The sequence below is a fragment of the Vibrio sp. V15_P4S5T153 genome, assembly GCF_963874485.1.
Classification (GTDB): Bacteria; Pseudomonadota; Gammaproteobacteria; order Enterobacterales; family Vibrionaceae; genus Vibrio; species Vibrio anguillarum.
This window is the reverse complement of the sequence record NZ_CAWNHR010000017.1, coordinates 367739-425409: the sequence shown is the minus strand read 5'-3', so window position 1 is coordinate 425409 and position 57671 is coordinate 367739. Positions and strand designations below refer to the sequence as shown.

Here is a 57671-nt window from a genome sequence, read left to right as displayed (position 1 = left end):
GTCATTTTCGTTCACTGAATGCTCTACAGACTGTTGAGAATCCATATGCCTAATGAGAGTGTTATATCCAACTTTTATCAGAGTTCTTATTGCTTCTGAACGCTCCATTCCCTTTGGGTGTTCAGCAATATAATCAGCTATTTCAGAGTCAAGTTTTTTATCTGTGTACAGATTTAAGGTATATCTAACTCTCATTATTTAGATACCTTATTTTTTTAATGCTGTTTCAATGAATTTAGCCATTCCGCGAGCATTAGCAAAACCAGGGTCTTTAACAATGTTTTGGTTACGGAACCAGCCTTGAAGCTCATGCTCTACAGCTACAGTTGTTCCACCTACAAAGTTTACGCTATCAAGATCCGCCGCAGAACCTAAACGTCTGCTAACTTCCGCATGAATCTTAGCCATTTCTTGCTTGATAGCTAATTCGATAAACTCAGATACATCATAGTCAGTTCCCCAAGCGCGGAACATTTTAGTTTTCATCACTTGGTTCATTTGAGCAGTAGTAGGAATAACATCGTACTCGTCTGAAATCTTCTCTTTAACAAGATTCTCAATGTTCAGCATACCAGCTTCAATAGTAGTAGATTTGTCGGTTTCAATATTGCAGTCTTCAATAACTGCGATATCTGTAGTACGACCACCAATATCTACGAAAGCAGTTGGTACTGATGACTTGTCTTTGTTCATTGTCAGATTGCCAGTTTCAGGGTCGCGCTCAAGAACGTAATCCATCCATGCAGCAATACCTTCAGAAATGACGTGATGCTCAACAATACGTGGAATGTTAAGGTTTGATAGAGACTTACCATTAGTGCCGTATAAAACCTCTTTTACATCATTAAGGAGCAGATTTTTACGCTTAGCCTTAATAAGAGGAAGGTTTTTATCCTTACCACGGTAATAACGTTTGTACGGTAGACCTGTAGCAATAGCAAGGCGGTTTGCGCCTGTAAAGCCAAGTGAAATTAAGGCGTGAGTAACCAGAACGCGGTTCATAGCGCTGATGGGGTAATCATCATTTGATGTAGCATCACTTTCTTTAATTTTACCAACAATGAATGCACCATCTTTGGTTTCATAAGGAAACACAGTTTTAGCACCACCATCAATGGAAATTTGCGTCATCTCACCTGCACGAGCTTGGGATGGAATTACGATCTTAACATCATCACTAACCCAGACTTTAGTTTCACGGAAACCATCGTCAACGCCTACGAAAGCTATCTTTTCTTTGTTATTTTCGCTCATTTTTACACCATGTTTTTCTATTATAATTAGTTTTTATTTATTAATTTATTTAGTTGTGGTGTATATTTTAAATTAATTGTTCAAATAGTCAAACAATTCAGAGCTTTTTAATGACAAATAAAAAGGTCGAGTTCATGGAACCCGACCTTCTTATGCTGCAACGACTTGAAGTCGTTTTTGTATGCTTTCTTTAACGCTTTTTATAGATGAAATAACAGACTCATTCGTGACATGCTTCTCAGCTCTATAGATACACCTCATGCACTCCCTTACTGAGCTGCTGTTGAAGTTATACTGCTTTGCAATTTTATAACTAATCTTTACAGCTAGATTTTGAAGTGATTGAATTTTTGGTTTTTTCTCTAATAAATCATCAATTTTTTTCAATGCATCATAAAGTTTATCATTCGCAATCAGCTCTGTTATCTCGTTTTGAGCATTTTCAACATAGTTTTTTAACTTAAGCCTTCTTGCATTTTTCTCTTCTAATTTTTTTCTAATTTGGGAGTATGTTTCATGAACCCCCATTTTCATCTTCATTCTTTCAACGAGGTTGTTAGCCATATCTTTATGGCATAGACCCAAGTAAAGAAACATTATGCATATCATCGAATCTGAATTGTTTTCAATAAACTCTTTGTGCTCAACATAAGTTCTATTGAGTAAGCTTAGCGCTTTTTGGTTTTCACCTGCCTCATGCAAATGGATCACTTTAAACAACGCCTGGTTAACATGGATAACCTTACTTTCTGGGAAGTTTTCATATCCACGATTCAAGTACTTAATGCTTTCCTTGATAGCATCAATCATTGGAACTTTAATTTTTGATTCCGCATAGTCGCGTTTCAAATTTGCCATTTCCACATAGATGTCAGGATATGACTGCAATCTTTTTTCCAGCAAAGAGATGATTTTCTCGTATGAATCAATTGCTTGTTCATACTTCATTTCCTTAGCGTCAATCTTAGAAATTGCGAGACATGCCTTAATGTAGTCTGGACAGCAGCCAGTAACTTCCTTGTAGCACTTATAGGCTTCATCTGTATTACCTAGATTGTCGTAAATATCGCCAAGCAACAGGGTGGCTTTAATACTAGAAGGATGTTTTCGCTTGCAGTTCAGTATTTCTTGAAGCGCTTCCTTGTATCGGCGCGTTGCGATAAGTGATTCAGCAAGATAGGTTCTTATCCATTCAGCCTCACTATTAACCAAAAGGAATCGACAAAAACTCTCTATATTTTTGTACATTTTCAGTTCTAGCATGGCTTGGATTTTTACTTTATATAGCCAGCCCCTGATTTGACCTGTATTAAAGTGCTTTTCAAGCTCATAAATAGATTCTAGTACTTCTTGATGATTACCTTCGCTTATAAGTTTTCGCAGTTTTAAAGTCATGATAATGTTTTGAGCATTAGCGAAAATTCTCTGACTTAAGACTTTTAATGTAAAAGGCTTAAGTATGATATCTTCTGCTTCAATTTGTATCATCTCGGCAATATTACGCTTAGTATGGTTGGAACTGATAAATACAGTACACACCTTAGTATTTGACTCACGGATATGCTTAAAGAGTTCAACGTAGTTATCTTTTAACTCTGAATCAAAGTCGATAATAACCAAGTTAAACTTTTGTTTTTTGAATATGCGAGCGGCTTTATCAGGACTTGAAGCTAGTGTGACGTTGTGGATACCCATTGTGTAGCAATTTTTTCGAATGATTGCCTGAGTAAACTCCGAACTGTCTAAAATCAATACTTTTAATTTATTAGCGTCTTCTGCTGAAAACTTATGCATTTGATAAATTTACTTTATTAGTTAATTGGGCTGTCGATTATAATAATCAACAACCCTAAGTCAATACCTTATTGATTAAGTGCTCAAGAAAGAGTCAGCCTCTCAATTTTCTCTTTAGTTTTAGTGTATTCCGAGAATAGAGGGTGTCTATCACCAACATGACCTATTGATTCTAAAATTGTAAATGCCTGATTCAATAATCTTCCTGAGCCAAGATTCACATGGATTTCAATCAGGATATTTACAAACAACAATGATGATTCTAGGTTGTTTGGTCTTAGCATATAAGCCTTGCGACCAGCTTCTTCAGCCTCACTCAAATTCCCACTCTCAAACAACTCTTTCGCTTTCTCATACGACTCATTAGCCTTTTTAATCGCATCTGAGTTAATTTTAACATTTGAAAGCTCTGTCATTTCAGCAACATTTTGAAGCTTCATTAAACAGTCTGAGTCCAAGTTTAGCTTACCCGCCAGCTCAAGAATGTATTCCATTAGGTATCTGTTTTGCAGTAAAACTGATCTTTCTTTATTTACGATAGAGCCGATGTGAAGCTTAAGCTTCTGAATATCTCCGCGTAGTGCTGTTTCTTTCAGCTTATACTCTAAAAACGCTGCTTTTAACCAAGTTTTCTGGTGCTTTCTGAAACCTCGACCAATAGCATTAGCCAATTTAGAAACAATTGTTGTACTTGCCGCTTCATTGGATACCCAGTATTTATTTCCATAATGAATCAATCGCTTATACGAATCCTCATCATCTTCTTTACAGTCAAGCCTTAGCTTCATAGAATCAAGTTCAACTTCAACTGAACTCTTAAATTCTCCACATTCAAAAAGGCTTTTTGCATGACTAGCGAAAACATCAAACTCCATCACCCCATTAGCAATGATTGTTGATGTAAGAGATTTAGCGCTTGAGAAATCCCCAATGGACATAAACGCCTGTGACATTACAAACAACGCAGCATTCGTCATAGAGCCACCTTCAATCTCATCAGCATAAAGCATCAATGCTTCTGAAGGTCGATTGTCAGCAATTAGCAATTTAGCCATAAGGATCTTAGCTGTAGGATCGTTACGATCCATCATAAGGTCACTAAGCAAAAACTTGCACTTGTCTTTCATCCCTTGAGACATCAAAGATTCAAAAGTGACTTGCAGAAACCACTTATCCAAACCGCTAATTTGTCTGTTTTGTTTGGTAGATAAACGTTTATGAAGCATCGATTGAAGAGACAGTGAATCTCCAGCGAGGAACATTCTTCTAGCGTCAGACGTTACAATGTAATTTTCTTTGGCAGCACGTAGAGCGAGAAGAGCATCGTTAATTTTGAATGGTCTGGGTATAACGATATCTGCCTGCTTATCTACTGGAATTGAGATCGATTCAACCAAATCATTAGTTACCACGACAGTAACCTGGCTAAACTTAATGTGATTAACCATCTTTAATGATTTTAAAGTCGAATACGATGACATACCCATGTCAATAATTACGGCATCAAATCTATCTCGCTGGAGGTGTGAAATTGCATCCGTTAGAGACAAACACACTTCATACTCATCAGAGGCAGGACTTTTAGCTAAAATTAACTTCCAGTCTTTCAGTGTTATAGATTTTGGGTGCGAAATGAGCAGGAATTTCATCTTCCCTCCTTTTAGAAGAGCCTAAATTATATTAGTGAGTAGTTGCATGTCAAGGTAAACACAATTAAACAGTTAAAATTTCCATATTTGGAAGCCGTGTCAAAAAACCATTATAAATCAGGTGTTTTTTTATTTTGCAATCAATTGAAATGTAGAGAGTTGCATATTATCGTGTTGCTTATGTTATACGCAAAAAATGAAAAAACTTGACCACTTGGTTAATAAAAAGTTTCGTATTATTACAAGTATTGAAAAATATTAAAAAATCGAATACTGTTCAAAAAAGTATCCAATATACAACCAATGTCGAAAAATCAAAAAACCCTACATCAATTGCAGGGTTTCTATTAACATTTTTTAATAACTAAAAGCGTCCTATAGAGCCAACTCAGGCTCTTTAGCCTTACTCTTAGAGTTACCAAAAGTGTTATTAAATGATTCTAGGTTAAGCTCATCTATGGACTCAAACTCACTAACGTCGAAAATTTCCATGTCATACACACGAAGATCACAACTGGTCACGTTATCCATAGGATACTTATCTTCATTACTTTGGATGAACCTTAAGTCTTCCAGTACCTGACTTAAGTTTAGAGACGTAGCCATAGAAGACGCTTCCAATGAGTCTAGCTGCTTTTCACCCTCAAATACTTGCAAAGTATCTTCTAACTCAATCATCCCAACAAGCTCTCTTTCTGAGTGCTCCTGGCTATCATACTCACCATCAACAATGATCTTGATGGTATCCTTATCCCACATCATTTGGCTTTTAATTGTCATAAGAGGTTCATTCGAGAGATTTACAACCTCCATCTCAAACTCATCTTCATTGATAACCATATTGAATGCGAAACCACGCTTTATCACTTTTTCCAACTTGCTTAAAGCCGCACTCAAGGATAGAAGTGATTGCTCTTTAGGAGTCGGTTTAATTGAAGTGACCTTTTCAAACATTTCTGCTTTAAACAGTAAAGAGTTTGGGTCTTGCCCATTTACTGTAGATTCCGTTTCAAATGGGATGCTTAGACCAAGCTTTTCATTTAGGTTGTGAATAGCCGCGTTTCTTGTATTTAGTTGTTTCATCGCAATTCTCGTTATTTTTTTATTTATTAATCAAATTATACCCTGCGAAATAAAAAAAGCCCATCTATGATGGGCTAAAAAACAAGATAACTATCGCGTCCGTTACTTAAATCACTGTCTAAAACTAACAATGAGAAGTTAACCTAGAAAAATAAAGTATGTGTAACTCTATGATTAAAATTTACTACAAATATTTTTTATTTAATATAAAAAACACCTGTAAGTGTGACGACGATCATGCAATTATTTTACTCTCTAGAATGGACGTATTGATAAAAGTCAGTATAATGAGCGCAAACGAAACTAGAATTGACTGAAAAATATACAAATTATTGTTGATTCAAGCGTTTTTAATAACTAATGCAATTTAACAGTAGGCTTCAAATGGTTCATACAGACTCAACATCATCGGCAGCTAAAAGCCCATGCGTGAAAAGGCTTCTTCATGCCTGCGCTTATGTTACCAACTTCAAAAACTCTAGTGGTGATTGTAAGCTTCGCGCTGAAAATCTTAAGAAAAAAATAAAAGCTGGTAGCTGCAATTCTGAAGAAGTAATAAATGACCTTGTAGTGATTATTGGACAGTTAACAAGTGTTAATGATTCAACCTCAGAAAATTCACCGCTTACAAAAGAAACCACTGTGTCCGACAAGGACGTTAAGGATGTAGAGAAGGCTGTAAATGAAGTGTTTGAAGGAAATCCAGATTCTCCTGTTCGACTAGGGCTTCTTAACAAGTTAAATGCAAATAGAAATTGCGCATTCTCTGTAATGCGTCAACTGGTTAACTTTGCCATCATAGAAGCTCGTAACCGCGCCGAACGAGAGCGTCAATTAATGACTAACATTGAAGGTGCTGTATCTAGTCTTATTACCAAATCAAAGAGTGCTAAAGAAGCAGAAAGCTCTCACATCGCTGATACAGTAAGCTTTATTCGCGATATGACTAACTCATCAGCCTCACTGAAAGACGAGATAGGTAGCGATAGCGCCCTGAACAATCCCAAGGTGATTGGACTAATTTCAAGCATTGAAAGCCAATTGAACGCCCAAGCGATCAGTCAAAAGACATACCAGGATAAAGCCGAATCTCTCTTAATCGCTCAGCAAGCCCAAGTTGACAACTTGCTTGCTGAAACAGAGAATTTGAAGAAACAGCTATTGGAAACAAAAAAACTTGCTGAAACTGACTCATTAACAAGACTAAAAAATCGCAGGTCTTTTGAAATCAAGAAGGCAGAGAATAAAAGCTTAAACAAGCCATTTTCTTTCGCGATTATTGATATCGATCACTTCAAGAAAATTAATGATAACTTTGGTCATGCGGCTGGGGATATGGTGATCAAGTCATTCTCCGATATTCTTCATTCAATTTCGTCATCGACAGTTCACCCATTCAGAATCGGGGGTGAAGAGTTTGGTGTAATTATTGACGGTGATTATAATGCGCATCACTTATCAATGATGCGGTATATTAGAGTCTCAGCAGCAAAAGATACATGTAACACTCCATATGGTGATATCTCATATACAGTATCAATCGGTCAATCTTCATCTAAAGAAGGCGATAAGTTTATTGAAATGGCTGACCGAAGATTATACAAATCCAAGGAGTCTGGAAGAAACATGATTACCTATATGAAAAAGGCGATTCAAAAATGACAAAATCAAAAATTTCCTTATCCGCCCTAAATGGTATGCAAAAGAAATACGAAACCTCTACCATAACAATGAGAACATGGCTCTCTGTATCGGTTATTTTCTTTGTGATAATGGTGCTTAAAGGCTCATACTTTTCACCCCAATCGCTACTACCCTCACCAGAGCTACTATTTGTTTTGAGTGGATTGGTAATCTCTGCATTCCTCTATGACAGAAACAAGAGAATTTTGAATCAGATTGAAGAACTCATTGAGGAAGATGAGCAAAAACTACTTAAAGATAAATTTATTAATCGCTTATCGGGGATGAAAACTAAAGGTGGCACCGTTAAGCTTATCTTTCAGAAATATGGAGTGCTTGGTTGCATTGACCAAAAAACCAACCTAACTCCGTTCCAAAGAGCTAGATTGGTTTTATGCACACAGCATCTAATCAGAGAAAACTACTTTTGACTATGAACACGCAAACGCGTGTTCTTTTTTTATTTAGCTAGCTCATTAGCTGGTGAGTCATTTTTTTCAATCTTCGCGACCAAGTAATCCCTTAGAACAATGCCCTTCTTCACTTCATAATCATTCATGTTTGATACAAGCTCTCTTGCCTGCTTTAAAGAATGTTCTGAAAGTACATCTGGCGAAGAGCAGCCCTTAGCCGTTGCGATCTGTTTAATTTCAAATTTCAGAGGGCTTCCAAGTCTCTCATTATCTGAAAGGTTGTCAGTTACGTAATTTGAGTCGAGCTGGAAAGTCCAGTCAACAAGAAACGATATAGGCTTCGATGTTGGCGTTGGTTTGTCCGTTAAACCTCTTAAAGATGTCGTATCACCCGTTCTTGTGAAACCTTCGTAATAAAGCATGTATGTTCTACGCTCTTTACTCACACCATCTTGTTCAATCTTAAACTTTGAGTTACTTTTGCCATTAGTTAGCGGCATTTCGTTACATGAGGTTATTTTGATCGTTGAAGTGTGTTCTGAGTTTTTAACCCTGTAGTTATCACTATGCAGGTCAACTCTCCCTGTACACATGCCCGAAATCTTTTCATAGAAATCAGGAGAAAGCTTTTCTTTCTCAGTGACAGTTCCATAAGTACCAATTAGCCCCTGAATATCGAATGCGCTAGTTACTGTTTTTGCAGTTGACGCTTCGAGCTTCATTTGGGAAACCTGTTCTCTTGCTTCTTTCTTGTTTTTCGCAAAAACAATAAGTGAATATTCTTCTTCAACGGACAGATCTAAAAGAGCAGCAGTCTTTTTGTTTTCCTCATCAAAAGCCACGTCATTTGCGACCAATTGATTATCAACGAGCTTAGAACTGCTGTAACTGAAAGGAATTCCAGATTGGCATTTTTTTATATTTGTAAAATTAACTACGAATGGCTTCATCTTTTTTATTCTTTAATTTATTTACTTAGCTTCTATCTTACCACTTTTTGCGCCACAGCAAAATAATTGGTGCTCGTTATTGACATAATTGGCAGTGCATGTAAAATAGCCGCAGTTTAAATGGATAATATTGATTTACATGAAAATTTATATGGGCAGACAGCCAATTCTCGATAGAGCGAGAAAGATTGTTGGCTATGAGTTGCTATTCCGTGACAGTGAAGAGAACAGGTTTCCTATGCATGTGCCTCAAGATGTGAGCACTGCGAAACTTCTGATCAATTCATTTCTAAATATGGACTTTGATGAGGTTGTGAACGGTAAAACAGCCCTTATAAATTTCCCTATCGAAATGCTTAGAAACAAAGTTTCTACACTATTACCGAATAAGCGTATTGTTATTGAAATCCTTGAGTCTGTTGAACCAAATGAAGAGACCAAGGATTTGCTTCGAGAACTACACCGAAAAGGTTATAGAATTGCTTTAGACGATTTTATCTACAGCCCTGAATGGGATGACATTTTACGTTTCGTTTCCATTATTAAGATTGATATCCAGGCTACTCCTTTGGATACGATCCCTCACGTTTTGGAAAAGTTAAAATCTCAAAAAGTAAAGATTCTTGCTGAAAAGGTGGAAACCTACGAAGAATACCAAGAATGCAGAAAAGCTGGATTCCAATACTTCCAAGGGTACTTTTTCTCTAAGCCAGAAATAATATCTGGAAACGAAGCTGAAATTTCTAACAGTTTGATCATGCAGATTTACAGAGAAGCAACGAGGAATGTTATTAATTTTGACCGAATTTCTAAACTTTTCGAACAAGAATCTACCCTTACGTATCAAACGTTAAAGCTGGTAAATACCCGCAGACAAAGCAATAAGAAACCTGAAATTAAGAGTGTAAAACAAGCTCTAGTTTATCTCGGTGAGCAGCATGTGAGGCGCTATGTTTGTTTGTTGGCAATAGGCAAGTTAGGTAAAAACAAACCTGCTGAATTGGTTAAAATGGCTCTTACAAGATCTCGATTCTTCGAGCAAATTGCAACTTTAACTCCATATAAAAGAGAAAGAGAAGAAGTGTTCCTTATGGGTCTACTATCAACTCTAGATGCTTTGCTGGATAAGGAGATGTCCACTGTTATGGACAGCTTACCCGTTAATGATGCTGTTAAAGATGCTTTAGTTTCGAAGTCAGGTAGGTACTACCCTTTCTTAGCTATTATATGCGCCATAGAACGTGCGGAATGGGATAAGTTTGAGCATTACTGCTCCAAAATTAATATCGACTCCCAAACCGCTATGACCTTTTATAAAAATGTCCTACGAGCTGAAAGAAAGGATTTGCTGATTGCTGCCTAAACTTTACATTTTATATATTCAGTAAAACCTCCCTACTTGTAGTGAGGTTTTTTTGTTTATATTTTACACAACTGGTTTTATAGTGATAAAATAATTAAAACAATAAAAAGGTAATAACATGAAATCTAGTGACCTAACCTCAAAAACAACAGCGACTAAACTTTGCACTTTAGCCCTTTTACTAAAAGAACGTGCCGAGATGAGAGTGAAGAAGTTTAAAGAAAGCCATGTGGCTGATAAAATCTTAAAAAAATTGAATACTATAAAATCTGAATCACTTACATATCCCCGCGATTTAGAAGCATCTAAACCTTTTGGTGTTGAAGAATCATTTAATGATTTTTTTGCTAAAGTAGATAAAATGAAAACCAGCTCGAATGATATTGGTTTCGATAAAAGTCATCTACTCGCAATAACTCTCGACAAGCTGGTGGATGAAGGGATTATCTACTTCGACTCTGAGTTTGTATTTGAAAAAGATAGCGATATCGATGTATATGCGGTTTCCAAAGCTCTTAATGAAAAGTTTGGCAAGGAAGTGTCTTGCGGTAAATCAAACTTTTTGGAGAACAGCACTAAATTGCAAGTGTGCGGCTCTGAAAGTGTTCTTGAATCACTAAGTAATGACTTTGGAATTTCACCTTCTACTTGCGATATTGAATACCTATACGTTGACTTACCTACCAAGAAAGTAGACCCTGAACTTGATTGGGATTTCGCAAATAGTGACTTGTGGAATTCAGAAAAGAGCATGTCAATTCAGGCTCTTATTTGCAAACAGCACTTAGAAGAGAATAGTGAGCCAGCAAAAGCATCTGATAAATGGATTGCTAGTCAGTTGTCAAAAGCTAACACTCAAGAAAAAGAGCTGACTTTAGAAAAGTCTAAGTAGCCTTCCTCTGCATATAAAAAAGCCCGCTCAAAGCGGGCTTTTAATTACTTGTACATTGGATGGTCTATGTTGTTCAGATCAAATGTATTAAGTAGCTTCATGCCTATCGGATATATGACTGGCTCCACCCCAAGAACCCATTTGTACCCGAGCACTTGCTGAATCTCCAGCTTTTCACCTCTCATAAGCTCAAAGCGCTCAATAACAGACGAACTAGTGAACTTACTATTAGATCTCAATACTGGGTATGACAGTATCACAATAAGATCAAGCATGGTCATGTATTGCTTCAGTTTTACTTTCCAATTTGCACCGTTCTTGATTTGGCTAATTTCAAGCAAGCGAAGCGGTAATCTTGCAAGCGCAAACAGTGAAAAGAATAGGCTAAAGAACAGTGCAATTGGTGGCACTATTATCATTTTCAGATAACCGTTACCTTCTTCTACACGATTTCCACCTGGCGCAAAGTCTCTCTTACTATTTTTCAGCTTAGAAACTTCTGCTCTCACTTCCGATGCAAGATTTCCATTGACATATTTACGCTCAAACTGTGACTTAGACAAGCCCAATGGCACTGAACCACTATAAGCACTGCCTAGCAGCTTCTTAAATCCTGACTGAACTTCGTTCAGAGCAACGAACTGTGCCTTAGTCTTGGTTCCCGATGCACCTCCAGTTGCTTTATTGAACTCTCTTATAAAGTTAGCTTTGTTCATTGTCATGCCATATGGCAGATGAACACCTTTATCTGCAAGCTCAGAGCGTATGCTCATCGCAACCGTTGGCTCATTCATGAATTGGGACACTGAGTTTATATCTGGATTCAGTCCAGACATGTAGCTAAACATCCCATCCATCAATGGCACAGCTTGTTTTGCCAAGAACTTTTCATCACCTGGACATTTGTTTCCATCACACCATTTTTGCCAATTAGACTTTGAACCCGTGGCTTGTTCCATGATGGCCTCAACTTTACCAAGGGCTTTTCTACGGCAGTTAGTGCCACAACCATTTGAGAATGCTTTCTCATACTGATCGTAAAGCAAATCGTGAATATTGTTCTTTCTGATTTGCGTTTCTACGTATTCAGGAAACTCAACATCTCGCTTGTGCTTATAGTTAGCGTACTCTTTCGAAGACTTACTATATATTTTTTCCCACTGAGCATTCGGGTCAAGTGCCTTTTGACCAGAGTTGTACTTCTTCCATTGGGAATCGACCTCTTTAGACACCTGAAGGTAGCCATCATAAAGAAGGTCAGTTTTCATTGAGTTTCTGATCTTGACGATATCACTCACCCAAGAGTTAAGATCCTGTGTCAGCAACCCCTCTGTTCTAGTTGAGTCGAACATCATCAATGAATACATTGAAAAAAGCGCTAGCTCTTCAGCGCTTGTCGGGTTATCTCGATTAATCGGAACTTCTTTACCAAGACCAAAATCGCCAGATATCAATCCCTCTTTATATGTTACGAACAGTTCTGCTCTCGACTTGGTTTCATCAGTTGCATTACCAACAATTAAGTCATCTATAAGTAGAGACTGCGCTTTATGCATAAGCGGAATGCAAACAACAAGGGTTAAGATGAAGTTGAACACTCTTGTTCTAAAAGAATACTTAGTACCCAAGAAGCCGAACACAAGCAATGACAAACCTACGCCGCTTAATAGGCGACCATACTTTTCTAGGTTATCAATCCCATGCTGGGTTACAACTAAACCACCACCCGCGTTCAGAATTGCAGCATTCAGAGCGAATTCAGACAAGATGTACAGCAACTCAAATACTATGAGAAACCGTATCCACTTTATTCTGTCTCCGTCAAAAAAGCTCTTCATCATCTATTCCAATTAATTACATCACCGCACACAGTATACATAAAACAACAACAGAGTCAATTTTTTTGGCTAAATATAAAAACAAAAATATTCATATATTCTATGATGATAGGATATTTCCGACTAAATAATTAAAAATTGTTGCTGATAAAGCAATCAATTGTATAAGATTCAGTCATTTAATGCAATTCTTTTGTAATAAAAGCCTTTATCAGTTGATTTGACACCTATAGTCATGTAACGCAAAAAAGTTCAATTAAGCTACTAATTTTAGTGAAATTCTTTTTGACAATTCATAAAAAAACACTTATTGTAAGAACTATTGAGGCAAATGTTGCTCTCTATTAATAAACAAACCAAAAAATATCTTTAAATAACTAAAGGAATTTAACTATGAAAAAGACTCTGATCGCACTTGCTGCACTGACTATCTCTGGCGTTGCTTCTGCTGCTTCTGTTGATAACGTTTCTGCTGGCTTCACTGATGTAGAAGATTTCCAGGGTATCACTGTAGGTGTTGAGAAAAGCATCACTGAAAGCGTTTACGTTGGCGCTAATGTACAAGCTCTAGAGCATGTAGATCACGCAGATGTAACTGCTCAAGACTTCAGCGCTAAAGTTGGTGCTCTTCACGCTCTGAGCGCAACTCACAACCTATACGGTGAAGTGGGTGTTGGTCACGTAGTTCTAGATGGTGTTGAAGATGATGCTGGTAAAGTTGGCAAACAATCTGACGACTACGCAAGCCTAGAAGTGGGTGTTAAAGGCGACCTTTCTCAGAAAGCTCCGATCCAATACTCTGCGTTCGTAGGTAGCAAGGCTTACACTGATCTAGACAACACTTACTACGTAGGTGCAGACATGGATTACGCTGTAACTGACACATTCGCTGTTGGTGTTGGCTACAAATTCGAAGCTTACGATAGCAATGATCAATCTCTGTACGGTGAAGAAAACGAAAGTCAATTCTTCGTACAAACTAAATTCAAATTCTAATTTGAATAATGAAAAAAACGAGGCTATTGCCTCGTTTTTTATGTCTATTAAAATATAAAAGTTTATTTTTTAGGGTTAAATCGATGGCTAAACATAAAAAATACGACATGTTGTTGGCAAAAGCCGACAATATGGATTTGGTGATTTTACTCAAATACCAATCAAACTACACTTGGAGCAAGTCTCCAAACGCCTACCCGCCTAATAATGACTATACTATTGGATTCCTTTGCCTACCTAAACACGAAGAAGCCTGTCTTGGTGCTTTAAATGGTACTAAAATTCAAATTAGAGAGGGTGAAGGAGATTGGGTTGAAGTAGAGCTAGACAGTAAATGGAAAAAAACTGAATGGTATATGTCAGAACACTTTGACTCAAGAACTGTAAATTAGATTAACAAATAAAAAAGGAATGATTTAACAAACCATCCCTTTTCTCATTTTTCAGCTAACAGAGATTCTTTTCAGTACGGCTATAGCTTCAGAGACAGTTTTTACAGGAATAATTTCCATATCTGTTTTTAGCCCCTTCATATTTGAAGCTGGAATTATTGCCCTATGGAAGTCATGCTTACGACACTCTTTAAGTCTCTCTCCACCACTCGGAACTGGTCTAATTTCACCACCAAGCCCCACCTCCCCCATAACGATAACGTCTTGCGGAATGACTATGTTTTCAATTGCTGAACAGATCGCTAAGACTACAGCCAAATCTGAAGCTGTTTCGCCTATCTTAATACCACCGACTACGTTAAGGAATGTATCTTTATCATAGGTAGCTACTTTGCAGCGACTGTGTAGTACAGCCATCAGCATTGAGTTTCTATTTGAATCCAAACCCACAGACACTCTCTTTGTATATTGCGGATTTCCTTTTGCGACCAAAGCTTGGATCTCCAGCAACATAATACCATTACCCTCTTTGTAAGGGATCACAACTGTACCAGGGGTAGGAACATCTGGTCTTTGAAGGAAAATAGCGCTAGGGTTTTTAACGTCTTTCATTCCTGACTCAGTCATGATGAATACGCTCATTTCATTAGCTGTACCAAAACGGTTTTTTGCAGATTTAATTGTCCTATATCTATCGCTGGTGGTCGTGTCTAAATGGATGGTGCAGTCAACAGTATGTTCAAGAACCTTTGGACCCGCTAACGTTCCGTCTTTTGTAACGTGACCGATAACAAGTACAGAAACGTCATTTGTTTTCGCGTACTGAGTTAGGATATGTCCGCAATCTTTTACCTGTGAGGTTGAACCTGGTGAGGAATTGTTTGTTTCCGAGTACATAGTTTGAATTGAGTCAACAATGATGACTTTAGCATCTATTGAAGAAGCGTTTTCGATAATCCTTTCAACACAAGTTTCAGATTTTAACTTTACCTTATCGCCATTCTTTACATGCAATCTAGTTGCTCTCGAAGAAATCTGATCTACTGATTCCTCACCTGTAAAATAAGCTGAAGATACTTGAGACGCAAGGTAATCTATTGCCTGCAAGAGTATTGTTGATTTACCTGCACCAGGGCTACCAGATAACAAAACAACACTGCCTTTTACTAAACCCCCACCTAGAACCCTGTTAAGACCCGCTATGCCTGTATCATATCTAGATAACGCGGCTTCTTTACCTTGCAACTCACTAAGGCTAACCATCCCTTCACTGATTTGACCAGCGTATCCTTTATGTTTCGCGTTTATAGCAGTGTTTCTTATCTTCTCATTAACATTATTACTTACCTTCGATTCCGCAAAGGTGTTCCACGCTCCGCAGCCTCTGCACTGACCAACCCATCTAGGACTGTCATAACCACAATCGGAACAAATATACACTGTTTTCGTCTTACTCATAATTCTTGCTTTTATTTTGATTTAATTACCTATATTATAACGCAGACTTTTATTAAGACAAATAAATAGTCAAACCAAATCAATTAATAAAACTAAAGGTATATGATGATAAACATCCTAGAAAGAGGCATGAACTTTGCCATCTCAAGTGCTAGTGTTACAGTTGAAATCACCTCTCGTGATAACGGGCTAAAATTGATGGCTGTTGTAACAGATAGCAATCAGAACTCAAAAATCTCAGCGCTACAGATCCCTACAAATGAATGTGTATTTGAAACTGATAAAAAGTGCAAAATCTCACTACCACCTTGCGGTGCCGCATTCGAGAAAATTGAGTTTTACGCATTTAACGATGATGCGCAGTCTGTCGATGCTACCTTAATCATTACTCAAGACAATGGTGCTCGACATTCCATTCAAACCAATTTTGTCAACGCTAGCGCCTGCATGTTTGGCAGAATCTACAACCATAACGGCACATGGAAAGCTAAAAACCTTGCAGACATGGTAAGTGGCAATATTGATACAGTTCTAACCATGAATAAAGGCAACAACCTTGCTGAAGAATTGCTTAAAATGAAATCCCACGGTGGACTAAACAGCAACGGTAATAGTCAGATCAGCATGGCATCGAGCCAGCCTGTAGCTCAGAACCAGAGTGGTCATTTTAATATGGCTCCTACTCCATCACCGCAAAACGGGCAGGTTGAACGAATTAATCCTGGTTCAAACTTACCAGCTACAACAAGACCATCATTTGGTCGAAATCGTTCAAATTCTGGCTTTTCTAGCCGTATTGAGCAAGGTCAAGAGGCAGCTACACAAACCCTCGGAAATGTACTTAATCAAGGTCGCTCACTGTTCTCTCGATTCGCCAACTTTTCAAAAGGTAAAGCTCAAGAAGCTACAGATGAAATCAATAAACTTAGAAGCAAAAAGCTACTTGAGGGTGTCATAGCTTCCTGTGCGTATATGGCGTTTGCAGACGGTCACGTTGATGCAGTAGAAAAGCAGAAAACTCTTGAGTTGATGTCAAACCATCAATACCTAAAGCTATTTGACCAAAAAGATGTCATTGAATGCTTCGACTCTTACATTAAGTGCTTTGAAAATGACTTTGATGAGGGTGAGATCTACGTATTCGAATCCCTAAATCCGTTGAAAGGCTCTACAGAAGAAAGCAGCTTAATTCTAGCTGTGGCTCTGGATATTGCGAATGCAGACGGAATCTTCTCACCTGAAGAAGAAAGAACATTGAAGCGTATCCGTCTAATCCTTGACGCTTAAATAAAATTAAAGATAAAAAGCCCGTTATGGGTTTTTTTAATTGTTTAATTAATCGGTATTTTAGATATTTTAGAAAAAATATCCTATCAAAGTAAAAAAATCAGCTATTTATGCTTTTTTGGTGTTGACAAGTTTTTATCATTCAATATAAACTCAATCTCAAATGAGGCAATGAAGTTCCTCTTAAATATCAATAAAGTTTGTAATCAATCAACAAATAAAAGGTAATATTATGCAAGTTATTAACATGTCAAAAGGTCAACGCATCGATCTAAGCAAATCAGACAACACTCCACTGAAAAAAATTCATGTGGGTCTGAACTGGAAAGAGCGTGTATCTGAAGGCGAAAAATTTGATGCAGACCTATTGGTTATGCTTAGCGGCGCAAATGGTGAAAACCTTGGCGTAGATAACTTTGTATTCTACGGCAACCCAGCAAAAGCAAGTGCATGTGGCGCTGTTAAGATCAGTGAAGATAACCGTGACGGTGTAGACCGTGAAGGTGAAGATGATGAATGGGCAACAGTAGACCTAGAAGCGCTGAACCCTGCTGTGGAGCGAATCAGCTTTGCAGTTAACATTTTCGAAGCTGAAGCTCGTAACCAAAACTTCGGCATTATTGAAAACTGTGGTATCCGTATCGATGACCAAGAAAGCGGCGAAACACAATCTTCATACGATCTTACTGAAGATTACTGCCAGTACACTGCTGTACTAGTTGCTGAGATGTACAAAAAAGATGGCAAATGGAAGTTTGTAGCTAAAGGCGAAGGTCTAAAAGGCGGTCTAAACGAATTCCTAAACCGCTTTGGATTCACAGCATAACAATATTGCTCTATGGGATGGCTTAGCCATCCCTTAAAAATTAATTAATTAATCAATAAATAATTTGTTAAGAGAAATAAAATGAATGCTCCAGTAATTAACTTAAGAAAAGCTCAGACAATTGATTTGCGTAAATCAAATGGTCAGGCAATGACTAACCCTTTCATTGCTATCGGTTGGAACGAAAGTCAGGCCCACCAAGATCAAGAATTTGATCTTGATGTATTGGCGATGATGCAAGATGCTGCTGGCAACGCAATTAGCCCAGAACATTTCATTTTCTATAATACTCCTGGTCGTATCAGCCAATGTCGTGGTATTGAAATTAGTCCAGACAACCGTACTGGCGCTGGTGAAGGTGATGACGAATGGCTAAAAATTGATTTCAACAAGATTGATCCTCGTTGTGAGAAGATCACTCTTGGTGTAAGCATTAATGATGCTGAGATCAATGGTCAAAACTTCGGTATGATTGACAATGCATTTATGCGCATTCTTGAAAGTGAAGGTTGTCGCGAACACGCTGTCTACGACCTTACTGAAAACTACCCTCAATACACTGGTATGATTTTCGGCATCTTCGAAAAGCGCAATAACGAATGGTTCTTTACTACAATCGGTGAAGGTCTTCGCAATGGCATTGTTGAATTTGTAGAGCGATTCAATTTCCAAGGTCAAAAGTAAGTCGTTAGACTTAAAGCTAAAAAATAAAAAGCAAGGGTGTTAGCACCCTTGCTTAATTAAGTTAGCAAGTAAAATTGTTAATTTAACAAATATCTAAATAAACTAAATCAAAAACAAAATTAATGAGCATTAAATGAAAGTTGTAATAGATTCAGGAAAAATTGGGATTACCCCATCGTACATTCATGAAGACTTTAATGGTATTGAAGACTTAATTGGATTTGCAAACCGTAAAAATGAAAATCGTGGTTTTTTGTTTGTAAGCAAAGTTTTAGGTAAGCACATCCCTGTGACACCTACAGAAATGAACAAGGTTTACTCCGTATTCTCTAAAGAGCTGTCTTCAGATTCAAAAGCATTTGTTGTGGGCTTGGCAGAAACAGCCACAGGTCTTGGCGCTGGTGTAGCAAGCAGTTTAGAAAATAAACAAGTTTATTTTCAGCATACGACTCGCTCTATTCTTCCACATGCGGAAAGATGGTTTGAGATTTCGGAAAGCCATTCCCATGCGGTTTCGCACATTATCTATAAGCCTAGCCAGGAAATGCTAGACAGCTTAATTGATGTTGAGAACCTTATTTTGGTTGATGATGAAATTACAACAGGCAACACTCTTAAACAACTTGCTAAAGAGTATCTGAAGGTTCTTCCAAATATCAAAAAAATCAACATCGTTTCTCTTTTAAGCTGGCTTGATGATGTTAAGCTCTCCGAATTCAAGCGAGATGTAACTGAGTTTTGTAAAGAAGAAGGTTTGGTAGCTCCTGAGCTTACTCAGAGCTTCCTATTTAACGGCAGCTTTGAATTTGAACCAAACTCTGACTACAAACAGGAACTGCCTAAATCGGCGCATAAGGGTGCTTCTGTACTCGATTGCTCTTGGAACATGGGACGCCTACCCGTTCAAATGAAGCATGTAGTAACAACTGACTATGTGACCAAGATTGAGAAGATTATTGCATCAGAAGGTTCTGAAAAAGAGATTTCAATAATCGGTACTGGTGAAAACATGTATTTACCATACCTAATTGCATCACAGCTAGAAATTTCTGGTTACAATGTCACTGTACAGTCCACTACTCGCTCACCAGTTGTTGTAGATGGCAAGGTGATTACAAGCTGTCACAAAATTCCAATGCATGATAATGGACTGGTAGAGCACTACATCTACAATTTGAATGTAAACAAGCTGAATGTCGTAATTACAGAAACTGGCTCAAAGTCAGAAAAGGAAGCATATCAACATCTAGGCTATGTGCTTTAAATTAAATTAATAAATAAATTATTGAATTTAGAATAAAAGATTAAATTTGGAAATATCATGAGTTTAGAACAGTGGAAATCCAGTGAGTATGCTTCGAAAGTAAACGTAAATTCTCAGTTTGGACGCGTAATTTCTGTGATGGTTAATAATGCTGGCTGGCATACTCTTCGTGAAATTGAAGATATGATCCATGCAAAATTTCCTGATCGGGACACACAAGCAGCAATTTCAGCAAGACTAAGGGAGCTTAACCCTCTAAAGCATGGACTTGAAAAAGAAAAATGCATGGAAGTTGTCAACAAAAAGCAAGTTTGGCGATACCGATTAGTTCCCGCTAAAAAATGTGAATCACAAGAAAGCTAAACAAAAACTGATGCAATCTAAGGAATAACGATGAACACTTTAAAACCAATCTTAGGCAGCTATGCGAAAGAAGATTGCCAATTTCTAATGCAAGCAATTGAAACCGAATTTGTTTCTGTTGAAGAAAAAGAAAAAAGGATTCAATCTGGAGAAGCTCACTATTCTGAAATGATTAACAAAGAAAATGCTCCATCTAAAGAGTACATGGCTTTGTTTAATCAGATGCTTGGTAAATACGAAGTTCGACTTGCAAAAGAAATCATGTCATTAGCGAGCAAAATGATTATTGCTAGACCTGATTATGGAATGGAGAACAAACCAATTGTTGTTGTTTCTCTTGCGCGAGCTGGCACTCCAATTGGCGTTTTAGTGAAGCGAGCAATTGAGTTTTTTGGTCTTAAAGCAGTTCACTACTCTGTTTCAATCATTCGAGATAAAGGCATCGATACCAAAGCGCTTGATTACTTAACAGATAAGTATGACGCTGAATCTATTGCCTTTGTTGATGGCTGGACAGCTAAAGGTGTGATTACTAAAGAGCTGGAAACATCAGTTGATTTATACAATTCCGCAAATGAGACCAAGATATCTGACGACTTGTTTGTTATTAGCGATATTGGTGGTTCAGCGACATATTGCGCGACTATGGATGATTACGCAATTCCTTCGTCTATTCTAAATTCAACAATCTCAGGTTTGATTTCAAGAACAATTTGTTCAGATAAAACTGAGGGCGGTTTCCACGGTTGCGTTAAGTACAAGCACCTTGAAGAACACGACATTAGCAACTGGTTTGTAGATAAGATTGCACAAAACTTCGATTATGAGTTTGCAAATGGTAACGCTACATACCTATGCCCTACTATCAGAAAAGAGAAAACTAAAAAGTTTGTTGAAACTCTAATGGCAGAGCAAGGCATTGATCACATCAATATGATTAAGCCTGGTATCGCAGAGGCTACTCGAATCCTACTACGCCGCGTACCTGACTTTATTATGCTTAAAAACGTCAAAAGCGATGACGTAAGTCACTTAATCCAAATGGCTAAAAAAGCGAACGTTAAAATTATCGAAAATGATGCAATGCCATTCCAAGCTTGCGCTGTTATCAAAAAAGTTACGGACTAAATTAAAATGAGCAATAAATACTTTCAATTAGGCGCTAGCCTATACACGCCAGCAACAAACAAAAACCTTCTAAAAGAACTTGATGGTTTAAAAAGCGAATCAAAATCAATGATTGTTGATACTGAAGATGCAGTTTCAGAAGAGCGATTAGAGGAAGCGCTTGAGAACTTAGAAGCAGCACTTAAAAAGACTGTTGATAAGTCGAAAATCAAAAAATTGCGCTTCATTCGACCTCGCAACTCAACAGTTCTAAAACGCATCCTTAAAATGGAAGGCGTTGAAAAGATTGACGGGTTTGTACTTCCAAAATGCACAATTGATAGTTCAATTATCTACCGTGAGATCTTGGAAAACTGCGGAATGTCATTTGGTGTGATGCCTACTATTGAAAGTATTGAAATGACAAAAACCTCCAAGATTGAACAACTAAAATCAATCTTTAAATCTTTCGAAAAAACAGAGATTATCTGTATTCGCATTGGTGGTAATGACCTGTTTAATGAGTTAGGCTTAAAGCGTCACCCTAAAGTGACAATTTACGAGACTCCACTTCGAATTATCATTGAAAAGATTGTGCTCGGATTTAAAACCTCAGGTTTTGAAATTGCATCTCCTGTGTTTGATATCATTGACGATAGAATCACTCTTCAGCGAGAGCTAGAGTACGATATGAGTTACGGCTTCTTTGCTAAAACTGCAATTCATCCTTCTCAAGCAACTATCATTGAGCAGCACATTGGTGAATATGCGAAACAAAATGTTAGCAAAGCAAAAGGCGTTATCACTGAATCTAACGCTGTTTATATCCATGACGGTCAAATGATGGAAAAGACTTGTCATATCAATTGGTCACATAGGATTGTTTCGCTTTCAAGCAATTATTAAAAGGGTTAAAAATGGATACCCTTACAAATAAAATAAATGAATCACAAAAAAGCTTTTCGATCTTACTAATCTAGTCTGGAAAAAATGGTAAAGAGATCGATCTAGACTTATCAGTCGGTTTTGTTAACGGTCTAAATGAACGTGCAATGCAGAAAGTCTATTTTGGTCATGAGGGAAGTATTGGTGTAAATTATCATGGCGATTCAAAAGGGGATGTACAGAATGATTGTGGTCTGAGTACCGAACGTATTTCTTTCTCACCATCAAAACTTCCTATTAATGTGAAATCTTCATTTGTAGTAATTACAAATAATGATATAAAAGAATTGTTTAGCGAACTTGAAAATTGTGATCTATGCATCAAAGATGATAGCTCTGATGATGTATTATTCGCTCTCAATCTATTAGAAGTTGACGGATTTACAGAAAGCTCTGCATTCTCACCTTTAAAAATAAATTTTGGTGAAAATGATTGGACTGTTAAAGAATCTAAAATTTCTCTAGAAAATACTTATCTTGATGATGTCCACAACCAATACTTTAATGTATTGAAATGTCTAAACCAAGATAACAGCAACACCAATTAATTAACAAATAAATTAATTAGTAAATAAATTAAATACTAAATTTAGGAAAAATATATGTCTCAAGTAATTAATCTACAAAAGAAACAAGTAATCAATCTATCTAAACACAAGCCTGGTCTATCTCGCGTATGTGTGGGTGTAAACTGGGGTCAAGTTTTGCGCGAGCAAAACGTAGGTGGATTCTTGGGTTTTGGTAGCCGCACTGAAATGAAGCCTACTCCTGTAGACCTAGATATCTCTGCTGGTCTTCTTGATGCTTCTGGTAGCCCTGTTCACAGCCCTGTTTGTTACTACAACCATGACGAACCAGGTCTTCATCATAGCGGCGATGATTTGGAAGGTGACGTTGTAAATGACGGTATTGACAACGAAGTTATCGAAATCGATTTCTCTCGTGTAAGCGCGAATGTAAGCCATATTCCTGTAGTTCTAAATGACTTCCGCCGTGAACTTAAGAACTTCGGTGAGCTTCCACACCTAGAGATTCGCATTTACGAAGGAACTCCTACTCGCGTAGATAATGTTATCGCGACATTCAACATCAAGAACAATGAAGATCTTAACAACGCGCAAGCGGTAGTTCTAGGTAACTTCTCTCGCGTTAATGGCGAGTTCCAATTCGAGGCGATTGGCAAATCAGAGCCAAACACTCGACTTGAAGATCTAATCCAGCGCGGTTTCAAAATCGCATCAAAGTAATTGATTACTAGTAAATAAGGTGTCATTCGTGACACCTTTTTTTTGAGAAAATAAAGATGAAAATCATAAGCCCTATTATCACAAGTAACACTAGAAAAACTGAGTTCCTAATTTTAAAGGAGCTGAAACTTCGAACTTATTCTGGTTGGGAAAAGGCATTTTTGGTTTGTGATACAGACTGCAAAAGAGTTGAATGTTACTTAGCCAGCGACTTCAATACTGAGTTTAGCTTCAAAAAAGATAGCACCATTGTCGTACAAGAACATTGTTTAAGCATTAAGCATGAAGATTGCCAGAAGTGGTTTCATACAAAATCCAATGGAATGTATTCTTTCATCACCGAATTATGGATATTCATAGAAGGCGGTTTTCTTTCAGGAGTTCTATACAGATCTGTTGAAGATGATGAATCCTATGTCCGTGATTCAGGTGATTTTACTGCTTCATTTACTAAAAAATAAAAAAGCCCAATGTTAAATTGGGCTTACTTTTGTATTGGGATATGAAAAGTCGTTACGCCACTTTCTTTATCAACATCAAAATTTAAGATACCGCGCTTATTGGTAGCATAAGATGACAAATCAAAGTTTGGATTCAATTTGAATTGATCTTCTTCATTTTTAAGAAGGTATCCAACCTCTACCATGTATTCGAGAAAGAACCATAGCATCGTACCAATATCATTATTACCCCAATAAACCCACTTCACATCTTTTGAGAAGCTGTCCTCTTCTTTTATAATACCTAGTGCTCTACCAATATAATGCTGAGCACCATCAATATCCGTCCAATTTTCTAAGTTAAACATAAAATTCCTCGTTGAAGTGACCTTCATTGAATCACATCAATGAAGGTTACTTGTTAAACTTCGTTTGCTTTCCTTACCTTTGCAATCATATCATGATCAAAATGATGTTCTGATATGATTTTCAAGGCAGTCTCGTAAGATGGTTCACATAGACACCATTGTTCTTTACTGTTTTTTCTAATTAAGCCTTGCTCATCAAGATTTTTCACAGCGCCATAGATTGGGGTTGCTGTAAGACCTGTTAACACACAGAAATCAGCAGATCTCACACTTTTAGGTCTAGTATGCGCAATTGCCTGTAGAGTTGCTACTTCTGCCCTTTTGTTAGCATTTAGCTTCTCTTTTAAAATTGACTCAACTTCATCAATAACAACACACTTAACATATTGCAGCCAAGATTCTTCTACCAAAGAGCGAGTAATATGTTTCGTATTTTCAGCATAGAATGTTGCATTCTCGAAAACCTGCAAAGACAAATGAGAAAAATCCCTCGGATGACCCGATGTAATTTTCGCTATAAATGGTAAAGCATCCTCATCATATGTGTATCCACAGTCTTTAGCGGCTACCTTAAGGTGTTCTAAGCATTCATCTTCAGGGAGTTCGAATACGCTAATTCTTCTACACATTCCGTAAAGACCTCTATTCCGACTCATGAATACATCACTCATCATTCTGCGCTTAGAGCCTGCAAAAATCATTGAAACACGCTCGGAACGCTGCAATCCCCCACGAATATCCCACTCTACCTTCTCACCATCGCTTAGGTTGATTTCAGATAGAGTTTGAAACTCATCAATAATCAACGCTACCCTGGCATTACACTTTGAAGCTAATTGATCTAGAGATAGCAAAGCTTCCTCTAATGGACTATCCATCACTACTGGAGCCTTTAACTTCAATGTGACTTTTGCAAGATCTCTTCCACCCAGAGAAAATTCAGGATCGAATCTTGAGAAGAGGTTCTTAATGTAATTCTTACCATCTTCTTTCCCGTCCGTAAGCTCACTAGCAGCTTCAGCAATTGAATGAAGCACTTTTCTTTTGACTGCATCAATCGTTGGACAGGATGAGATATCACAATCGCTCCAAACGAATTTATCGATACCGAATTTAGAAGGGTTAGAAGCAATGTCGGAACAGACATGTATTGCCATTGAGGTCTTTCCTACTCTTCTCTCACCAGACAGCCAAACCGATGATGAGGATGAAAGCTCTGTCATTAATGACCTACGCTCTTCAAACCTATCAAAAAAGGCTTTGTTTTTTGCGATTTTTCGAGAAAAGAAATCTGTATATCTGAGCATAGACACCTCGCTTTATTGTGAACCTATCCAAAATAGCACAATGCAAGTATACACGCTCTAATAGCTAGACACTAGAACTTAGACACTAAGTCTTAGTGGTGTAAAATTTAAGGGATTTAAATTCATTCAGTAAAAATAAAAAAGGCTGGAAAACCAGCCTTTTCAGTACATTAAAGCTCAAAACCTTGCAAGTCTTCACTTGAAACATCGTTGTCAATTTGACCTACAAGATATGAGGAAATCTCCGCTTCCTGAGGCGCAACTTGGACGTTATCAGAGCTAATCCATGCGTTAATCCAAGGAATGGGGTTCGCCGTTGCATTTGGATAAGGAGCATCAAGACCTACAGCCTTCATTCGCAGGTTAGTAATGTACTCGACATACTGACATAGGATTTCTTTATTAAGCCCGATCATTGAACCATCTTTGAATAGGTAATCAGCCCACTCTTTTTCTTGTTCAGCCGCGTCTTTAAACAGTTTGAAGCAAACATCCTTACATTCTTCTGCGATCTCAAGCATTTCCAAATCATCTGTGCCGTTACGCAGAAGATTAATCATATGCTGAGTACCAGTAAGGTGCAGAGATTCATCACGAGCAATTAGCTTGATGATTTTTGCATTACCTTCCATTAATTCGCGTTCAGCGAATGCAAATGAGCAAGCAAAGCTTACATAAAAACGAATGGCCTCTAGTGCGTTTACTGACATTAAACAGATGTATAGCTTCTTCTTTAATTCTCTTAATGAAACTTCAACTTTTTCACCATTAATAGTGTGCTCTCCACTACCGAACATATGATACATATTCGTGTATTGGATTAAGTCATCATAATAATAAGCTATATCTTTTGCACGTTTCAAAATATGTTCGTTTTCTACCACGTCATCAAAAACAACTGATGGGTTGTTAACAATATTACGAATAATGTGCGTGTAGCTTCTTGAATGAATTGTTTCACTAAAAGACCAAGTTTCTAACCATGTCTCTAATTCAGGAATAGACACAATAGGTAATAAAGCTACGTTAGGACTTCTACCTTGAATTGAATCTAGTAATGTCTGATACTTCAAATTCGAAATAAAGATATGCTTCTCATGCTCTGGAAGCTTATTAAAATCGATTCGATCCTGAGAAACATCAACTTCTTCAGGTCTCCAAAAAAAACTCAATTGTTTTTCAATTAATTTATCGAAGATTTCATACTTTTGCTGGTCGTATCTAGCAACGTTTACATTATTACCAAAGAACATTGGCTCTAATAACTGGTCATTCTTTTTAGTGTTAAAAGTAGTATATGCCATTTTTTATTCTCACGATTTATTAAAGTCGATTATGGCTCACCAATCGGTGAGCCTTTATTTATTTATTTGGTTAAAGATCTAAGTCAATTTCCTAGATCTTGCAACCGCCACCTGAACACGAGTCATCTTCTTGAACAATATCATCTTGGTTATCTTTAGCACCATCACGAGTGTTATGGTAATAAAGTGTTTTAACACCAAGCTTATATGCCATTAACAAATCTTGAAGCAGCTTTTTCATTGGTACTTTAGAAGATTCGTATCTAGATGGGTCATAGTTCGTATTTGCACTAATTGCCTGATCCACGAATTTCTGCATGATGCCGACTAAAGTTAAATAGCCTGAATTGTCGCCAATATTCCATAGCAGTTCATAGTTCTCTTTGTATTCCTTAATACCAGGAACAACTTGCTTTAAAATACCGTCTTTCGATGCTTTAACAGATACGTAGCCTCTAGGTGGCTCAATACCATTTGTCGCATTTGAAATTTGAGAACTTGTCTCTGAAGGCATAAGAGCTGTTAAAGTTGAGTTTCTTAACCCATTAGCCTGAATCTCTTTACGAAGTTCTTCCCAATCTAGTTGCAATGGAGTTTTACATACAGCATCCAAATCAGACTTGTAAGTGTCAATTGGTAAGATTCCTTGACTGTAACGTGTCTCATTGAATCCAGAACAAGCACCAAACTCTTTAGCCAAGTTCATTGAAGCTTTTAGTAAGTAGTATTGGATTGCTTCAAATGTCTTATGAGTCAGATCATTTGCACTACCGTCTGAGTACTTAACACCATTCTTAGCTAAATAGTATGCGTAGTTGATAACACCAACACCAAGAGAACGTCTCTTCATTGTAGAAATTCGTGCCGCTGGCAATGGGTAATCTTGATAATCCAATAGAGCATCCAGAGCGCGAACGACAAGATCAGAAAGCTCATCAAGCTCACTAAGATCAGAAATTGCACCAAGGTTGAAAGCTGATAGAGTACAAAGAGCAATCTCACCGTCTTCACTTTCAACATTATTTAAAGGCTTAGTTGGCAGTGCAATTTCAAGACAAAGGTTTGATTGGCGTATAGGAGCTACAGACGGATCAAACGGACTGTGAGTATTGCAGTGGTCAACGTTCTGAATGTAGATTCGACCTGTTGATGCTCGTTCTTGCATTAAGAGAGTAAACATCTCAAGAGCTTTAACAGTCTCTTTTTTGATCTTCGGATCGTTTTCATACTGAACATAAAGTCTCTCAAACTCATCTTGGTCTGCGAAAAATGCTTCGTACAATCCTGGTACATCAGATGGAGAAAATAGAGATATGTTTCCACCATTCACCAAACGCTGATACATCAATCTGTTTAGCTGAACACCATAGTCCATATGACGAACACGGTTTTCTTCAACACCACGGTTATTTTTCAATACCAATAGTGAACGCGCTTCACCATGCCATAAAGGATAAAATACTGTTGCAGCACCACCACGTACACCGCCCTGAGAACAGCATTTAACAGCCGTTTGGAAGTATTTTAAGAAAGGAATGACACCCGTGTGGAATGCTTCACCACCGCGAATCTCAGAACCAAGAGCACGGATACGTCCAGCGTTAATGCCGATACCTGCACGTTGAGAAACGTAACGAACGATTGAGCTAGCAGTTGCATTGATAGAATCTAGACTATCATCTGATTCAATTAGTACACATGAGCTAAATTGACGTGTAGGTGTACGAACGCCAGACATAATAGGAGTCGGTAACGAGATTTTGAATTTTGATGATGCATCATAAAAACGCTTAACATAGCGCATACGTTTTTTAGGCTTGTATTTTGAGAACAAGCAAGCAGCAACAAGCATGTACAGGAATTGAGGGCTTTCGTAAATTTCACCAGAAACACGGTTCTGAACCAAGTATTTATTCTCTAGTTGTTTTACAGCAGCATATGCAAAATCCATATCACGATTATGATCGATATAATCATTCAATTCGTTCAATTCTTCACGAGTGTAATCCTCAAGAATATGCTTGTCATACTTACCCATTCCAACAAGCTTAACTACATGATCATAAAGGTGTGGTGGATTAAACTCACCATATGCTTTTTTGCGGATATGGAAGATAGCCATACGCGCTGCAAGAATTGCATAATTTGGGTTCGTCTCTGAAATCAGATCCGCTGCTGACTTGATCAAGGTTTCATGAATATCTGATGTTTTCATACCATCAGAAAACTGAATTCTTGCTCTCATTTCTACTTGGCTGACTGAAACGCCTTCTAGATCTTCAGCAGCCCAAGTTACCATGCGGTGGATCTTGTCAATGTTGCCTTGTTCTAGTTTGCCGTTTCTTTTAGTTACTTTAATGTCCATGATTATCACTATATATGGTTTATTTTTATTAATTGGGATACTACATGTTGATATTATATCACCTGAAATTGAGATAGATCAACAATGTGTTATTTAATATTTTTTATCTAATATATTAAATGTGCCTTTTTGAGCAAATAAAACGCACACAAAAACATACACTTTATGTTTATTTTTGTGTGCGCTCTAACTGTTCAACAAATCAAAAACATTCTAGATAACGGTCTAAATTAGGGCTAGCTTGGCTAGCCCAATAGCAGAAGTTTACTTCTTCTGTACTGCTTCTGTTACCACGAATGGAGCATCGCATGAAGCTTTGCTAGTAACTGTACCAACCATAGTGATTTCTTCACCTTTCACCATGTAGTAGCCTGCGCCTTTCGTCTTAAAGAAGACTTTAGCTTTAGCTTCATCACCAGCTTGGATTTCGACGTAATCTTTGTTTACATCGACAACTTTACCAGACCATTTCACATAGCTTCCAGCATATTCCTTATTGAATACATCTTGGCTACGCTCCGCAGAGTACTTAGTTTCACAACCAACTTCTTTGCTTGCTTCTGATAGAGATTTCACGCTGAATTCGATTGTAAGCAATGGAGCTACATCACCACGACCTACATTTTCTACAGTTAAAGGAGCGCTTTCAAAAGCAGTGGCTTCTGAAGATTCACTTTTCAAGATTGATGTTCTTGTAATGTTACTCACTGTAGCTTCCGCATCAAGACGATCTTCAAGCTCAGCAATTTTTAGCTTCTGCTCTGCGATTAGTTTGTCTTTCAAAGCAATTGTCTCTTTCAGCTTACCAAACTCTTTACCAATACTATTAGTAGAGTTCTTCAGCTTATCTTGTAGCCTTTGGATTTCAGCATCTTTATCTTTGATTAGAGCATCATATTCAGCTTTTACTGCTTCCAGTTCAGCTTTTGTAGAAACTTTACCTTCTTCAAAAGGCAGAACTTCTGGAAGAACATCAACTTCTAGCTGTAGTTGCTCACGAGCAGCTTGGTTAAACTCAGCCTTGAAGAAGCGCTCTGTGATCAACGCACCAGAAAGAAGCGTTAGCATGATAACGGTAACAAGCCAGCTACCCTTCCATCCACCTTTACGAGGGCGGAATCTATTCCAAAGACCAAAAGTAAGAATAGAGATAAGCCAGTAAACGAAAACATTCATTTTCTTATCTTTCTTATCTACAGCTTTTTTGTCTTTCTTGTCAGAAGGCTTACCGTTCTTGTTCTTATCATCACCATTGTCACCAGGCGCAAAACCAAGACCTTTATCTGAATCTGCCTCTTTAGTTAGCTCAGCGCCACCAGCAACATTATGATTTTCTGTAGAAAGCTTGTCACTTACTGGTTTTGAGGCATTTTCATTATTTTGATCCATAAAATACTCCAAGTTTATTTATTGATTAATTAATTGAATTAAGGTCGCCCTTAAAAGCAACTCAACACCATTACGGTGCTGAGTTGTTTACTTTTTTGTGTTTTGTGTTTGTGTTGGGTCATTAGTTTATGACTTGAGAATAAATTACCTAAATAAAAAAGGCAGGTCAACATAAAAAACAATATTTTTCACTAATATGAAAAAAGTTCTTGCCAACCTATTTTGATACATGTATAAACTCGACCCAGCAAAAAAGGCAGCCCTGTTTATATATAGTTACAGTTGCAAAAAGCCGTATGCTTGTTTAATGACCAGAAGTTATGTTGTAACGTAAAATTTTTCTGGTATGATCAATAATCAAATGAATATTAAATTTAAAATATGGCATGGCGAGTCCTGCCATTAGTTTATAATAAATAGGTAAAAACATGGACAACTCAAATCCTGAAATGACTAATGAAATGCGCGAAGCTTTCCGTACTCGTCTGATTGAAGAAGAAATTAAGGTCACTAACTCGCGTAAAGCCGCATTAGAAGCTGCAAACGGTACTCATGAAAAAACAGCAGATCAATGTGATGAAGCTAGTCGAATCGAAGACCGTAACTATCATCTAGCTATGGCTGACCAACAACTTCTTCGCCTACGTGAAATCCAAGTAGCACTTAAGAATTTTGATGACGATTTTGGTTACTGTATTGATTGTGGCGATGAAATCAACATTAAACGACTAGAAATCAACCCTGCATATCAACGCTGTACTTCTTGTGAACATGACCACTCATTAAGAAAGAAAAACGGGTAATGGATATGAAGGTTGTAACAGGGAACGCTAGAAAATTTGTAATATCAGCTACTCTGATGTCAGCTATCTTGCTTTCAACTAATGCAAACTCTAAAGAAGTTGGTGAAAGTTACATTCATGACAAGTCAGTAGTAAAAAGCTTGCTTCAACCTTCCATATCAAAAACTGAAAAAAGTAAAATTACTCGCAAAGCAGAAGAAATCATTAAGCATTATAGCCAACAAGATAACTACCTTGCTCACAAACTACTTTTTACTATTTACTCTGAAGATAAAAGTGACTTCTATTCTCTGCGATCAGCAGAAGCGCAGTTAGAGAAAATGGGAACTGTAAGTCATGGTTCCTACTCTAAATATGTCATAGATTATTATGCAAATAAAAACTCACCTTTTTACAATCCTAAAAGAGCAGAGAGAATTGCTAGTGTATGCGCTGAGCAAGGTGTAGAAAAATGCCTTGTTATCATGTTTGATGCAGCACTGCGTGATAAAGCCTTTGAAAAATCATTAACAACCTCAATGAAAGAATCATTTTACAGGCTTGCGAAAGAAGGATTCAAAACAAACAAAGCTAAGTATACTTACTCACGAGCAGCAGGTACTGGAATTATTCCAAATAAAGGATTGCAAGATAAGTTACTCATAGAAGCGGCAGAAGATCTGCATATCCCTTCATTAGAAACCGTGGCTGGATTGTACGCTGAGCAGTTTTACAAAGACGCCTCTAAAACTAAAACCTTTTATTACACGTATTTAACCATGATTGTGAAGGGTGACTTATCTCCTAATACAATGGCTCGACTAGGTGATGCAGCATCAGGCGTACCTTTGGAAGCAATTGAGAAGACAATGAAGTTAGCTAATGATAAGTTAATTTCAAGAGGATATAAGATTCCAGACCAATTCGCCCAACCTTAATGCAGATTTGACATTTAGGTAAAAATGGTAGATAATCCTGCTAATCGCTTAATAGCATAGCAGGATTTTTAATATGACCGATAAATTCGACGCGTACCGTCCTAACGTTGGCGTTACAGCAGTTCCTTTGATTCTTAAAGACAATAAGGTTCAGGTTCTTACCTACGTTCGTCCAGATGACGCTGAAACATTTGCGTCAAAAATTGCCCTACCAAACGGCTTTATGAATATCACCAAGCACACTACACTTGAAGATGCTGCTATGGATGCACTTTTAGAGAAAACTGGCGCTAAAGTTGCTCGACTCGAACAGTTTCATGTTTTTTCTGGTGATTACATTGACCCAACCAGACGTATTACGCTAAACGTACCATTTTTAGCAATGCACAAGATTAATGAAATCTCTTTTGTTGATGGTGATGACGCCCCGTCTATCAATCACGCTCAGTGGATGCCAATTGAAGAAGCTCTAAGCCTCACAGAGAGCGATTTCGCGTTTAACCACTACCAAGTATTGTCTAGCGCCATTGAACAGATTAGAAAGCCTGGCAACGAGGTACGTTCTGCCATTGATCTTCTACCTGAACAGTTTACCATTCCTGAGCTTATGGATGCTTACAAGTCCATTACAGGATCTGACATCAATGAAAACCGCCTAAGAAAGAAAATCCGCGACACTAACTTCATTATTGATAGTGGTGAAAAGCGACGAATCAAAGGTATTCGTCCAGCGACCCTGTACGTGAGCAATCCTAAGTACGTTGAGCCTATCGTATTCAATTAACCGCCTTGTATTCTTATAAATAGTCAGACACTTGTCTGGCTATTTTTTATTCATCGAAAATATTGAATGACTCCATTTATAAATTCGACTTTTATAATCGAAGTTATTGTTGGATAATGCTTTTCATCAACTAAATTAACGAATAAATAAAATGAAAGAAGCACCAAAAAACTATAGCTTAATGATGAGAACGATACATTGGTTCTCAGCACTAACCGTTGTAGGCATGTTTGGTTCAGGGTTGTGGATGGTAGATTTATCCTACTACAGCGAATGGTATAAGACAGCACCACATTGGCACAAGTCTATTGGTATTATGCTAGCCGCAATCACCATCTTTAGATTCTTATGGAAAGCCTTTACCAAGCAACCTAAAACCGAAGGAAAGAAACCTGAGGTTCTATTGGCAAAAGTTGCGCATTTAAGTATCTACTTGCTACTAGCCGCATTGTTTGTCAGTGGGTATCTAATATCCACATCAGACGGTAGAGGGATCGATATATTCAATTGGTTTACATTACCTGGCGCTGGAGAGATTTTTAGCAATCAATCTGACATCGCAGGGAGAATCCATTTGTATGCAGCAGTATCACTAATTGCATTATCAGTTCTACATGCGCTTGCAGCAATAAAGCACCACTACATCGATAAAGACAACACATTAAATAAAATGATAGGAAAAGCAAAATGAAAAAGTTACTACTCGCGACAGCACTTACAGCTTCCATGTTCGCATCTTACACAGCTAATGCAGCAGACTATGTAATCGACACAAAAGGCGCTCATGCTTCTGTAAACTTTGCTGTTAGTCACCTTGGCTACAGCTTTATTAAAGGACGATTTAACTCATTCGAAGGTGAATTCAGCTTCGACAAAGAAAACGTGGAAGCCTCCAAGATCAATGTTACTGTTGACACTCGCAGTTTAGATTCGAATCATGCAGAAAGAGACAAGCACATTCGAAGCTCTGACTTTATCAATGCTCAGAAGTTTGGCACCGCGACCTTCCAAAGCACTAAGGTGACTGATCAGGGTGATGGAAAGCTATTGATCGATGGTGATATAACGCTACATGGCGTAACTAAGCCAATTAGTATTGATGCTACGTTCATCGGTGAGGGGCAAGACCCTTGGGGCGGTTACAGAGCTGGCTTTGAGGGTTCTACTCGAATTGAGCTTGAAGATTTCGGCATTCCTATCATGGGTACTAGTAGTTATGTTGACGTAGAACTTCATGTTGAAGGTGTTCGAAAATAATGTTTTTTAATAAACAATAAAAAAGCTCCCTGATTGGGAGCTTTTCATTTCTAAAGGGGGCTTAATTTTCCCCTGATTTTTTCATTCTACTTTCGTAGATTTCGATAGCTGTTTTAAATTCTTCACGAAGCGATTTTGCAGCTAACTCCATTCCTTCTGCTTTTTTCAGCATTTGATTAGCTTCATATCTCATCTTGCCTGCTTTCTTCTCAATGTCTTGAATAGCAATGATTACATTGACAGTTTCCACATTCATCGATTGAACCCTTTAGAACTATTGAGTTTTATTATCATCGCCTTTCTTAATCTCTGTACAGAAGTACAAGATTAGAATATGAATCATAGTGTAAGAGAAAAGTACGTCACCCTGATCCACCAGCATGTAACAAAGGATCATGCTTACTGGCAGAATGATAAGCGCTGCGGATCTCACCTTGAGAACAGTATCGTTAATAGATACCGTTGAGCGATGAGAAAAGAAGTGCTTAACCTTACGCCAAGTTAAAGCACAAACTTCACCAAGCGTATAGTCCTCAATAGGCTTATCTTCAATTACGTCATTGTCTTTCTCTAAGCCAAGCAACATTCGGATAGCCAAAACGATTTCTTCTTTAAAGTAAAACAGAAGACCAAAGATAGTTAACATCACAATGTATTTCATAATTCACCTTTTATTGATTTTTGATTATTAAAACAATCAGATTAATTTTTATTTGATTGATAGATAAATACTACAGTAAAGAAAGTTTGAAGTCATTGAAAATTGGAGGTCATTAAAGACCTCCTAAAAGAACCCAAGCTGATCACATGCCTCACGAGGCTTTTTACTCAAACAACCTAGTGCTGGCTTTCCAAGTATCATCAAACCTTCCAAATCTGGAGGTAAAATTTTTTCGAACGCTTTAAAGCCATTATTGAAGACAATTTCTCTTTGCTCCATCCATAGTCTACCAAGCACGTTCATTCCATATAGACTGCCATCCTCTTGAAGTTTCGCGCCCCAAAAGTCATCATGCTTTGAAATTTCAACGATTGGCATCCCTTTAGATTCATTTAGGATTGGAACAATAACATCCCAGTGTTGCGCAATCTTAAGCTGTAAGCACCATCGCATAAACTGAATCCTTTCTTTCATCCAATACTTTCTAGATTTTTCAACAAAAGGCTGACAGCACTTCTTAGAAAAGTACAAGTTCTCCTGTTCAAAGATCAACTTTTGGATTTCAGGGTGTTCAGTAAAACGAAGTGATTGATACAAAGCTTCTGTGCCAAGAAGTTCCAATCCATTAATTGAGATCGGAAACCCCGCACACATGTTAGACAGTTCTCCCCACTTCCCTCTTGTTTTCAAAAATGCTGCTGAGGTTTCTTTATCATATGTACGAAAATGAACCTTGTTTTTTTGTTGATTCATAAAATTTCCTTTCTCAATCCTTTAAGGGGGCAAGCCCCCAAAAATCGACTCTTAGCTTAGTCTCTTTATCTTGTCTGGCGCTTGAACATTTTTCCAGGCGATAACTTCAGGTTTCTTACCGCGCTTCTCCCCATCTGCCGCGATAGAATGGTTTTTCGTAATTACTTTAAACTCGAATCCATTTTCTTCTAGTAGACTTAGAATGAAGTCTGTAGGGTTATTTGTTAGTACTGTAGGCAACCCTGTGCTACCAGCCCACTTAATACAGCGTACATGATCATCTTTTGAGAAACCTTCTACCCAGTAGCTAGAGAACGTTTCATCGTATGGAGAGTCAACAAAAAGGAATGCGTTATCAGGAAGAAGAACCTTTTCAAAGTCCGTAGAGAGGATTTCCCAATTACTCATGATATTTTTGTAGCCAAGAAGGTCTTCACGGATTAGTGGCTTAGAATCGCCTTGTGGGACGTTGAAGAAGCCTTTCTTATTGTAGCGACACATACCATTGAAGCTTGTTCTAAGAATGACGTAAAACAGTATGGCAAATTCCTCACTGTGCGTTTTACCATTGGTGATTAATTGATTTAAACGCTCTCGGTTTTTATAGTAATCACCGTCGATACCGTATTTCTTCAAATCAACTACCAGACCGCTCTTAACGTGCCTGTACATACTCATTAGATGAGGGTTTATGTCGTTAACAATGGTTTTTTCAGCTTCAATCGCAAACGCGCAAGCTCCACCACCAAAGAATGGTTCAACAAAGCTTGTTGCTTCGCTATTGGTGTAAAACTCTTTTATAACATCAGTAAGCCAACGCTTACCACCAGCCCACTTGATAAACGGTTCATAAGTAATTCCACTCATTTTTTATCTCTTTTATTAATTAATTTTTAGTTCTTCAATTTGTTTAGTGCGAAATACAGGTAAAAATGCACATAAAAATATTTTACCACATAAAAAAGATTGTGTAAGATGTAAATAATCAAAAAATGACAAATAGTAAAATTTATGAAAGAGTTAAGAGAAAAACTACGCGAGCTGGCTGGCAATCCAGAAACAGAAAGCATGAGTAAAGAAGAAGTAATTAACCAGATTCGAACACTATGCGGTGATGATAATAGTGACCATTTTTTCCTGGCTCGATTTCATTTCGAAACAACAAGAATGGACGTGTTTAATGAGATGCTTTCAATGTCAATGATTGAAGCCATTCTTCCTGACTTAATCAAGATTGACGACATTGATTCCCCACTAGCTGATATTGCATCAAGGACTCTGATGACAATGAGTGTCAGTCATGACCCATTTGTTGATAAGTTAAAAGATGGTTTAGGCGACTCATTTCCTCTTTGGGAAGAAAAGATGTTAACCAGGCTAAAGTTAACAATGAGAAATCTATTTTATCATTTCAAGAGCGTGGGCGAATCAGAGTCTGAAGCCAGAGCCAGGATAAACTCACACTATCTTGCAGAATATGCCAAATCAAGGTATCTACCTTTCGTAAGAAAAAGCCTTGAATTTATCTAGAACACAACAATCTTAATATTACGGGAAAATACAATGGTCGAATCCCTTGTAGTAACATCATTATGTTCCAGCTACGACATCCCATCAGATATCGAGAAGGAATTAAAGATTGAGATAGGAAGGTCGATTCAAGCCGCGTTAAATGACGGGTTTGAAGCATCTAAAACACTTCACCAGCCCCCACTCATTCTTACCAACAATCTTATCCAGAAGTATGGAATTTCACTTTGTCTTGATCACAATCTATCGAGCATTGTAAGCGAAGTGCTTTGTAAGGCGTTTATGGATGGACACGCGCAAGGGAAAAGGATTAGAGAATTCGTTGATTTAACTGAGTGTAGTGAAGATCAAAACATGTGTCTGATTGGTAGAATTATTAATACTCATGCTAAACCAGACCATTTAGCCGTATTGAACTACTTAACTTAATTTTTTCTCTTAAATCAATAATCCGACTATTTACTTTAGTCGGATTTTTGCTTTGAGATTAACCCTAAGCACAATGAAAATGACTTCGGGTAGATCACCCCTACAACATAAATTATCGCATTTAAGCCAAGACAAACATATTGGACTAATATAGGCTCAATTCCCTGACTAGATAAAACATGCATGGCAAAGGGGATGTGAGTCAAAAGAAGCAATGCGCTCAACATTCTTACCCTTGTCCCGTTACCTATCCTCATTAGAAGAAGCCTAGTTGTTGCTGAGAACCTATTTCCCTACCTGAGGTGTTATTTAGTTCCAGATCCAGTTCCTTCTCTTTCTTCTCAACAATTGTTATGTCTCTTCCCTTAAGTTCGGTAGCAATGATATTTGATACTGTTACCCAACATCCATTAGATAGTCCAGACGCGATTCTAGGCATCAGAATCCTGCCTGTTGGGAATGTCTTATTGATTGCTCTTAAAGACTTTCTAACAGCCTCATAATCGCTATGAAGTATCGGTTGTCTTCCCCACCTAAACTGAGTGTATGCATTTACAACAGTGAAGTTTGCATCGCCGCGCTGAAGGTTTGCATAGGTGAAAGTACCAAGCTTTTTCCTATCAGCTTTTTTGGTTCGTAGATCAGCTTGGTACGCCTCATTAAATTCTTGCTTAACTCTCAGAGCGAAACCACTACCCATCGCATTTTGACAGTTAGATCCATGAATAAGTATGTCGTATTCTTTGTCCAACATAGCCTGCACAAAGTCACCCTTATGCACTTTCTTAAATGGTTGGAACTCATTGTATTTCTTCTCAACATACTCTAGTGGATCAAACCCAAAATGCTGAAGAATCACATGTCGCGCATTTTCGAGCTTCTGATCAATTAACGCATCAATTTGAGGATTACCTGTATTAAATACCTTGATACCTCTTCTGCTAGCTATACGGATAGCTTGACCAGTACCTCCCGTCTTTGAAGATGTTTGAGATTCATCTAAAGCACCATCAGGAGTGTGGCACATGACAAAGTTCACAGGCTTCTGGAGTGTTTCACCAAGCACCTGGCAGGTGTTTCTACACATCATATTTCTTGCGCCATCCCCAAGATACTGCCAATCTGGATGGTGACTTTGAGCAATGCTAACGATCTGATTTGTTTTAGGTGGAACGATATATTCTTTGCCGTTACCTCTACCATTAAAACCAGCCCAAGGTAAGAAGCAGTTTAGCACTCTTTCGTATTCACCCTTTGGCAATCCAAAGTTATCTGAAAGCCAATCATACGCAAGCTTGGAACCAAATTCTGTCGATGTGTCTATACCATCTGCCCCACCTGTGTTGTTCGTATAACCAAACAACGCCATGCAGAATGCAAACTGCGCATGTTTTAGTGAAGTAATATGACTGATTCGTCTACTACCGATACCTGCGAAAGACCCTAAATTTGCATAGCCTATGAATGGATCAAACATTCCTAACCTCTTAGCTTATCTCTTAGCTGAGAAAGGGAGCTGTCACTTAAGAACTCTGGAACAAACCAATGATCCATACTGAGATTATCAATATGCTCATCTTCAATTTTGGATGTAGAAAACTTTTCTTCGATAAAACGAGCCACATTACTAACGCTATTTCTGTTTGTGTAAAAACAGAAAGCCTTTGTTTTATTGAAGTCGTGAGATTTATCAATAAAAAGAAGATCATCTTCATGAGTTTTTAAGTATTCATCTACAAACTCATTAATCATGTTTCCATCAATACTTTTATCAGTAATTCGAATCGCAGAATCAAAGAAGCGGATACCTTCAACTTCCATTTCTCTTTTCTTTTTTAGGATTAACAGGTCAACTTGCATAGCAAATTGAGTGTTATGCTGATTACGATATTGTACTTTCTTAATGGTTAGCTCAACCAATTCAAGCAATAATTTTTTCTGAATTTTTGTATATTTCATTATAACTTATTTTTTATTAATTTAATAAATTTAATGCGGGGTGCTAACACCCCGCCCCTGAATCATAAGCTGATTAAGACAGCTCAAATGACTCACTATTAACATAACTAATAACTGCTAACTCTTTAGATTCCACCAGCTCGTGGAAGAACTCTTTATCACTGTATGCTTCAATCAAAAGACCTTCTTCCAATGATTTAATTTCTCTATGAAGAGCGAATTCCATCAAAGCAATGAAGATTGCAATTCCTAGCGTTGAAGCCAGAATCACTGGAACGAATAAGAGCAACAAAACCACAAAGAATGTTTCGATAGACAAGAAATCCATAAAATCTAAGAATTTTGCTCTTAGCTTTCCATAAACACCCATGCCATGAACATAGTTCGATGTAAAGTATCGATGCAAACCAAATGGCGCACTTTGAGGGTTGCTAGAATACTCAACAAAAAGCCTATGTGGATTTTTGAATTCGAAACTAGCAAAAGACAAAGTTCTTTCCCTTTCATCTTCTGACTCTTTAGATTTCGCAACTAGAAAGTCATAGATGTCACGAAATTTATCGTGGTCTTCAATTTTAAAACCTGGAAACATTTTAGCTATCTCCAAAGATTAATCTAAAGGTTTTTCATCTGATTTCTCAGACTCATCAACTGCTTCTGTGTCTGCAATTGAAACAATCACTACGCGATCATCAACCATTTTTTGGTAAAACTCTTCACTAGAAGCCATGTGCGCAAAAACTTCATCTTTGAAGATCTTGTAAGCAAGATGCATAACACCTGCGAATACCAGTGTCGCTAGCAAGAACATACGTAGCGGCGTGATTAGCAGCAAAAAGTTCATCGCCCAGAAAAACGCTTTGTGCTTCTGATAAGCTGCAAGCGGCTTAATGAGTTTGTTTTTCTTATGTCGCATCAATGAATCAGGGAAAATTGTCTTTGATTCTTCAAGTGACACAAAAACATTAACAAGCTCTTTGCTATTGATAGCTACTTGTACTGTATCGTTTAGCGACTTGAAGTTCGCGACAAACTCCGCATGGGTTGCATTTCTCATACTCATAAATTTTCCTTTTCAATGTTAGTGAAGACCAGCTAAGCTCAACTAACACTCTAAAATTACATTTTCATTTATTAATTGATTGGAATATTTCAGACCTGAATCTTTACTTTCTATCTTAACCAACTCCCAAGCTTCTTCATTATTGAGAAGTTCAGTGAGAGCCAAGCTATTTAGAGCGTGTCCAGATTTGAACGCTGTAATCTTGCCTACAATCTGTTTCCCCTTCACATAGAAGTCACCGACTGCATCCAAAATTTTATGATTGACGAACTCTGCGTCACATCTTAACCCATTATCATTCAAAACCTTAAAATCATCAAGCACTATCGCATTGTCAAAACTACCACCTTTGACCAAGCCTATGCTTTGTAGATACTCAATTTCCTTTAGAAACCCGAACGTTCTAGATCTAGCCACTTCACTTACCAAGTCCAAAGAAGCAAAGCTAAACAAAGCTTGTTGCGGAGTGCTTCTGATTGCTGTGTGTTCAAAGTCTATTTGATAGTCAATAACGAAGTTATTTGATGGTTCAATCGTTATGTACTTGTCATCCATTTCAATATGAATCTTACGCTTAACCTTAATGATTTCCTTTGGGGCATGTTGAATCTCAATGCCAGCTTCCTTGATTAGATAAACGAAAGGACTCGCTGACCCATCCATAATTGGCATCTCATCGCCACTTACGAAAACACTGATATTATCAATTCCTGTCATTGCTAAAGCAGCCATGAAATGTTCTACAGTCTTTATCTTTGCACCGTTGTACTCAATAGCTGAGCAAAGCTGTGTATCTTTCACTGATGCTAATGAGAGAGGGATCTCTACATCCATATCAGACTCGCGCTTATAAAATCTGATGCCTTGGTTTACAGGGGCAGGCATTAAAAGCACATGGGAAATTTTCCCTGTATGCAATCCAATACCAGAAAACTCTGATTTCTGCCTGATAGTTCTTTGCTTCATTTCTTTTTCTTCTTATTTTTTATTTGCAATATCAATTGATAATACCAATTGAGCGATAGTTGGTCAATTTTGGTCATACCAGTAATAAAAAAAGCCGCTTAAAAGCGGCTAATATCAAATGTAGCTCTTGTCTATGCCTTCTCGGAAGATGACATCTTTCACTAATGGGAAGACAACTTCATCAATAGCCTTTCCCTCTTTAATGAGATTCCGCACTAACGTACTTCGGATGCTTACGATATCCTGAGCTACCGATAAAGACCATTTCTCTTTTATCTCCGCGCTGCGGTAAAACGCATCAAAGTTATCTTCATTATCCTTACCTATGATTAGGCTAAATTCACAACCAGGATACTGCCGTGTCAGGTGAGAAAGGAGATCGTAACTATAAACAGGCTTACCATCTTTCGCGATGTCCTTTTCACAGTATTCCCCTTTAACCTTTACACCATAGTTGTTGACCATCTCTTTACTAAATGCATCCACCAGCTTACATCTTAGGTCGAAATCGACCATCTGCTTACCGAAAGCATGGCTAAAGTTTGGAACCATCCAAATTTCATCAAACTGATCGCGAACTTGCAATATCGCATTTGCATGACCCATTGTTGGTGGATTGAATGCACTACCGAAAATTCCTATCTTAAGACTCATAAAAAACCTTTTTATTTCAAATGTAAAAACTTGATTGGGATATTACCCTTCTATTTCTATATAAGAGCACAAAAATACAAACCAAGCAACCTTAATTCATTTTTTGCATTTAGGTGTTGACAGGATACTTTCTGAGGGTTAGTATTTACCTAAATTCAGATTATGCATTAAGGTAAATCACATGAACGGTCAAACAAATACTCAGTTTAAAAAAGAACAACACAACTCCCTTTTAAGCAATGTAGAAGTAAATGCTATTAACTCTGCATTCCATCATCGTGACCGTATCATCACGAGCTTGCTTGATAACGATTTCTACAAGTTCAACATGATGTACGCAATCTTTAAGATGCATCTTGGCGCTAAAGTTAAAGCAAAATTCAAAGTGCGTAATGATGAAGATCTTGCTTCTGTTATGCCTGAGGTTAAACGCCAGATTGAAATGCTTAGTCATTTGCGTCTGGATGAAACAGGCTTAAACAACCTACGCGAGAAAGCGCCGTTCTACGATGAGACGTTCTTTGAGTACCTATCAATGTACAAACTGAACAGCAATCACATCTCAATTACGCAAACAGGTAAAAACAACCTAGAAATCGAGTATAACGGTTCTTGGATTGGTTACATTCTTTACGAAATCTACGTAATGGCTATCGTCAGCGAATGTCGTAACCTATACCTGTACCCTAATGCAACAATGGAACAATTCCAAAAACCACTTCACGAAAAAATCAAATGGCTTAAAAAGCAACGTGAGTTAGGTCGTATTGATGAAAACTTCCATTTCGCTGACTTTGGTACTCGTCGCCGTTTTTCTGGAAAAGTACATGAATACCTTGTCGAAACACTAAAGCGTGAGTTGCCAGAACATTTCGTCGGCACTTCAAATGTGCGCCTTGCCTCTCAGCACAATCTTACAGCGATTGGCACTCAAGCGCATGAATGGTTCCAAGCGCACCAGAACCTTGGATACCAGCTTGTCAATAGCCAGAAAGCTGCGCTAGAAAACTGGGTACAGGTTTTCCGTGGTGAGCTAGGTATTGCTCTAACAGACTGCATTTCAATGAAAGCATTTGTTAAAGACTTTGACCTGTTTTTTGGCAAGCTGTTCGACGGACTTCGTCATGACTCTGGTTGCCCATTTAAATGGGGTGAGATGGCTATTCAAGCATATGAAGATCTTGGAATCGACCCTAACACAAAAACACTCATCTTTAGTGATGGTCTAGACTTAGAGATAGCTGTAGACATCTACAACCACTTCAAAGGTCGTATCAAAATGTCTTTCGGTATCGGCACATTCCTAACTGCTGACATGGATATCGAAGGTTTCGAAGCAATTAACATGGTGATGAAGCTTGTTGAAACTAACGGCAAACCAGTAGCTAAACTATCTGACAGCCCAGGAAAAACCATGTGTGAAGATGAGGAATTCATCACTTACCTGAAAAAAGTTTTTGATTACAAAGAAGAATATCTTTTAAGTTAATTATTTGATAACTATAATCTAAAAGTGCAAAGCCCTGCTTGCAGGGCTTGATTAATAATTAAATTGGAAAAGTTTATGAAAAATACGATCCGCGTGAGCACCTGCTCTCTTAATCAGACCCCTATGGACTGGTATGGCAACATCGAACACATCAAAGAAGCCATTCAGCAGGCAAACAAGGATGGCGCAGCAATTCTTATCACTCCTGAATTGTCAATCACAGGCTATGGTTGTGAGGATTTCTTCTACACGCCTCATCTAAGCGAAGAAGCTTTAAAGCACACCCTAGAACTCACTCAACACGTACCTGAAACGATGGTTGTAGCGGTTGGCCTTCCTGTTCTGATCAACAACCGTGTTTATAACGGTGTTGCTATGCTTACTCACAACGGGATTAAAGGCATCTCACTGAAACGAAATCTTGCAGCAAACGGTCTTCATTATGAGCAACGCTGGTTCACTCCTTGGACAAGCAAGAAAAACGCACTAATCAACCTTCCTGGCATCGAAGAAGAAGTTGCAATTGGCAATATCGTTTATGATGTAAACGGGGTAAAGGTTGGCCTTGAAATCTGTGAAGATGGTTGGGTATCTGCTCGTACAGCACAAGGTCTTTTCGATCAGGGCGTAGACATTATTGCCAACCCAAGTGCGAGTCATTTCTCAATTGGTAAATTCCTGACGCGCAAGCGTCTGGTAGAAGAATCAAGCCGCGCATATTCAGCTTGTTACGTGTATTCAAACCTATCTGGGTGTGAATCGGGTCGTTCAATTTATGATGCTGGCGCGATGATTGCTGTAGATGGTAAACTCGTCAAGCAAGGTAAGCGATTCCACTATTCTAACTGTGAAGTTGTAACTGCCGATATCGACCTATCTCAAAGCCGCATTGGTCAGATTAATACTAGCCAGCGTTACTACTCAGACTTTAACGCTGAGAATCAAACTATCAAGGTCAAACTTGAGCATAACTTTGATTCGAAAATCTTAGATAAGTCTTTCGACATTGAAGCTTGGGAATTGAGTGATAATCTGGCTCATGAGGAAGCCATTCGAGCAATTTCAATTGGCTTGCGTGACTGGTCAAGAAAAACAAAAACTCAAGGTTACGCTCTTTCTCTTAGCGGTGGCGCTGACTCAGCTCTTGTAGGTTCAGCAACATTCCTATCTGTGTACTTTGAACTTGCTGAATTGATCAGCAAGAAAGACAATGGTGCCTGCTCTCTCCCTGAACATTTGCTTCAATACATGGATGATGAATTGGTTAGCAAACTAGAGTCACTAGATAGCTCTAATGATTCTTTGCATAAACTAAAAGTCGATATTTGTCCTTCAATTGTGTCCAAGTACCTAACTTGCGCTTATCAAGGCTCTAGCAATAGTGGTGACGTGACACTTAACGCAGCGAAGTCTCTTGCGCGTGAAATCGGCTCAAAATTCCACAACTTTAATATTTCTGAGCTTGTTGATAGCTATGAAGGCATGATTGGAACATCACTAGGCATCGAATTTGATTGGGATAAACACGACATCGCCCGTCAAAACATTCAAGCTCGCGTTCGTTCTCCGAGCATTTGGATGGTAGCGAACCTAGAAAACAAACTTTTGCTAACCACCAGTAATATGTCAGAAGGCGCGGTTGGATATGTAACAATGGATGGTGATAGTTCTGGTGTGCTAGCGCCAATTTCAGGGGTAACGAAAACTCGAATCCTCTCTATGTTGCAATGGCTGGAAGAGCAAGGCGTATCAGTAAATGAGGAATATTCTGTATGCCTGCACTCTCTGAGCTTCATCAATAACCAAAGACCTACTGCTGAGCTTAGACCTACTGCACAACAAGACGAAGATGATTTGATGCCATTCCCTATCCTAGATCGCATCCTAATCCTTACTCTAGAAGCAGGAAAAAGCCCAACTGAAACATGGGAAGCCATCTGTGTTGAGTTCCCGAACTTCAGTAAGGCAACTTTGTGTCAATACGTAGTACGTTACTTCCAGCTACTATTTAGAAACCAATGGAAGCGAGATCGTCAAGCACCAGGTTTCCACATTGAGATTAACAGCCTGGATCCAAAAACGTATAAGCGATTCCCTCTTCTTTCATCAGCATATGAAAAAGAAATCTTAGAGTTACAAGCAGAAGTAGATACTTTTCACTAATTAGTAAACCTCGAAAAACTCCAATTCAAAGGAAACAAAAACACCCGCTTGGCAAGCGGGTGTTTTATTTTTGTTACTAGGCGGCTAGGTCGTTTATAGACGTTGGTAAGCTGGGAGCCGTTCCAGTTCATACCCAATGAAGCTAAAGTATACGAATCCATTTTCTCAGTCAAGATAATTTAAAGTCACCCAATGCCCTATCAGTATTTTTACAAAAAAATTAAAAAATATTTTATTGGTTTAAATAATGATTTAGACTTATGAAAAATATAAATAAATGGAAAACAATTAAAAATGAATATGATCGAAAAAATATCCAGCTTTCTGGATAACCTTTCAAAAAAACCCGACATGTCCACTTATGAGCTAAGGCAATCTCAATACAAGAAATCCCTGCCTTTGCTTGCTTTTTTTATCATCTGCATGATTGGAGTGACTATCTCAATGCCAATGACTATCGATAGTGGTAATTCTAAGAGTTATTTGGGCATTGCTTATCCGTTAATGTTCGTTACAGCTTTGTATACTTTCGGAACCATGTTTATTCCGTTTATGGATACATATGCAAGCATTGATGATGAAAGCTTTTTGGATAAGATATTACCGTTTAAGCTTCTAAAAAGTATCAAGAGAAACCACCCTTTTAATGTTAGCTACTTATGGTTTCACGCTATTATGCTAGCCGCTCCAATATACATGGGTATTACCATATTATATCCATTATATGGGACATACCCACTTATGGAGCCAAGCGCTTTATTCTTTGAATCTGAGAAAGTAACAAGCATTTACGAAGGTCTATCAATTTTTGTAATGTTCATTTACCTATTCGGAAATACCAGAGAGAAGAATTATGTTGAATTTCAAGCAAAAGAGAAAAAGTTTGAAGAAAAGAACATAGTAATCGCAAAGCAAAAGATCACATATAAACACCTACAATTAGCAAAAGTATTCTGTATCTTATCTATTATGATGGTTGCATTAATGAGTTTTTCTAAGATAGACCAAAATTTGTTAGAAACTAACCTTCCAGTTAAGTATGTAAGCAAAACAGAAACAAAAATTATTCCATATAATCAGATAAATGCAATTTCAAGCTACGGTTCTCCTGACATAAAAATGTATAATGCTTCTTTGATGGGTGATCCTCTTGCTCAATTAATTTTATTAAGCGCATTTACAGAAGTTGAATATAAGGAAACACCTGAACTCTCTAAAGCAGTAGCTTTCTCGTTAATGAAAGGATTAAATGAATTGCAATCAAGCACAGCTAGGGTAGAACTAATGACTGAAAAATATCCGATTCTACGAATGAGCAAAACACATTATGAACTGTTCAAAAACCAGGATATTGACTTAGAAATTAAGATTCTAGATTTAATATACAAAAATGATTTAACAGCACTCAAATCAGAACTGGAAAAGCATCATTCGGAAATCTTTATATCCCCTAAAGATGCGGTAAAAGAAGGGAAAGAATCTATTGCCCCACTTTCTGCCATGACTATCAGCCATATGGTTAAATCAGGGAATTTTGAATATGAAGTGTCATACTTCAGAACAAAGAATCGAATTGACTACAAACATAAACATGAAGCTGCAAAAGAAATGGTTAAGCTAATGAAGTTTTTTGAATCTGCTCATCGAGTTAAATAATAAAAAACTGACAAATCGCTCATGCACTGTCATGGGCGGTTTTTTATACTCAATTTAATTAGACTGTTAAAAAATAAAAAACCCAAAGCTATAACTTTGGGTTTTGTATTCAACAGCTACTTGCTATCTCATCATTTTCTTCGGTTTCTGCATTATCTATCTCAACATCCACCTTCGTACTTGGAATCAAATCAGCAACTGAAATTTTTAACATATCATCAATTTCTAAATCACTTACCCTATCCAAAACCACATCATAGAACGAGGTAATACCATGTAGCTTGTGCTTTAACTCATCACTTACGAAGCTCAGCTTTGATAAGTATGAGATTTGGAAAACCCTACCTGCCAGCTCTTTTGCCGTAAATGACTGACCTTTATAGATCTCTGTCATTTCAAACTGTTCGTAAGCGACAAGGTAAGAGAAGATTGATCTTAGCTTAGCATTATCTACGAATGATACACCTTCAGCCTTTGTTATGGCTGAAAAAATTGATATCACCGAATCTCTATTTTTTACAGAAATTTTAGATGTTCCGTAAACGTTGTCGAGGATTGTTAATGCCATATCGATATAGTCAGAAACAAGCTCGTCAATCAACTCATACCATTCGGTTTCAACGGATTCATGGATGACCATTGCCCTGATGATAAATGCCTTCTCAAGCTTTTGAGCAATTGAAGACAGCTCGCGTTTCTTGAACTGTTTGATATCACCGTCTTCGATTTCAAAAGCTTTCATTCTCTCTTTCAGGTTCATGTAAGAGCGATAAAGAGAAGCAAACATTCCAACAACCGTACAGTGACGATTGATGTTTTGATCGATTACGTCTTCCTTGATATCTTTAATAAACAAAAACTTTGGCTGATCAATCAAATAGGCAATTGCCTCATGATAGTCATCTTCGCGCTTTTGTTGATTACGAAGCCTTTCAAGCTCCTTCCTTTCTTCTTCTGTAAGAACTGGTTTTGGATCTTCATTTAAAGGTTTTGCGCTTTTATTTACTATTATTTCAGACGCAACTTCTTTCTTTTGTTCAATTTTTTGTTCTTTCCTGTAAAGCTCTAAAGCATAATCAAGCATTTCCTGATGGAAACCCTTATCCTCATCTTTGAGGACTGTTATTACCTTTAGATGCTCTACACCTCCGATCACGCCCATTGTTTTGCAGATGAAATACGCACCACTATCGGATACTAAGAAACGATATTTATGACGTTCAGATTTTTTAATACGCCTATACGAAAGCGTACCTGAGATAAAGCTTAAATCTTTAGCTTTACATGGTGTTAGAGTCTTTATTTCATTACTTAAAACTAAACCTGGAAATCTTTGATTAAATCTTTTGTTAGCGTGATCAGAGAAAACGAATTCATACGGATTCATCCTCTCCACCTTTTATTAATAAATTTATATTTTATTTAGGTCAAAAAGACCCTTTTTCATAAATGATACTAACAAAAGAATCTGATGTTGTACATAGAATTAATAAACAAAAGCCCCGTATTTACGGGGCTTTAAGGCTATTTTTAATTTTATACTCTATATTTTTTAACTCTTGAATCTGAGAGATAAGCTGTATAAATTTTGTCCATTGATGTGGATGGTTGATAGAAATTCCCTTGCATTAACTTAAAGCCTCTTTCCCTAAAGTTATTGCTTGATTTTAGGTTCTCTACCATCTTTATAACTACATCAATAGACTTACCTGCCATATTGTCCTTAACTTGAGACATGATTTTCATATCAGCCTTATTCGATATCATCATTGAGTTTATTTTTACGCCTGTGATGTTCACATTGGCGGATAACTGGCTAACGATCAACGGGCTAGTCATATCATCTACAACAACCCCGAAGCCGAGATTGCTAAGGTTAATCAGGTTCTCCAGTACCTGAATATTCCTTTTCATAGCTATCGACTCAGAGACCTCAAACTCAATCATTTCAGGCTTAACTAAAGATGAAGTTAAATGCTTATTCACGATAGAGATAAGCTTTTTCTCCAGCAACTGCTTTTCTGAAAGATTGATTGAAATTTTAAGGTCAGTCCTACCTAGCAACTCAAACTTACGCGCCTCTATGAAGACCTTTTTAACAATAAACTCTGTTAATTTACCCAACCCACCATTCATATAGAACATGTCTATCAATTGCGCTGGTGATACTTGCTCATTTGTCTTATCCCATCTAAGAAGCGATTCTAGAGACACCATACGCTCTGATTTGATATTTATCACTGGTTGGTAGACTAGTGACAACTCGTCGTTCTCCAAAGCAGACGGAAGCTTTAAAGAGCACTCGCTTACATCCGTTTCAATATCAAAGAACTTCTCCTGGCAAACTAAGATATCATCATCGTGTTTTGTAAATGCATAAAGGAGCTTATAGACAGAAATATCCACCTTATCTTCCATGCTTACAGGAAGAGCAAAAATTCTAAAGTGGCAATATGAAGAGTGGTCAGAAAGTCTATTATGAATAGCAATAAGATCTTGTCTTGTAAGAGGCGCTTCTGAACTTACAAAAGCGATCACCCTCTTGAAATCAAGAGAACCAACGTGATTTAAGAAAAGACCGTTTGACTCGTTAATATAGAAAGAAAACGAGTTGATAAATGAATTTACAGTGAAGTTTTCGTTCCTTGTAAGGGCAATATCAAAAACGTTCGTGACCTCAAGAACAAAAATGAAGTGATACTTGTATCCAGAATAAACATAGTCAGAAACCGATCCATTTAGCATCTTTTCTCTGAATACCATGACATCGTTTTTGGTCTGAAATAGGTCTTTATCAACTCTAAAGAGCTTCCTTGAAGACTCTTTCTTCAAAAGCTTCCCAAACAGCAAATCTTTGGTGCTAAGATCACCTGAGCCAATCATTCTTACTACATTATTTAACCGATCAGACTCTTTAGAATAAACTGAAGATTTTCTCATCAAGATAAGTAAGCAGCCAAGAAGAAGACTGATGGTAATCACATAGGAAGTCACATCCACCAGCCTGAAGGCAGAAAAGTAGCTGTTATCATAAGATGGGATGGCTACTATAATATCGACTCCCATTTCACTGTGTTGCTTTGAAACATAGAACCCATCAATCTTAGTCGCTCTTTGCGCTAGGTTAGAATTGTAGATTAAATTACTGACAAAACTAGGTTCTATTACTGTACCATTCTCTTCAATGATAATGATTTTATTGTTTACAATATTAAAATAGTCGAAATGGTGCGATTCTTTTAAAGCATGAGTTTCCTCACTTATATTAAAAGTAACCAAAATCGCGTAATCCAAAGGAATGCCATTTTCCAATTTCTGAAATTGGTGATATACACTCACTGATTGATTAGGAACATCATATTTGATCTGATAGAACTTACCACCAACAATAAGACTCTTATAATTTTGTACACTTAAGACCTTAGGGAACTCCGCCGTTCTACCTATAAAATGACACTCCCACTTTTCGTTATTTTGCGAATAAAAGATAGTGTCTATTTTATCTTTATCATACATATTTGCTTGTGTTAGCATGATGTATGATTGCTTATAAGTCTCTATCCTGTGTAAAACTCTAGACAAGTTAGTTTTAGCAATATCACTTACATGGTCAGACCGCTCGGTTGTAGCTTCTAGATCTTCATATTCTATTTCTAAGATCTCGATAAATAAATTAAAACACAGCACTAATATTACAAAAACAACAATAGCAATTGACTTGGCAAAATTCATACACACCTCTACTCAGGGCGCGAATTCTAACATAAATCAAGTTGTTATAAAAATATAATAAATTAAACAAAATCAGCTAGTTATGAAAAAGAAAATTTATAAAACCATTGACTCTGCCAGCACCGCTGAAAGATATGAAGTAGCAAGAAAGTTAAGGGAGGAATTTCCTGACATGGTTGCGTTTATTGATAGCGCAATGGAAGTGTATATTGATGAAGACATTTTTTCTAAAGATGAAAATGTGCGTAGTCTTGCATATATAGAAAAATTCAAGAAGCAGAAAAGCCAGAACAATCTGGCATTTATCGAGGCTTTGTTCTCTCGTCGTGTCATTACCCTGACGAATACCAAATCAGGCGGTGGATGGGTTGTTTTCGTAAAAAAGAATCGAGTTATTAGCTCACAATTTGACAAAAACTTAAACTTTACGAGCAAATTTTCAATTGAAACCAATAAATACAAAAGACTAACCAATCCAGTGAAAAACCTTTATGGGGATTCTGTCATTAACAACGAAGAAATGAGTAAAAAAATCATTACGGCTTTAAAAAGCAAAGTTAGTAAAGAATCATCCGAATTGACTTTTCAATAATTTTTGGAACTCATTTAGTTTTTCAGTGTTCTGGCAAAGATCTGGGTCTAATAGAACAATAGCCATACATACTTCAGAGTCTAGCGTATTATTCGTTATTTCATCTTTGCTAAACACCAATTCTTTATTAATTTGATTCAATATATCGAGCTTTACAAGGCTGAGTGCAGCCAAAAATTTCTTTTGGGCGACTGACAGTTTTGATGATACTAAAATCACCAACCTTTCGTCCTCAACAGAAAAGTAAGCAATATCGTTACCATGTAAATTTGCATTTACGATTTGCATTCTTTTCGATTTTATTAGTTTATCAAATGAGTAATTCTTGTTGCCTGTTGTTTTTTCGATATAATTTAGCGCCAAGTTTATTCTTTTCATTATTATTTATGTCACTCTTAGCAGCGTCCTAGATAACTCTTCTGTGAGTGATCCCTCCACATTTTTTTCAACCACAGTCACTCCAAACCCATACTCACTTAAGAAGTATTGGATGTAATCTAGGTCTCTGGGTTGGTTTTCATGATCCATATTGATTGGCTTTCCATAATCGAAAGCATAAAAGTTTTCATTTTGTACGTAAAAACAAATCCTGATCTTACCTGTTTCTTCACAGCTTGAAACGACTACCTTGTAATCACTAGGTTTAGCAATAATTGCTTGCTTCGCTATCTCGTATAAGCACTTCTCAATTCGAACAAACGACAATGCTCCCCAAAGCGCCTCATTAGCAAGCATTGGATTTACAACAGATACGTTATACTTAGATGATTTAAAGATAAACTGAACTAGGCATCTAATATCATCTTGAAATGATTCAAATGATTCATAAGTGCTCGCGCTGTTGAATGACTCACCATTATCAAAGAAGTGGCTTTCAGCATCACGTTTAAGTGAAACTCGCATTGGTATCATGAACAGTTCATGCTTGTCACCGCTAACTGCAATCTCGTCTTTTGCGATTATTTTGAAGTACTTTTCATACTCTACATAATCAAAAATTCCTGGTTTGTAATCTTCATAGTTAAAGATTGAGCCTTCAACTTTAACTGTGCAAGTCATACCGTTAGCCGAAAAGAATTGTTCAAGCTTACTTGAAAGATTGTTGCGAATAATTGGCGGTAATACACCATTCTCTTGATGAGAGCCAAAATGTGATTTGATGATAACTGGCAACATCACCAAGTAATCGACACGCTTATCATCATTTTCTTTGTAGTACCTGCTTGATGAAAGTCGTCTGATCAGGTCAATGATGTACGAGCGAGTCAAGTCACTATACAGCGAGTGATTCTTCAGTTTCTCCAGAAGATCACTTAAAGACTCTTGGTTTTTTGAAGCAAAATTAAATGCCAACTTAACAAAAGATTCTACATCTCTGTTCTCTTCAATACTTTTAACGATCTCTTCTAGAATTAAGCCAGGATTATCCATCTTTTTAGCCGCATCGTAGATGCTGTTTGTAGATTCCTTCATTCACTTGCCGTTCATTTTATATTGAAATTGAGGAAATGATACTCCCTTAGTAAGAAAGAATCAATCCCTCAAGATGGTTTTTTAAGCAGACTTTATGTTGTTGATTTTGTTAGCCTTGTGCGAGTTAAGAAAGCTAGCGCTTAGGTTATTGATAAAGAAATCAGCAAGTGTTTTGAACTCTTTTTCTTTAGAATCTTTTTTATTTATCATTCTAAAAACATTAAATCCAACTTTGCTTTTACCATCAGAACCCACTCTCACTTCCACTCTAAACGAAGCTCCGTTGTCAAAGTTAAAATCGTATTGCTTAACACTTGCATCGGTAGCGCAACATTCTTGCTCAGAAACCAAATCAAAACGTCCCATGTAACCTCTACTGCACTTGATGTTTGCAGACTTAGTTTCATAGAATTTTTGAGAGCACATATAAGTGAAATAAACTTCTATTAAACTCTTTAATGATTCATACTCAAATGGATTGCTTATGTAACCGTTGTAAGCCTCAACTCCTACAACCTGCATGTTCTTATCGCAGATAGAACGCGCCTCGAAGTATAGTTTTGGAAACAACTTAGACATCCCTAACAGAATCTCTGTGTCGATTCCTGCATCCTGAGAATTAACCGTTCCTGAAACTAAAGCTGTTGAGTCATTGACCAAGCTTACACACCTCATACCAATAGAGTAATCCGCATTTTTGATTATCGACTTAATTGAATTAAGGGAGTATCCCTTACTCTTAAAGTCCTTTAGGTTATGCTGATTGCAGTATGCTACGAAATCTTTCACTACCGATGAATCGCCTGTTACTTTTATTTTATATTTCATTTTATTATTCTTTTATTTTGTTATTATTTATTTTTTTATTTGATTTTTTTTATTTATTAAATTTATTTTCTCATTTCTTCTTTCCAATGTTTTCTGCAAAAAGAGACATATTTGTCATTGCCACCGATATCAACCTGACTACCACTTTTTACAGGATTACCCTCCGAATCATATCTAACAACAAACGTGGCTTTTTTACCACACTTACAAATTGTTTTGACCTCTCTGATCTTATCAGCGAGCGCCAGTAGTCTCTTGCTACCAGGAAACAACTCACCAAATGAGTCTGTTCTTAAGCCATACGCCAACACAGCTAGCCCAAGGTCGTCAGCAATATCTGACAACTGGTCTACTTGAGCTTCTGACAAGAACTGAGCCTCATCAACAAACACAGCCCTTACAGGCAGTTCACTCTCTTGTGTTTTGATGATCTCTTTAACTTTTTCAAATAGGTTGTCACTAGGCTTAACAGCATGAGCATCTGCCTTAAGACCAATCCTTGAGCCTATTACACCAACTCCTGATCTGTCATCTACCATAGGAGTCATAAGTATCGTACCCATACCTCGCTCATTGTAGTTGTAGCTTGCTTGCAAAAGTGATGTGCTTTTACCAGCATTCATACTTGAATAGTTGAAATACATACTCATTTTCTTCCTACCTTTATTTTTTGCTTACTTAATCGTGGGTTAACTATTTCTTTCCTGAAAGCTCGATACAAGCTTTCAAATCCTTCACCATGATGAATCAAGTACTTACTACCCATCTCTAATTCATGCTGACAAAACTCTTGGATTCCATGTGCTGCCTGATGACAAAACATGGTCAACATATGAAACTGCCATATCTTTGTGGAAAACTGCCCTATATCTGGATCATTTTTGAAAGATGAGTACTCTTCTCTAGTTAGATTAAGAGGTTTGCCTGATGGAGAAAAAAATGACTTCATTGCTAAAATTACTTCGCATTGGACGAGACCGTCCTCTGAAAGATTGATTTCTTCATAAAAACCATATGAGTGCTTTCTAGACCGATCCCAATCGAGAGTAACTTTAATGTCAAAGTTCTTTGGAAGTTGTGGTATAAGTTTTCGCGCTACCGCGATACATTCTTTTTTAAGAGGGTCAACAAGCTTGCTGGAATCTTCCTTGAGCTTGTAAAAAACTTTATTAATTGAAATTTCTTTTTTTTCTTTCTCTATGTCTCTACTCATTGAGTAGACCCAAGACTTTGCTTTATCCCTGCCTATTAACGGCTTACAGACACATAGATAATCAATACGGTCTCTAAGTAATTCCATCTGCTTCACGTCAGAAAATTTGAATGAAGTATCCTTCCCATTAACTTTCTTATTGTTAATGTGAAAAACGCTCGTCATTCTAGTTTCTATGTCTTGAGCCAGCACAAAGTCTTCAGCGGATAATGAATCCTTGTCCATGCCATGATCATGAACATAGCTAAAAACCAGCATTGGTATTTTTTTTACTATACTCATAGATTTGTCTTATCCAAATTGATTTAATGGTCTTATTTTGATAACTTTACATTCTAAACAAACTAAATAACTTTATCAATTATTATGGAGTCATAATGTATGATCAAATTCGGCTGAATTCTCAGGCTATTAAAATGCTAAAAAGCAAAACAGTTCGCCCTGAGACTAGCCTTAACCAACAAATAATAACAACACACACTAAGTTTGCTCGCACCAATTTCAAGATAAACTCTGACAAGGTTGTTATCATCTCGAACGATTTTCAAAAGTCTTGTAAGCTTACAAGCTTGTTTATCCATAAAATTCTAACATTGAGAGATATTGAATCTCTTGATTCAGTTATTTATTTAAATAGGTTTGTTGGCGATCATATTATCATAGATTTTGATCAGCTTAACCATTTACTCACTCATGTTAAATCTGGCACTTCACTACCGAAGTACAAGAAGGTCTACATTATCGCGGGTAAATATATATGTGATAAACGTATTTATGATGCCAGTATCCTTCTAAGAAATCCGACAGAAATTCATAATGTTATCTTATGCCATTTTGATTCAGAATCTGAAACCGTTAAAGCTGATGAATCTAGCAATCCTTTTTCGATGCTGGAAACTACAACATCGACAAGTACAGACACATTAGAAGATAACGACAATGTTCTCATCATTAATAATAATGATAAAAACACAAAAAATGAAAAGCCAGCTTTGGTAACTGACTTTTCAAGTGATTATGTAGAGGGAATCCCAAGCTTTTTGCAGGTAAAGAAGATATTTAACGGTTAAATCCTATTTTAAACGTTAAAGCTTTCACCGCAGCCGCACTGGTCTTTTATGTTCGGGTTGATGAACTCAAATCCTTTATTTAACCCTTTTATTTTATAGTCAAGTATTGAACCATTTAGTAGCACTAAGCTTTTTTCATTTGATACCAAGGTTACACCTTTATCCTGGATAATTACGGATCCAGGCTTTTCTTCGTATGGGACTAAATCGTCTATAAACTCTAAAACATAACTGTAACCTGTGCATCCAGAGGTTTTTACCCCCACAAAGAGTCCTACCCCCTTTTTCCTTGCTTTGAAGGACTCTTGTACGATTCTTGCTGCTTCATCGCTAATTCCAATAGTTTGCATCTGTACTCATTCCTAGTTTTGTTTTGATTTGTAGTTTGCTATCGCGGCTTTTATTGCGTCTTCAGCCAGAATTGAACAATGAACTTTCACTGGTGGTAATTCTAGTTCTTCTGCTATCTGGCTATTGGATATTTCTATAGCCTCATCCACAGTCTTGCCCTTTACCCATTCAGTGACTAATGAGCTTGACGCAATTGCGGAACCGCACCCATATGTTTTGAACTTCGCATCCTTTATAATTCCATTTTCAACTTGAATTTGAAGCTTCATTACGTCACCACAAGCAGGAGCGCCTACCATACCAGTCCCAACATCTTTCGATTCTTTATCCATTGAGCCAACATTTCTTGGGTTTTCGTAATGATCGATTACTTTATTAGAATATGCCATTTTTTATACCTGAGTAATTTACTATGGAATTATGTTTTCATATTTAAAGATTAAATTCAAACAATATCTATAAAACCTTATCCGCACATTAAAATTGAATATAAAATAAAAAATACCCATTAATTGACAATCACTTGCGTTTACAGTAAGTTCTATGCATCGTTCTTTATATTGGTGCTGATATGAATAGAGAATCACTTTTACACTCTATAAGTGGTGAAGTCCTAATTGCTACAGAATTGTTCATAGATAACATGTCCACTGTTCAGCTCAACGGA

General features: G+C 37.4%; 61 protein-coding genes (2 of these 61 running past the window's edge). 29 read left to right on the top strand and 32 right to left on the bottom strand.

Translation table 11 applies throughout. From position 1 onward, the window contains the following. From AACT42_RS12635 to AACT42_RS12615, 5 genes are all read right to left on the bottom strand, one after another. Positions 1–195: the 5' portion of a hypothetical protein gene (locus AACT42_RS12635; RefSeq protein WP_094131932.1), read on the bottom strand. Its footprint begins 645 nt before the window's first position; 195 of the gene's 840 nt are visible here — the first part of the coding sequence; its start codon is at positions 193–195; the stop codon falls past the left edge of the window. A gap of 12 nt (positions 196–207) precedes the next feature. Next, positions 208–1254, bottom strand: coding sequence for a ParM/StbA family protein (locus AACT42_RS12630; RefSeq protein WP_020331349.1), 1047 nt, complete (start codon positions 1252–1254; stop codon positions 208–210). A gap of 150 nt (positions 1255–1404) precedes the next feature. Beyond that, the gene (locus AACT42_RS12625) at positions 1405–3048 is read right to left on the bottom strand and encodes a response regulator (RefSeq protein ID WP_094131782.1); all 1644 of its coding nucleotides are present in this window, start codon (positions 3046–3048) and stop codon (positions 1405–1407) included. 83 nt (positions 3049–3131) lie between these two features. Beyond that, positions 3132–4697: a hypothetical protein gene (locus AACT42_RS12620; RefSeq protein WP_094131781.1), complete on the bottom strand. Its 1566-nt coding sequence runs from the start codon at positions 4695–4697 to the stop codon at positions 3132–3134. Positions 4698–5072: 375 nt separating this feature from the next. Then, positions 5073–5780, bottom strand: a complete 708-nt coding sequence (locus AACT42_RS12615; protein ID WP_094131780.1) for a hypothetical protein — start codon at positions 5778–5780, stop codon at positions 5073–5075. 384 nt (positions 5781–6164) lie between these two features. Between AACT42_RS12615 and AACT42_RS12610 the strand changes: the two genes are divergently transcribed. Both AACT42_RS12610 and AACT42_RS12605 read left to right on the top strand, forming a co-directional pair. Continuing rightward, complete coding sequence (locus AACT42_RS12610) at positions 6165–7442, top strand: GGDEF domain-containing protein (protein ID WP_176432221.1); 1278 nt, start codon at positions 6165–6167, stop codon at positions 7440–7442. After that, on the top strand, positions 7439–7894 hold the full coding sequence (locus AACT42_RS12605) for a hypothetical protein (RefSeq protein WP_094133554.1): 456 nt from the start codon (positions 7439–7441) through the stop codon (positions 7892–7894). Before AACT42_RS12610 ends, AACT42_RS12605 begins: the two co-directional genes overlap by 4 nt. A 29-nt stretch (positions 7895–7923) precedes the next feature. On the opposite strand, the gene AACT42_RS12600 is transcribed toward AACT42_RS12605, so the two are convergent. Further along, a complete protein-coding gene (locus AACT42_RS12600; protein ID WP_045592960.1) occupies positions 7924–8826 on the bottom strand; it encodes a hypothetical protein in 903 nt (300 codons plus the stop codon). A gap of 139 nt (positions 8827–8965) precedes the next feature. Between AACT42_RS12600 and AACT42_RS12595 the strand changes: the two genes are divergently transcribed. Further along, positions 8966–10189, top strand: a complete 1224-nt coding sequence (locus AACT42_RS12595) for an EAL and HDOD domain-containing protein (protein ID WP_094133553.1) — start codon at positions 8966–8968, stop codon at positions 10187–10189. Between the two features lie 118 nt (positions 10190–10307). After that, positions 10308–11081, top strand: coding sequence for a hypothetical protein (locus AACT42_RS12590; RefSeq protein ID WP_094133703.1), 774 nt, complete (start codon positions 10308–10310; stop codon positions 11079–11081). 44 nt (positions 11082–11125) lie between these two features. Here the strand turns inward: AACT42_RS12590 and AACT42_RS12585 are convergent, their stop codons facing one another. Next, positions 11126–12922, bottom strand: a complete 1797-nt coding sequence (locus AACT42_RS12585; RefSeq protein WP_141193253.1) for a hypothetical protein — start codon at positions 12920–12922, stop codon at positions 11126–11128. A 390-nt stretch (positions 12923–13312) separates the two neighbouring features. Between AACT42_RS12585 and AACT42_RS12580 the strand changes: the two genes are divergently transcribed. After that, positions 13313–13915 (top strand): hypothetical protein, encoded by a 603-nt coding sequence (locus AACT42_RS12580; protein ID WP_094182839.1) that lies wholly within the window; start codon positions 13313–13315, stop codon positions 13913–13915. Between the two features lie 83 nt (positions 13916–13998). After that, entirely contained in the window at positions 13999–14307 is a 309-nt protein-coding gene (locus AACT42_RS12575) for a hypothetical protein (protein ID WP_094182838.1), read from the top strand. Positions 14308–14358: 51 nt separating this feature from the next. On the opposite strand, the gene radA is transcribed toward AACT42_RS12575, so the two are convergent. Then, positions 14359–15765, bottom strand: a complete 1407-nt coding sequence (gene radA, locus AACT42_RS12570) for a DNA repair protein RadA (RefSeq protein ID WP_020331360.1) — start codon at positions 15763–15765, stop codon at positions 14359–14361. A 102-nt stretch (positions 15766–15867) separates the two neighbouring features. On the opposite strand from radA, the gene AACT42_RS12565 reads away from it, so the two are divergent. The 10 genes from AACT42_RS12565 (at position 15868) to AACT42_RS12520 (ending at position 23949) form a co-directional block, all read left to right on the top strand. Further along, the gene (locus tag AACT42_RS12565) at positions 15868–17052 is read left to right on the top strand and encodes a TerB family tellurite resistance protein (protein WP_094182837.1); all 1185 of its coding nucleotides are present in this window, start codon (positions 15868–15870) and stop codon (positions 17050–17052) included. Between the two features lie 232 nt (positions 17053–17284). Further along, positions 17285–17878, top strand: a complete 594-nt coding sequence (locus AACT42_RS12560; protein ID WP_094182836.1) for a TerD family protein — start codon at positions 17285–17287, stop codon at positions 17876–17878. Positions 17879–17959: 81 nt separating this feature from the next. Beyond that, positions 17960–18562, top strand: a complete 603-nt coding sequence (locus tag AACT42_RS12555; protein ID WP_094134095.1) for a TerD family protein — start codon at positions 17960–17962, stop codon at positions 18560–18562. Positions 18563–18695: 133 nt separating this feature from the next. After that, positions 18696–19826 (top strand): phosphoribosyltransferase domain-containing protein, encoded by a 1131-nt coding sequence (locus AACT42_RS12550; RefSeq protein ID WP_094134096.1) that lies wholly within the window; start codon positions 18696–18698, stop codon positions 19824–19826. Positions 19827–19883: 57 nt separating this feature from the next. After that, positions 19884–20189: a hypothetical protein gene (locus AACT42_RS12545; protein ID WP_045592983.1), complete on the top strand. Its 306-nt coding sequence runs from the start codon at positions 19884–19886 to the stop codon at positions 20187–20189. Positions 20190–20219: 30 nt separating this feature from the next. After that, the gene (locus tag AACT42_RS12540) at positions 20220–21317 is read left to right on the top strand and encodes a cysteine protease StiP family protein (protein WP_094134097.1); all 1098 of its coding nucleotides are present in this window, start codon (positions 20220–20222) and stop codon (positions 21315–21317) included. 6 nt (positions 21318–21323) lie between these two features. Continuing rightward, positions 21324–22202 carry an aldolase/citrate lyase family protein gene (locus AACT42_RS12535; RefSeq protein WP_094134098.1) on the top strand — a complete coding sequence of 293 codons (879 nt, stop codon included), beginning with the start codon at positions 21324–21326 and terminating at the stop codon, positions 22200–22202. Between the two features lie 146 nt (positions 22203–22348). Further along, on the top strand, positions 22349–22789 hold the full coding sequence (locus AACT42_RS12530; RefSeq protein ID WP_094182835.1) for a hypothetical protein: 441 nt from the start codon (positions 22349–22351) through the stop codon (positions 22787–22789). Positions 22790–22843: 54 nt separating this feature from the next. Further along, on the top strand, positions 22844–23488 hold the full coding sequence (locus AACT42_RS12525; protein ID WP_021485646.1) for a TerD family protein: 645 nt from the start codon (positions 22844–22846) through the stop codon (positions 23486–23488). A 56-nt stretch (positions 23489–23544) separates the two neighbouring features. Next, positions 23545–23949, top strand: coding sequence for a hypothetical protein (locus tag AACT42_RS12520; RefSeq protein ID WP_094134010.1), 405 nt, complete (start codon positions 23545–23547; stop codon positions 23947–23949). A gap of 23 nt (positions 23950–23972) precedes the next feature. On the opposite strand, the gene AACT42_RS12515 is transcribed toward AACT42_RS12520, so the two are convergent. The 5 genes from AACT42_RS12515 to AACT42_RS12495 form a co-directional block, all read right to left on the bottom strand. Continuing rightward, on the bottom strand, positions 23973–24296 hold the full coding sequence (locus AACT42_RS12515; RefSeq protein ID WP_053318445.1) for a hypothetical protein: 324 nt from the start codon (positions 24294–24296) through the stop codon (positions 23973–23975). 53 nt (positions 24297–24349) lie between these two features. Further along, on the bottom strand, positions 24350–25603 hold the full coding sequence (locus AACT42_RS12510) for a hypothetical protein (RefSeq protein WP_141193270.1): 1254 nt from the start codon (positions 25601–25603) through the stop codon (positions 24350–24352). 170 nt (positions 25604–25773) lie between these two features. After that, positions 25774–26907, bottom strand: coding sequence for a class Ia ribonucleoside-diphosphate reductase subunit beta (nrdB, locus tag AACT42_RS12505; RefSeq protein ID WP_094134012.1), 1134 nt, complete (start codon positions 26905–26907; stop codon positions 25774–25776). 91 nt (positions 26908–26998) lie between these two features. Further along, positions 26999–29272 (bottom strand): class 1a ribonucleoside-diphosphate reductase subunit alpha, encoded by a 2274-nt coding sequence (nrdA, locus tag AACT42_RS12500; RefSeq protein WP_445286092.1) that lies wholly within the window; start codon positions 29270–29272, stop codon positions 26999–27001. Positions 29273–29536: 264 nt separating this feature from the next. Beyond that, complete coding sequence (locus AACT42_RS12495) at positions 29537–30661, bottom strand: hypothetical protein (RefSeq protein WP_094134013.1); 1125 nt, start codon at positions 30659–30661, stop codon at positions 29537–29539. 428 nt (positions 30662–31089) lie between these two features. Here AACT42_RS12495 and AACT42_RS12490 point away from each other — a divergent pair, with 428 nt between their 5' ends. From AACT42_RS12490 to AACT42_RS12470, 5 genes are all read left to right on the top strand, one after another. Further along, positions 31090–31464, top strand: coding sequence for a TraR/DksA family transcriptional regulator (locus AACT42_RS12490; protein ID WP_094134014.1), 375 nt, complete (start codon positions 31090–31092; stop codon positions 31462–31464). Further along, the gene (locus AACT42_RS12485; protein WP_094134015.1) at positions 31464–32381 is read left to right on the top strand and encodes a hypothetical protein; all 918 of its coding nucleotides are present in this window, start codon (positions 31464–31466) and stop codon (positions 32379–32381) included. The genes AACT42_RS12490 and AACT42_RS12485 overlap by 1 nt, the downstream gene beginning before the upstream one ends. A gap of 73 nt (positions 32382–32454) precedes the next feature. After that, complete coding sequence (locus tag AACT42_RS12480) at positions 32455–33165, top strand: NUDIX hydrolase (RefSeq protein WP_094134016.1); 711 nt, start codon at positions 32455–32457, stop codon at positions 33163–33165. Positions 33166–33316: 151 nt separating this feature from the next. Then, on the top strand, positions 33317–33856 hold the full coding sequence (locus AACT42_RS12475; protein ID WP_053318449.1) for a cytochrome b: 540 nt from the start codon (positions 33317–33319) through the stop codon (positions 33854–33856). Beyond that, the gene (locus tag AACT42_RS12470) at positions 33853–34422 is read left to right on the top strand and encodes a YceI family protein (RefSeq protein ID WP_094134017.1); all 570 of its coding nucleotides are present in this window, start codon (positions 33853–33855) and stop codon (positions 34420–34422) included. Before AACT42_RS12475 ends, AACT42_RS12470 begins: the two co-directional genes overlap by 4 nt. A gap of 61 nt (positions 34423–34483) precedes the next feature. On the opposite strand, the gene AACT42_RS12465 is transcribed toward AACT42_RS12470, so the two are convergent. The 4 genes from AACT42_RS12465 to AACT42_RS12450 form a co-directional block, all read right to left on the bottom strand. After that, positions 34484–34678, bottom strand: coding sequence for a hypothetical protein (locus AACT42_RS12465; RefSeq protein ID WP_094134018.1), 195 nt, complete (start codon positions 34676–34678; stop codon positions 34484–34486). Between the two features lie 18 nt (positions 34679–34696). After that, positions 34697–35083, bottom strand: coding sequence for a hypothetical protein (locus AACT42_RS12460; RefSeq protein ID WP_020331382.1), 387 nt, complete (start codon positions 35081–35083; stop codon positions 34697–34699). 123 nt (positions 35084–35206) lie between these two features. Next, entirely contained in the window at positions 35207–35836 is a 630-nt protein-coding gene (locus AACT42_RS12455; RefSeq protein WP_094134019.1) for an NADAR family protein, read from the bottom strand. 51 nt (positions 35837–35887) lie between these two features. Continuing rightward, positions 35888–36703 (bottom strand): DNA adenine methylase, encoded by an 816-nt coding sequence (locus tag AACT42_RS12450; protein ID WP_094134020.1) that lies wholly within the window; start codon positions 36701–36703, stop codon positions 35888–35890. A gap of 144 nt (positions 36704–36847) precedes the next feature. Here AACT42_RS12450 and AACT42_RS12445 point away from each other — a divergent pair, with 144 nt between their 5' ends. Then, on the top strand, positions 36848–37366 hold the full coding sequence (locus AACT42_RS12445; RefSeq protein ID WP_094182834.1) for a hypothetical protein: 519 nt from the start codon (positions 36848–36850) through the stop codon (positions 37364–37366). A gap of 33 nt (positions 37367–37399) precedes the next feature. After that, positions 37400–37795, top strand: a complete 396-nt coding sequence (locus AACT42_RS12440; RefSeq protein WP_094133882.1) for a hypothetical protein — start codon at positions 37400–37402, stop codon at positions 37793–37795. 256 nt (positions 37796–38051) lie between these two features. Here AACT42_RS12440 and AACT42_RS12435 read toward each other — a convergent pair whose 3' ends face one another. The 6 genes from AACT42_RS12435 to AACT42_RS12410 form a co-directional block, all read right to left on the bottom strand. Then, entirely contained in the window at positions 38052–39272 is a 1221-nt protein-coding gene (locus tag AACT42_RS12435; protein WP_094133883.1) for a hypothetical protein, read from the bottom strand. Positions 39273–39274: 2 nt separating this feature from the next. Further along, positions 39275–39754, bottom strand: coding sequence for a hypothetical protein (locus AACT42_RS12430; RefSeq protein WP_094133884.1), 480 nt, complete (start codon positions 39752–39754; stop codon positions 39275–39277). Between the two features lie 73 nt (positions 39755–39827). Further along, the gene (locus tag AACT42_RS12425) at positions 39828–40346 is read right to left on the bottom strand and encodes a hypothetical protein (RefSeq protein WP_094133885.1); all 519 of its coding nucleotides are present in this window, start codon (positions 40344–40346) and stop codon (positions 39828–39830) included. Positions 40347–40364: 18 nt separating this feature from the next. Next, entirely contained in the window at positions 40365–40817 is a 453-nt protein-coding gene (locus AACT42_RS12420; RefSeq protein ID WP_020331391.1) for a hypothetical protein, read from the bottom strand. A 42-nt stretch (positions 40818–40859) separates the two neighbouring features. Next, positions 40860–41783 carry a UDP-3-O-acyl-N-acetylglucosamine deacetylase gene (gene lpxC / locus AACT42_RS12415; RefSeq protein ID WP_094133886.1) on the bottom strand — a complete coding sequence of 308 codons (924 nt, stop codon included), beginning with the start codon at positions 41781–41783 and terminating at the stop codon, positions 40860–40862. Between the two features lie 114 nt (positions 41784–41897). Next, positions 41898–42437 carry a nicotinate-nicotinamide nucleotide adenylyltransferase gene (locus AACT42_RS12410; RefSeq protein WP_020331393.1) on the bottom strand — a complete coding sequence of 180 codons (540 nt, stop codon included), beginning with the start codon at positions 42435–42437 and terminating at the stop codon, positions 41898–41900. A 181-nt stretch (positions 42438–42618) separates the two neighbouring features. On the opposite strand from AACT42_RS12410, the gene pncB reads away from it, so the two are divergent. From pncB to AACT42_RS12395, 3 genes are all read left to right on the top strand, one after another. Next, positions 42619–43926, top strand: coding sequence for a nicotinate phosphoribosyltransferase (gene pncB, locus AACT42_RS12405; RefSeq protein ID WP_094133887.1), 1308 nt, complete (start codon positions 42619–42621; stop codon positions 43924–43926). 75 nt (positions 43927–44001) lie between these two features. Next, on the top strand, positions 44002–46089 hold the full coding sequence (nadE, locus tag AACT42_RS12400; protein WP_094133888.1) for an NAD(+) synthase: 2088 nt from the start codon (positions 44002–44004) through the stop codon (positions 46087–46089). A 294-nt stretch (positions 46090–46383) separates the two neighbouring features. After that, positions 46384–47745, top strand: a complete 1362-nt coding sequence (locus tag AACT42_RS12395; protein WP_094182833.1) for a hypothetical protein — start codon at positions 46384–46386, stop codon at positions 47743–47745. 109 nt (positions 47746–47854) lie between these two features. Here AACT42_RS12395 and AACT42_RS12390 read toward each other — a convergent pair whose 3' ends face one another. Together AACT42_RS12390 and AACT42_RS12385 are read right to left on the bottom strand one after the other, a co-directional pair. Next, positions 47855–49132, bottom strand: a complete 1278-nt coding sequence (locus AACT42_RS12390; protein ID WP_094182832.1) for a hypothetical protein — start codon at positions 49130–49132, stop codon at positions 47855–47857. A 149-nt stretch (positions 49133–49281) separates the two neighbouring features. Continuing rightward, on the bottom strand, positions 49282–51477 hold the full coding sequence (locus AACT42_RS12385; protein ID WP_094182831.1) for an EAL domain-containing protein: 2196 nt from the start codon (positions 51475–51477) through the stop codon (positions 49282–49284). 82 nt (positions 51478–51559) lie between these two features. Between AACT42_RS12385 and AACT42_RS12380 the strand changes: the two genes are divergently transcribed. Continuing rightward, on the top strand, positions 51560–52069 hold the full coding sequence (locus AACT42_RS12380) for a hypothetical protein (RefSeq protein ID WP_141193157.1): 510 nt from the start codon (positions 51560–51562) through the stop codon (positions 52067–52069). On the opposite strand, the gene AACT42_RS12375 is transcribed toward AACT42_RS12380, so the two are convergent. From AACT42_RS12375 to AACT42_RS12355, 5 genes are all read right to left on the bottom strand, one after another. Further along, complete coding sequence (locus AACT42_RS12375; RefSeq protein WP_094131849.1) at positions 52046–52447, bottom strand: hypothetical protein; 402 nt, start codon at positions 52445–52447, stop codon at positions 52046–52048. The two genes, AACT42_RS12380 and AACT42_RS12375, sit on opposite strands and share 24 nt — an antisense overlap. Before the next feature lie 6 nt (positions 52448–52453). Beyond that, positions 52454–53542, bottom strand: coding sequence for a hypothetical protein (locus AACT42_RS12370; protein WP_094131850.1), 1089 nt, complete (start codon positions 53540–53542; stop codon positions 52454–52456). A gap of 81 nt (positions 53543–53623) precedes the next feature. Continuing rightward, entirely contained in the window at positions 53624–54370 is a 747-nt protein-coding gene (locus AACT42_RS12365; RefSeq protein WP_094182830.1) for a hypothetical protein, read from the bottom strand. Between the two features lie 62 nt (positions 54371–54432). Beyond that, positions 54433–55020, bottom strand: coding sequence for a thymidine kinase (locus tag AACT42_RS12360; protein WP_094132627.1), 588 nt, complete (start codon positions 55018–55020; stop codon positions 54433–54435). Then, positions 55017–55865, bottom strand: a complete 849-nt coding sequence (locus AACT42_RS12355; RefSeq protein WP_094132630.1) for a hypothetical protein — start codon at positions 55863–55865, stop codon at positions 55017–55019. The genes AACT42_RS12360 and AACT42_RS12355 overlap by 4 nt, the downstream gene beginning before the upstream one ends. A 95-nt stretch (positions 55866–55960) precedes the next feature. Between AACT42_RS12355 and AACT42_RS12350 the strand changes: the two genes are divergently transcribed. Beyond that, on the top strand, positions 55961–56653 hold the full coding sequence (locus tag AACT42_RS12350; protein WP_094132634.1) for a hypothetical protein: 693 nt from the start codon (positions 55961–55963) through the stop codon (positions 56651–56653). Positions 56654–56661: 8 nt separating this feature from the next. Here the strand turns inward: AACT42_RS12350 and AACT42_RS12345 are convergent, their stop codons facing one another. Then, the gene (locus AACT42_RS12345; protein ID WP_094132636.1) at positions 56662–57003 is read right to left on the bottom strand and encodes an iron-sulfur cluster assembly accessory protein; all 342 of its coding nucleotides are present in this window, start codon (positions 57001–57003) and stop codon (positions 56662–56664) included. A gap of 12 nt (positions 57004–57015) precedes the next feature. Next, positions 57016–57393, bottom strand: coding sequence for a Fe-S cluster assembly scaffold IscU (gene iscU / locus AACT42_RS12340; RefSeq protein ID WP_020331406.1), 378 nt, complete (start codon positions 57391–57393; stop codon positions 57016–57018). A gap of 182 nt (positions 57394–57575) precedes the next feature. On the opposite strand from iscU, the gene AACT42_RS12335 reads away from it, so the two are divergent. Continuing rightward, on the top strand, positions 57576–57671 hold the 5' portion of the coding sequence (locus AACT42_RS12335; RefSeq protein ID WP_094132639.1) for a hypothetical protein. It continues 537 nt past the right edge of the window; 96 of the gene's 633 nt are visible here — the first part of the coding sequence; its start codon is at positions 57576–57578; its stop codon lies beyond the right edge, outside the window.

Coding starts and splice junctions, on each gene's coding strand:
- AACT42_RS12630 (WP_020331349.1), bottom strand. CDS start 1,254: ATGAGCGAAAATAACAAAGAAAAGATAGCTTTCGTAGGCGTTGACGAT.
- AACT42_RS12625 (WP_094131782.1), bottom strand. CDS start 3,048: ATGCATAAGTTTTCAGCAGAAGACGCTAATAAATTAAAAGTATTGATT.
- AACT42_RS12620 (WP_094131781.1), bottom strand. CDS start 4,697: ATGAAATTCCTGCTCATTTCGCACCCAAAATCTATAACACTGAAAGAC.
- AACT42_RS12615 (WP_094131780.1), bottom strand. CDS start 5,780: ATGAAACAACTAAATACAAGAAACGCGGCTATTCACAACCTAAATGAA.
- AACT42_RS12610 (WP_176432221.1), top strand. CDS start 6,165: ATGGTTCATACAGACTCAACATCATCGGCAGCTAAAAGCCCATGCGTG.
- AACT42_RS12605 (WP_094133554.1), top strand. CDS start 7,439: ATGACAAAATCAAAAATTTCCTTATCCGCCCTAAATGGTATGCAAAAG.
- AACT42_RS12600 (WP_045592960.1), bottom strand. CDS start 8,826: ATGAAGCCATTCGTAGTTAATTTTACAAATATAAAAAAATGCCAATCT.
- AACT42_RS12595 (WP_094133553.1), top strand. CDS start 8,966: ATGAAAATTTATATGGGCAGACAGCCAATTCTCGATAGAGCGAGAAAG.
- AACT42_RS12590 (WP_094133703.1), top strand. CDS start 10,308: ATGAAATCTAGTGACCTAACCTCAAAAACAACAGCGACTAAACTTTGC.
- AACT42_RS12585 (WP_141193253.1), bottom strand. CDS start 12,922: ATGATGAAGAGCTTTTTTGACGGAGACAGAATAAAGTGGATACGGTTT.
- AACT42_RS12580 (WP_094182839.1), top strand. CDS start 13,313: ATGAAAAAGACTCTGATCGCACTTGCTGCACTGACTATCTCTGGCGTT.
- AACT42_RS12575 (WP_094182838.1), top strand. CDS start 13,999: ATGGCTAAACATAAAAAATACGACATGTTGTTGGCAAAAGCCGACAAT.
- radA (WP_020331360.1), bottom strand. CDS start 15,765: ATGAGTAAGACGAAAACAGTGTATATTTGTTCCGATTGTGGTTATGAC.
- AACT42_RS12565 (WP_094182837.1), top strand. CDS start 15,868: ATGATGATAAACATCCTAGAAAGAGGCATGAACTTTGCCATCTCAAGT.
- AACT42_RS12560 (WP_094182836.1), top strand. CDS start 17,285: ATGCAAGTTATTAACATGTCAAAAGGTCAACGCATCGATCTAAGCAAA.
- AACT42_RS12555 (WP_094134095.1), top strand. CDS start 17,960: ATGAATGCTCCAGTAATTAACTTAAGAAAAGCTCAGACAATTGATTTG.
- AACT42_RS12550 (WP_094134096.1), top strand. CDS start 18,696: ATGAAAGTTGTAATAGATTCAGGAAAAATTGGGATTACCCCATCGTAC.
- AACT42_RS12545 (WP_045592983.1), top strand. CDS start 19,884: ATGAGTTTAGAACAGTGGAAATCCAGTGAGTATGCTTCGAAAGTAAAC.
- AACT42_RS12540 (WP_094134097.1), top strand. CDS start 20,220: ATGAACACTTTAAAACCAATCTTAGGCAGCTATGCGAAAGAAGATTGC.
- AACT42_RS12535 (WP_094134098.1), top strand. CDS start 21,324: ATGAGCAATAAATACTTTCAATTAGGCGCTAGCCTATACACGCCAGCA.
- AACT42_RS12530 (WP_094182835.1), top strand. CDS start 22,349: ATGCAGAAAGTCTATTTTGGTCATGAGGGAAGTATTGGTGTAAATTAT.
- AACT42_RS12525 (WP_021485646.1), top strand. CDS start 22,844: ATGTCTCAAGTAATTAATCTACAAAAGAAACAAGTAATCAATCTATCT.
- AACT42_RS12520 (WP_094134010.1), top strand. CDS start 23,545: ATGAAAATCATAAGCCCTATTATCACAAGTAACACTAGAAAAACTGAG.
- AACT42_RS12515 (WP_053318445.1), bottom strand. CDS start 24,296: ATGTTTAACTTAGAAAATTGGACGGATATTGATGGTGCTCAGCATTAT.
- AACT42_RS12510 (WP_141193270.1), bottom strand. CDS start 25,603: ATGCTCAGATATACAGATTTCTTTTCTCGAAAAATCGCAAAAAACAAA.
- nrdB (WP_094134012.1), bottom strand. CDS start 26,907: ATGGCATATACTACTTTTAACACTAAAAAGAATGACCAGTTATTAGAG.
- nrdA (WP_445286092.1), bottom strand. CDS start 29,272: ATGGACATTAAAGTAACTAAAAGAAACGGCAAACTAGAACAAGGCAAC.
- AACT42_RS12495 (WP_094134013.1), bottom strand. CDS start 30,661: ATGGATCAAAATAATGAAAATGCCTCAAAACCAGTAAGTGACAAGCTT.
- AACT42_RS12490 (WP_094134014.1), top strand. CDS start 31,090: ATGGACAACTCAAATCCTGAAATGACTAATGAAATGCGCGAAGCTTTC.
- AACT42_RS12485 (WP_094134015.1), top strand. CDS start 31,464: ATGGATATGAAGGTTGTAACAGGGAACGCTAGAAAATTTGTAATATCA.
- AACT42_RS12480 (WP_094134016.1), top strand. CDS start 32,455: ATGACCGATAAATTCGACGCGTACCGTCCTAACGTTGGCGTTACAGCA.
- AACT42_RS12475 (WP_053318449.1), top strand. CDS start 33,317: ATGAAAGAAGCACCAAAAAACTATAGCTTAATGATGAGAACGATACAT.
- AACT42_RS12470 (WP_094134017.1), top strand. CDS start 33,853: ATGAAAAAGTTACTACTCGCGACAGCACTTACAGCTTCCATGTTCGCA.
- AACT42_RS12465 (WP_094134018.1), bottom strand. CDS start 34,678: ATGAATGTGGAAACTGTCAATGTAATCATTGCTATTCAAGACATTGAG.
- AACT42_RS12460 (WP_020331382.1), bottom strand. CDS start 35,083: ATGAAATACATTGTGATGTTAACTATCTTTGGTCTTCTGTTTTACTTT.
- AACT42_RS12455 (WP_094134019.1), bottom strand. CDS start 35,836: ATGAATCAACAAAAAAACAAGGTTCATTTTCGTACATATGATAAAGAA.
- AACT42_RS12450 (WP_094134020.1), bottom strand. CDS start 36,703: ATGAGTGGAATTACTTATGAACCGTTTATCAAGTGGGCTGGTGGTAAG.
- AACT42_RS12445 (WP_094182834.1), top strand. CDS start 36,848: ATGAAAGAGTTAAGAGAAAAACTACGCGAGCTGGCTGGCAATCCAGAA.
- AACT42_RS12440 (WP_094133882.1), top strand. CDS start 37,400: ATGGTCGAATCCCTTGTAGTAACATCATTATGTTCCAGCTACGACATC.
- AACT42_RS12435 (WP_094133883.1), bottom strand. CDS start 39,272: ATGTTTGATCCATTCATAGGCTATGCAAATTTAGGGTCTTTCGCAGGT.
- AACT42_RS12430 (WP_094133884.1), bottom strand. CDS start 39,754: ATGAAATATACAAAAATTCAGAAAAAATTATTGCTTGAATTGGTTGAG.
- AACT42_RS12425 (WP_094133885.1), bottom strand. CDS start 40,346: ATGTTTCCAGGTTTTAAAATTGAAGACCACGATAAATTTCGTGACATC.
- AACT42_RS12420 (WP_020331391.1), bottom strand. CDS start 40,817: ATGAGTATGAGAAATGCAACCCATGCGGAGTTTGTCGCGAACTTCAAG.
- lpxC (WP_094133886.1), bottom strand. CDS start 41,783: ATGAAGCAAAGAACTATCAGGCAGAAATCAGAGTTTTCTGGTATTGGA.
- AACT42_RS12410 (WP_020331393.1), bottom strand. CDS start 42,437: ATGAGTCTTAAGATAGGAATTTTCGGTAGTGCATTCAATCCACCAACA.
- pncB (WP_094133887.1), top strand. CDS start 42,619: ATGAACGGTCAAACAAATACTCAGTTTAAAAAAGAACAACACAACTCC.
- nadE (WP_094133888.1), top strand. CDS start 44,002: ATGAAAAATACGATCCGCGTGAGCACCTGCTCTCTTAATCAGACCCCT.
- AACT42_RS12395 (WP_094182833.1), top strand. CDS start 46,384: ATGAATATGATCGAAAAAATATCCAGCTTTCTGGATAACCTTTCAAAA.
- AACT42_RS12390 (WP_094182832.1), bottom strand. CDS start 49,132: ATGAATCCGTATGAATTCGTTTTCTCTGATCACGCTAACAAAAGATTT.
- AACT42_RS12385 (WP_094182831.1), bottom strand. CDS start 51,477: ATGAATTTTGCCAAGTCAATTGCTATTGTTGTTTTTGTAATATTAGTG.
- AACT42_RS12380 (WP_141193157.1), top strand. CDS start 51,560: ATGAAAAAGAAAATTTATAAAACCATTGACTCTGCCAGCACCGCTGAA.
- AACT42_RS12375 (WP_094131849.1), bottom strand. CDS start 52,447: ATGAAAAGAATAAACTTGGCGCTAAATTATATCGAAAAAACAACAGGC.
- AACT42_RS12370 (WP_094131850.1), bottom strand. CDS start 53,542: ATGAAGGAATCTACAAACAGCATCTACGATGCGGCTAAAAAGATGGAT.
- AACT42_RS12365 (WP_094182830.1), bottom strand. CDS start 54,370: ATGAAATATAAAATAAAAGTAACAGGCGATTCATCGGTAGTGAAAGAT.
- AACT42_RS12360 (WP_094132627.1), bottom strand. CDS start 55,020: ATGAGTATGTATTTCAACTATTCAAGTATGAATGCTGGTAAAAGCACA.
- AACT42_RS12355 (WP_094132630.1), bottom strand. CDS start 55,865: ATGAGTATAGTAAAAAAAATACCAATGCTGGTTTTTAGCTATGTTCAT.
- AACT42_RS12350 (WP_094132634.1), top strand. CDS start 55,961: ATGTATGATCAAATTCGGCTGAATTCTCAGGCTATTAAAATGCTAAAA.
- AACT42_RS12345 (WP_094132636.1), bottom strand. CDS start 57,003: ATGCAAACTATTGGAATTAGCGATGAAGCAGCAAGAATCGTACAAGAG.
- iscU (WP_020331406.1), bottom strand. CDS start 57,393: ATGGCATATTCTAATAAAGTAATCGATCATTACGAAAACCCAAGAAAT.